The sequence below is a fragment of the Methylobacterium sp. ARG-1 genome (genome assembly GCF_001262595.1).
Classification (GTDB): Bacteria; Pseudomonadota; Alphaproteobacteria; order Rhizobiales; family Beijerinckiaceae; genus Methylobacterium; species Methylobacterium brachiatum.
The window spans coordinates 57,672-112,326 of the sequence record NZ_LHCD01000016.1 but is presented as its reverse complement, the minus strand read 5'-3'; the positions used below and the strand labels follow the sequence as shown (position 1 = coordinate 112,326).

Genomic DNA, 54,655 nt, shown 5'->3' with positions numbered 1-54,655 from the left:
GGCCGCCCTCTCGCGCGGCAGGCCGGACTCGGAGGCATCCTCGGGCATCAGGTTGATGTCCCAGCTGACATTCTCCCGAACGACCCGGGCCGGCGACCCATACGCCAACGCGTTGGCCGGGATCACGCCGCTGACGATCGACTGAGCCCCGACGATCGAGCCGTCGCCGATATGCGCGCCCTTGAACACGCTGACATTGCGGCCGAGCCAGACCCGGTGGCCGACATGGATCGGTCGAGACGGGTTGATCCGGCGGCCGGATTCGAGGTCGATGATCGAATGGGCGTCGCTCACCCAGAAATTGACGCCCTCCGAGATCAGGCAATTGTGCCCGATCGTGATCGGCTTCGTCTCGTGGACGAAGATCTGGCCTTCGTTGGCGAAGGCACTGTGATGTCCGATCAGCAGCTTCGAATGCGGGCATACGTAGATCTGCACCGAGGCCAGCCGCACCCCGTGCCCGATATGCACGGTAGAGCTGGGGCCGCAGGTAAGCGACATCCGCTCGAACGCGTTGGCCCCATCCCCGATCAGGACGTGACTGCCATCGCCGTTGATGGTGATCGTCCCATCCGAAGTGTCCAAAAAATCCTGCGCGATCTGGATCTTGTTATTGCCGTTGTTCAGCAGGCGCACAGGCACACGACATCTCCGGTGATAACTCTCGCCCCGGATATAGTGCCGGCGCGAAGCGGATCGACCGCGGCTGGTGAATCGTGTGGGAGACCGGGCCTCGGCCTGCCGGCACGTGTCGGCTCGGCGTGAGCCGGGGACGGAGCCGTGCCGGCCTCCTCAGCCCGGATCAAACCAAAGGCAGGGGCGTAAAAAGCAGATGATCTGCAGAGCGGGCTGCCCTTTCGAGGGTCCGGAACCAACCTCTATTGCCCTGGTGGGCGGTGAGGGACTCGAACCCCCGACCCTCTCCGTGTAAAGGAGACGCTCTACCAACTGAGCTAACCGCCCGGCGGCCGACCGTTACGGCATGGGGTCGGTGCGATGCAAGGGGGCGCCCTCGGGAGCGGCGAGGCGGCGCGCCAGTTCAGGCGCGAGGCCGGTGCTTTCGATCGGAACTGGGCGTGGTGGCGGCATGGGTGGCGCCCCCGTGGCGGCCAGGACGGCCCTTGTGCCGGCCTCGACCGAGCAGATCAGTGGACACCGAACCTGCGCGGCGATGCGTGGAGCGAGGCCAGCCAGGCCGGCCCCGCCGAGGATCACCGTTTCTGCGCCCGCCGCGTGGCTATCCCGACAGGCTTGGGCCAGGGCACCCAAGGCGCGATCCGGATCTGCGGCGATCTCGCCACCGCTCGGGGCGATCGTGGTGATCGCAGCGGGACGGTCGGCCAGCCCGATCGTGCCAATGAATTCCATCAGCATGGGGCCCCAGGCTGCACCGCCGGTGACGATCCCGAACCGCCCTGTGGCCGCGGCCTCGTGACACGCGGCCTCGGCCATCCCGATCACCGGGACCGGGGACAGCTCCCGCAGGGCGAACAGGCCCGGATCACCAAAGCACGCCAAGTAGACTGCATCGCACCCGTCCCCGTGCTCGGCCAGAGCGTCGAGAGCGGCGTGGGCCGCGATGGCTGCAGCGGCGCGGCTCGCGATGTAGCGGGCCCCGAAGCGGCCGGTCACCGCCCGTAACGCGGCCCGATCGCCGATCTGGCTACGAACATGACCGGCGACGAGGTCGGTCACCGCCTGGCTGGTGTTGGGGTTGATCAGCAGGATGCGCATGGCGGGCTCGTCCCACAAAAAAGCCCCCGGAGCGAACTCCGGGGGCTTGTCTCATCGGATCACGGAGCGGGTCAGTGGGCGATGAACGCCGCGCCGTCCTCCTCCGTCCGGGCGGGCTTGGCCACGGGCAGCGGCTCCTCCCACTCGATGGCGACCGGCGCACGCACCAGGGCCTTCTCCAACACCTGATCCATCCGGGAGACCGGGATGATCTCCAGCCCGTTCTTCACGCTGTCGGGCACCTCGGCGATGTCCTTGGCGTTCTCCTCGGGGATCAGCACGATCTTGATGCCGCCGCGAAGCGCGGCCAGCAGCTTCTCCTTCAGGCCACCGATCGGCAGAACCCGACCGCGCAGCGTGACCTCACCGGTCATCGCGATATCGCGGCGGACCGCGATGCCGGTCAGCGTTGAGACGATGGCGGTCGCCATGGCGATGCCGGCGGACGGGCCGTCCTTCGGGGTCGCCCCCTCCGGAACGTGGACGTGGATGTCACGACGCTCGAACAGCGGCGGCTCGATCCCGAAATCGATCGCCCGCGAGCGCACGTAGGATGCGGCCGCCGAGATCGACTCCTTCATCACGTCCTTCAGGTTGCCCGTGACAGTCATCTTGCCCTTGCCGGGCATCATGACACCCTCGATCGTCAGCAACTCGCCGCCGACCTCGGTCCAGGCCAGACCCGTGACCACTCCGACCTGATCGTCCGCGTCGATCTCGCCGTAGCGGAACTTCGGCGGGCCGAGGAAGACCGGAAGGGTCTCCACGTTCACCGCGACAGACTTGGTCTTGGTGATCAGGATCTCCTTCACCGCCTTGCGGATCAGGTTGGACAGTTCGCGCTCCAGGTTGCGAACGCCGGCTTCCCGCGTATAGCGGCGGACCAGCATCATCAGCCCGTCATCGTCGATCGACCACTCGTGCGTCCCGAGGCCGTGCTTCTTCAAGGCGTTCGGGATCAGATGCTTGCGCGCGATCTCGACCTTCTCTTCCTCGGTGTACCCGGCGATGCGGATCACCTCCATCCGGTCCATGAGCGGGCCGGGGATGTTGAGGGTGTTGGCCGTGGTCACGAACATCACGTTCGAGAGGTCGTAATCCACCTCAAGGTAGTGATCGTTGAAGGTGCTGTTCTGCTCAGGGTCGAGCACCTCGAGGAGTGCCGCGGACGGATCGCCGCGGAAATCCATGCCCATCTTGTCGATCTCGTCGAGCAGGATGAGCGGGTTCGAGGTCTTGGCCTTGCGCATCGACTGGACGATCTTGCCGGGCATCGAGCCGATATAGGTCCGGCGGTGACCGCGGATCTCGGCCTCGTCACGCACGCCGCCGAGGGACATGCGCACGAACTCGCGACCCGTCGCCTTGGCGATGGACTTGCCGAGCGAGGTCTTGCCGACGCCGGGGGGACCAACGAGGCACAGGATCGGGCCGGTGAGCTTGTTCGCCCGCTGCTGCACGGCGAGGTACTCGACGATCCGCTCCTTGACCTTGTCCAGGCCGAAATGGTCGTTGTCCAGCAGGACTTGGGCGCCGAGCAGATCCTTCTTGATCTTCGAGCGCTTGCCCCACGGGATGCCGAGCATCCAGTCTAAATAGTTGCGCACCACCGTCGCCTCGGCGGACATCGGCGACATCTGCCGGAGCTTCTTCAGCTCGGCGGTGGCCTTATCGCGGGCTTCCTTGGTGAACTTGGTCTTCTCGATCTTCTCCTCGAGCTCGGCCAACTCGTCACGGCCGTCCTCGGAGTCGCCCAGCTCCTTCTGGATCGCCTTCATCTGCTCGTTGAGGTAGTACTCGCGCTGGGTCTTCTCCATCTGCCGCTTGACGCGGGTCCGGATGCGCTTCTCCACCTGAAGCACGGAGATCTCGCTCTCCATCAGCGACAGCACGCGCTCGAGGCGCTGCGCCACCGTGGGCGTCTCGAGGATGCCCTGCTTGTCCGAGATCTTCACGAGCAGGTGCGAGCCGATCGTGTCGGCGAGCTTCGAAGGCTCGTCGATCTGGGTCACAGCCGACACGACCTCCGGGGAGATCTTCTTGTTCAGCTTGACGTAGTTCTCGAACTCCGAGAGCACCGAACGCGCGAGCGCCTCCGCCTCGACGCGGTCGCCGAGCTCGTCGTGCAGGGCTTCGGCAGTGGCCTCGTAATACTCATCGGAGCGGGTGAAGCCCGTCACTTTGGCGCGGCCGATACCCTCGACCAGAACCTTTACGGTGCCGTCGGGCAGCTTCAGCAGCTGCAGCACGGAGGCCAGTGTCCCGATCTTGTAGATGGCGTCGGTCGCCGGATCGTCGTCACCCGCATTGATCTGAGTGGCGAGCAGGATGTGGCGATCGGTGCGCACGGCCTCTTCGAGGGCGCGGATCGACTTCTCGCGGCCGACGAACAGGGGCACGATCATGTGCGGGAAGACGACGATGTCGCGCAGGGGCAGAACGGCATAGGAGCCCGTCGAACCCGGGACGACCGGCTGGCGCGATTTCGACTGTGTCATGGGAGACTTCCTCTCAGGGACGCCCGGCTTCGGTTCCCCCGGAAGATGGGGCGAACCGACTGCCAGGGGCCGACCGGGCCGCGAGGGTCGGGATGGTCGTGGACTTTGCGGCTGGCGACGCGGACCGTTCCTCGAAGGAGCGAGCGGCCACCGCGATGAGCCTGAGGTGGCTGCGGGGGGCAGCGTTTTCAAGATGTTCCCCGCAGCGCGCCCGGCCGGAGCCGGGCGTTTAACGCAACCCTACCAAGCGCTTACGCGCTCACGCTGGCGGGTGCTTCCTTGTTGCGGTCGCCGTGGATGTAGAGCGGGCGCGACTTGCCCTCGACCACCTCGGGACCGATCACGACCTGCTCCACGGATTCGAGACCCGGCAGATCGTACATCGTGTCGAGCAGGATCGTCTCCAGGATGGAGCGCAGGCCGCGGGCGCCGGTCTTGCGCTCGATCGCCTTGCGGGCGACGAGCGAGAGCGCATCGTCCTGGAACGTCAGGTCGACATTCTCCATCTCGAACAGCCGTTGGTACTGCTTCACCAGGGCGTTCTTCGGCTCCTGCAGGATCTTCTTCAGCGCCGCCTCATCGAGATCCTCGAGGGTCGCCAGGACCGGCAGACGGCCGACGAATTCGGGGATGAGGCCGAACTTCAGCAGATCCTCGGGCTCCACCGAGCGGAAGATCTCGCCGGTGCGGCGATCGTCGGGGGCCTGCACGCTGGCGCCGAAGCCGATCGAGGTCCCCTTGCCGCGCTGGGAGATGATCCGCTCAAGGCCCGCGAAGGCGCCGCCGCAGATGAACAGGATGTTGGTGGTGTCGACCTGCAGGAATTCCTGCTGCGGGTGCTTGCGGCCGCCCTGCGGCGGCACGGAGGCGACCGTGCCCTCCATGATCTTCAGGAGCGCCTGCTGCACGCCCTCACCCGACACGTCGCGGGTGATCGACGGGTTGTCGGACTTGCGCGAGATCTTGTCGATCTCGTCGATGTAGACGATGCCGCGCTGGGCGCGCTCGACGTTGTAGTCCGAGGCCTGGAGCAACTTCAGGATGATGTTTTCCACATCCTCGCCGACATAACCCGCCTCGGTCAGGGTCGTGGCGTCGGCCATGGTGAACGGCACGTCCAGGATGCGGGCCAGCGTCTGCGCGAGCAGCGTCTTGCCCGAGCCGGTTGGCCCGATCAGCATGATGTTGGACTTGGCCAACTCGACGTCGTTGTGCTTCGTCGCGTGCGCGAGCCGCTTGTAGTGATTGTGCACCGCGACCGAGAGGACCTTCTTGGCGAAGTCTTGGCCGATGACGTAATCGTCGAGGACGCGCCGGATCTCCTTCGGGGTCGGGACCCCGTCACGGCTCTTCACCAGCGAGGATTTCGACTCCTCGCGGATGATGTCCATGCACAGCTCGACGCACTCGTCGCAGATGAACACGGTCGGGCCGGCGATCAGCTTGCGGACCTCGTGCTGGCTCTTGCCGCAGAACGAGCAATACAGCGTGCTCTTGGAGTCGTTGCCGCCAGTCTTGCTCATATCGGTCTCCGATTCGTCGCGTACGCAGCCGGCTAAGGGCGCACGCGCATCGCTTCAACGTAAGGGGGCCCGTTTAAAGAAACAGTATGCTGCGCGCCTTTGACCGATGGGCCCTGTCATCGGATGCAAACACGCTGCCGCGGCGGGATCAAGGCCACGCCGCGGCGATCAGGCGACGCAACCGTCAGGCGGCTGCGGGCTCGGGACGCTTCTGGATGACCTCGTCGATGAGGCCGAACTCCTTGGCCGCATCCGCAGTCATGAAATTGTCGCGCTCCAGCGCATTCTCAATGGCCGCATAATCACGGCCGGTATGCTTCACGTAGATCTCGTTCAGGCGCCGCTTCAGCGCCTCGATCTCGCGGGCATGGATCAGGATGTCGGTGGCCTGGCCCTGAAAGCCGCCGGACGGCTGGTGGACCATGATCCGGGCATTCGGCAGGGCGAAGCGGTGGCCGGGCTCACCGGCGGTGAGCAGCAGGGAGCCCATCGAGGCCGCCTGGCCCACGCAGAGCGTGGTCACCGGGCAGCGGATGAACTGCATCGTGTCGTAAATCGACAGGCCCGAGGTCACGACGCCGCCGGGGGAATTGATATAGAAGGAAATTTCCTTCTTCGGATTCTCAGCCTCGAGGAACAGCAGCTGCGCCACGATCAGCGACGCACCGTAGTCCTCCACCGGACCGGTGAGGAAGATGATGCGTTCGCGCAGGAGGCGGGAGTAGATGTCGAAGGCGCGTTCGCCGCGGCTCGACTGCTCGACGACCATCGGCACGAGTGCGTTGTTATAGACGTCGATCGGATCTCTCATCTCGTCCTGCCCAGAGTGAGGCCCGGGGCTGCCGCGAATCAGGGCAGCCCGGGCATATCAGCGAACACCGGCGATGCTTAACCATCGCCTAACCCTATGCCCGCCGTCCTGGGACAGTGCGGGGCTCAGTCGGCCTTTGCCTCGGTTTTGGCCTCGGCCTTATCTGCCGGCTTCTCGCCGGTCGTGTCGTTGTCATCCTCATCGGCGAAAAGCGTCTCTTTCGAGACCGGCTCCTCAACGAGTTTGACCTGACCGAGGACGTGGTCAACCACCTTCTCCTCGAACAGCGGCGCCCGAAGCTCGGCGAGCGCCTGCGGGTTCTTGCGGTAGAAGTCCCACACCTGCTGCTCCTGGCCCGGGAACTGCCGGACCCGGGCAATGAGGGCCTGGTTCACCTCCTCGTCGGAAACCTTGATATCGGCGCTCTCACCGACCTGCGCAAGCACGAGACCGAGACGGACGCGACGCTCCGCGATCTTCCGGTAGTCGGCCTGGGCCTTCTCCTCGGTGGTGTCCTCGTCCTCGAACGTTTTGCCGCGGGCCTTGAGGTCCTGCTCCACCTGCGCCCAGACGCTGGCGAATTCCTGCGCGACGAGGGTCGGCGGCAGCTCGAAGGCGTACTTGCCGTCCAGCGCGTCCAGGAGCTCCTTCTTGAGCTTGCGGCGCGACGCCGCCTCGAAATCGCCGCCGATCGCCTTGGCAATCGCTTCGCGCAGCTTCTCGAGGGATTCCATGCCGAGCGACTTGGCGAACTCGTCGTCGATCTTGGCCTCGCCCGGGGCCTGGATCTTGGTGACGGTCACGTCGAACTCGGCATCCTTTCCGGCGAGGTGCTCGGCGCCGTAGGCCTCCGGGAAGGTCGCCTTCACGACGCGCTTGTCGCCGACCTTGGCGCCGACCAGCTGCTCCTCGAAGCCCGGGATGAACGAGCCAGAGCCGAGTTCCAGGTCGATCCCCTCGCCCTTGCCGCCCTGGAATTCCTCGCCGTCGATGCGGCCGACGAAATCGATGGTGACGCGGTCGCCGTTCTGGGCCTCGGCGCCCTCCTCCCGCTCGGTGAACGGACGGCTCTGGCCGGCCATGCGCTGCAGGGCTTCGTCGACCTCGGATTCGTCGGGCTTGGCGACGAGCTTCTTGAGGCTGACATCGGAGAGGTCGGCCAGCTCGAAGCTCGGCATCACCTCGAGGGCGACCTTGAAGGCCAGGTCGGCCTTGGCGTCGAGCGCCTTCTCGACCTCGGCCTGGTCGGTCGGGAACTCGACCTGCGGCTCCAGCGCCAGCTTGAGGCCGTTATCGGCCACGATCTTGCGGTTGGCCTCGTTGACCGCGTTCTGCACCACCTCGGCCATGACCGAGCGACCATAGACCTTGCGCAGATGCGCGACCGGGACCTTGCCGGGGCGGAAGCCCTTCAGCTGGACCTTGTCCTTCATACCGGAGAGCTCGGTCGTCAGGCGCTCCTCGAGTTCCTGGGCGGCCAGCAGCACCTGAAACTCGCGCTTCAGACCCTGGGCGTTGATCTCGGTCACCTGCATCGTCGTCGTCGCTCTTCAAAAAACCTTGTGGTCGCCGGCCGGGCCGGCGTCGTGCGGCTTGGTCGCGCGGTCCGGGAAACGACGGTGTCGGATACGGGGATGAGACGGCCCCGAGCGGGGCCGCGCCATCTCGAAGCGTCCTGGTGCGGGCGGAGGGGCTCGAACCCCCACGTCTTGCGACACTGGAACCTAAATCCAGCGCGTCTACCAGTTCCGCCACGCCCGCGCGTGCCGACACCCGGCGCGTCGCCGGCCGCCGGAAGCGCGCCCTATAGCATGGGCCGCACGGCTCGCAGCAAAAAACTTAACCTCCCGTGCCGGCGGTGGCGCGGGCCCGGGCACGCGGCTATCTACCCAGGCCAGCTGCGAGCCGCCGTCGAGACCCCATGACCTCATTCCGCCCCGTGCCGCCCACCGATCCGCGCGGCGGAACGCCGTCGCGCCGGACCCTGCTCGTCACGGCGGCCGCGTTCGGGCTGCTGCCGGAGGCGGTGCAGGCGCAGGCGACCACGCCCGAGAAACCCGCGACGCCGGGTTTGGCACCGGCCGAGGCTGCGCCCCCCAGCCTGCCGGCCGCCCCCGGCAAGGCCCGGCTGCGGCCCGAGCCCGCGGCCGAGACGCCAATCTGGTGCTTCGACGGCAAGACCGTGCCGCCGCTGGTGCGGATCAAGCTTGGCCAGCCGGTCCGGCTCAAGATCGAGAACCGCACCGACAAGCCGCTGTCGCTGCACTGGCACGGGGTCCGCAACATCAACGCGATGGACGGGGTGGGCGGCGTGACCCAGGCGCCGATCCAGCCGGGCGCCGACTTCTTGTACCAGTTCACGCCCCCGGATGCCGGGACCTACCTGATCCGCCCCCTCGTGGTCGGCGGGTCGAGCGAGCCGTCCGGCCGGGGACTGGCCGGCATGCTGATCGTCGAGGAGTCGAACCCGCCGCTGGTCGATGCCGATGTCGGGTTGGTAATGCAGGATTGGCGGCTCGAGGACGATGCCGGCCTGATGCCGTTCGGGCAGCCGCTCTTCGCCGCCACGAACGGGCGCCTCGGTAATCTCGTGACGGTCAACGGCAAGGCGGTGCCGGACACGTTCGAGGCGCGCCCGGGCGCGCGGGTTCGCCTGCGCCTCGGCAATGCCTGCAACGCCCGCGGCACGCGGCTCCGGTTCGAGGGCGTGAAAGTCTATGTCGCGGCCGTGGACGGCCAGCCCACCGACACGTTCGAGCCCCTGCGCGCGACGCTGCCGTTCCCCCCGGGCACCCGGTACGACCTGATGGTCGATTTGCCCGAGCAGGAGGGCGCCACCTGCTCGATCATCGCTCTGGTCGGCCAGGGCCTGACGCTGGCCACCGTCACCACGAAGGGCGCCAAGATCACCGAGAAGCGGCCGCCCATCGGGCCGATCGGCGAGAACAAGCGCCTGCCCGCCGAGATCAAGCTTCAGAACGCGTTGCGGCGCGACGTGGTGATTACCGGCGGCGCCTTCGTGCCCAAGGCGGCCAAGGAGGCCGCAAAGGACGCATCGAAGGACAAGCCGGTCCCGGAGCCGGTCTACACGGGCGATCCCCAGAAGATCTGGTCGGTGAACGGCACCAGCGCGAGCACCGGCCTGCAGCCGATCTTCACGGTGAAGCGTGGGCAGGTGGTGGTGCTGGCCCTGCGCAACGAGACCGCCTTCCCGCAGGCTCTGCACCTGCACGGCCATTGCTTCCGCCTGCTCCACCCCCTGGACGACGGCTGGGAGCCCTACTGGCTCGACACGTTCCAGCTTCTGGAAGGCCGCACCGCCCGCATCGGCTTTCTGGCCGACAATCCGGGGCGCTGGCTGATCAGCGCCACGGTGCTGGAGCGGTTCGACACCGGCCTGTGGACGATGTTCGAGGTTACCTGAGTCCGGCTTCGACGAGGCTCCCGAGCGCGGCGGGCATCAGCTCCGGGATGTCCTCGGCGATCAGGCCTGGCCCATGGCGGAGCCCGGCATCGCCGTGGAGCCAGACACCGGCCGCCGCAGCCTCGAAGGGCAGCATGCCCTGGGCCAGCAGCCCGGCGATCAGCCCGCCCAGAACGTCGCCCGAGCCTGCGGTGCCGAGATAGGGGCTGCCGTGATCGTTGATCGCGGCGCGCCCGTCGGGGCTGGCGATCACGGTGTCGGATCCCTTCAGGACCACGACGGCGCCGATGAGCGCAGCGGCGGCGCGGGTGCGGGCGACCTTGTCGGCCCCCTCGGCGGTGGCTTCCGTCCCTTTGAACAGCCGTGCGAACTCGCCCTCATGCGGCGTGAGCACCGCCTGCGCGTCGCCATCCGCGAGATGGGCGGCGAGCAGCGGCGCTTGGCCCGAAAAGCTCGTCAGCGCATCAGCATCGAGGACGAGACTGCGGCCGGCGGCGGCAGCCACCGCGACGCGCTCACGGGTCGGCTCGCCGGTGCCGAGGCCCGGGCCGGCCAGCACGACGTTGAGGCGCTCGTCGGTGAGCAGGTCGTCGAGGTCGTCGGCCGTCTCGCAGGGGCGCAGCATGATCGCGGTAAGCTGGGCGGCGTTCTCGGCCAGCGCCGCCTGGGGCGAGGCCAGCGTGACCAGCCCGGCCCCGACCCGCAGGGCACCGCGGGCGGCGAGCCGGGCCGCGCCGGTCTTGGTGGCCGGCCCCGAAAGGATCAGGGCGTGGCCCCGTGTATATTTGTGGCTCTCCCCGGTGAGCCGGGGAAAGGCTTTCGCCCACAGATCCGGCCCGTTCCGGTAGATCGGTGGCGTCGCGGCACCAAGACCGACCTCCAAGGCCGCCGCACCCGTCCCGATATCGGCCAGATGGCGATGGCCGCACAGGCCCCGGCCGGGCTGGAGCAGGTGCCCCGGCTTGAACGCCACGAAGGTCACGGTCTCCACGGCCCGGATCGCGACGCCGCGCACGGCGCCGGTATCGCCGTCGACGCCGCTCGGCACATCGACGGCGAGCACCGGACGGCCGCCGGCATTCACGGCCTCCACCAGGGCGCGGGCCGCCCCGTCGAGATCGCGCGACAGGCCGGCGCCGAACAGGGCATCGATCACGAGGTCACATGGGGGCAGCGCATCGGCGGCCGGGTGCACCGGACCGGTCCAGGCCTCGGCCGCGAGGGCGGCGTCGCCGGTCAGCGCCGCGCGCGCGCCGAGCAGGAACAAGTCGATCGCATAGCCGCGCTCGGCCAGCAGCCGCGCCGCCACGAACCCGTCGCCGCCATTGTTGCCGGGTCCGCACAGGACCACCACCCGCCCGCCCGCCGGCAGCCGCCCAGCGGCGCGCTCGGCGACCGCGGCCCCGGCCGCCTGCATCAGCCGAATGCCCGGTATCCCTCCCGCGATCGCCGTCGCATCGACCTGCCGCATCGCCGCGACCGTCAGCACCCGCATGCTCATCTCCACGTCTGCCCGTGCACCGAACACCAGTGATTAAAAATGCGCCACAAATTCATCGAAAGCCCGAAGGATGTGCGTAGCCTGCGCGCCGAATGGGCACTAACGTGGCGCCCGTCGCGAAAACGGCGTGGCGGAGGCTTCACGACGATGTTAGAAATATCCGGCAGCGCAGCGCAGGCCCGAGCGGCATGAAGAAGATCGAAGCGATCATCAAGCCTTTCAAGCTCGACGAGGTGAAGGAGGCGCTCCAGGAGGTCGGCCTCCAGGGCATCACCGTCATCGAAGCGAAGGGCTTTGGCCGTCAGAAGGGCCATACCGAGCTCTATCGCGGCGCCGAATACGTGGTCGACTTCCTGCCCAAGGTGAAGCTCGAGATCGTCCTGTCGGACGCGCTGGTCGAGGGCGCCGTCGAGGCGATCCGCAAGTCGGCCCAGACCGGCCGCATCGGCGACGGCAAGATCTTCGTCTCGACGATCGAAGAAGCGATCCGCATCCGCACTGGCGAGACCGGCACCGACGCGATCTGACGGCTGATCGGCGCGGCTTTACGCCGGCGGGTCTTGTGCGCTGATCCCGGAAGCGGCCAGCATTCCGACGTTACGCGCTGGCGTTTTCCCGCTCCGTCACCGTCCTGCCTAAGAATTCACGCTGCACGAATGTCCGGCATCGACGTGCCAGGGCATGGAGTGTTGCGCCGGCAACCCCACATCCTCTGGAACGGACGGCCGATCGGCCGCCTCGAATCCATTCAGGAGGACCATGTGATGGCCGGAACCGACGGGCGTGACACCGCCAAGATTTATGAATTGTCGGCGTTCCGGCGCGCCCGACCGGCCCCGCGGGTGGCGGAGAAGGCCAAGCCCGCGCCGATGCCGAGCTTCGGCGGCGCCTGGTACCACGAGGCCGCGATCCGCGACGACGAGCGCCCGCGCCGGACCTGAAGATGGCGAAGCCGGGCGCGCGGGCCCGGCTCCGGAACGTTTCATCGGAAGCCCGGGGCTCCCGTTCCGCCTTAGGCGGCGACAGCGGCCTCGGTCGGCACCGAAGAGATCGTCTTCAGCACCTGCGAGGCGATCTGGTAGGGGTCGCCTTGCGAGTTCGGGCGGCGATCCTCCAGATAGCCCTTGTAGTTGTTGTTCACGAAGGAGTGGGGCACGCGGATCGAGGCGCCGCGGTCAGCCACGCCGTACGAGAATTCGTGGATCGAGGCGGTCTCGTGCTTGCCGGTCAGCCGCATGTGGTTGTCCGGGCCGTAGACGGCGATGTGGTCCTCGCGGGCGTTCTTGAACGCCTCCATGAGCTTCTCGAAATAGGCCTTGCCGCCATGCTCACGCATGAACGAGGTCGAGAAGTTGCAGTGCATGCCCGAGCCGTTCCAGTCGGTGTCGCCGAGCGGCTTGCAATGGTACTCGACGTCGATGCCGTATTTCTCGCACAGGCGCTGCAGGAGGTAGCGGGCCATCCACATCTCGTCGGCGGCCTTCTTGGAGCCCTTGCCGAAGATCTGGAATTCCCACTGGCCCTTGGCCACCTCGGCGTTGATGCCCTCGTGGTTGATGCCGGCGTCGAGGCAGAGGTCGAGATGCTCCTCGACGATCTTGCGGGCGACGTCGCCGACATTCGAATAGCCGACGCCGGTGTAGTACGGGCCCTGCGGGGCCGGGAAGCCGCTGGCCGGGAAGCCGAGCGGGCGGCCGTCCTTGTACAGGAAGTACTCCTGCTCGAAGCCGAACCAGGCGCCAGCGTCATCCAGGATGGTGGCACGCTTGTTGGACTCGTGCGGGGTCTTGCCGTCCGGCATCATCACTTCGCACAGGACCAGGACGCCGTTCTTTCGGGCCGGGTCGGGGAAGTGGCGCACGGGCTTGAGCATGCAGTCGGAGCTGCCGCCCTCGGCCTGCTTCGTGGACGAGCCGTCGAAGCCCCACATCGGGAGCTGGTCGAGGGTCGGGAAGCTGTCGAATTCCTTGATCTGCGTCTTGCCGCGCAGATTCGGGACCGGCGTGTACCCGTCGAGCCATATATACTCGAGCTTATATTTCGTCATTCCGGTTCTCTCGTCCGTTGTCGATGCGCGACCTGGTCAAATCCCGGGCGACGCGAACGGCTTGCCGCCGCCTCGACGGCCGCTGCCGCCTTTGCATGGAGCATGCCAGAACCCGCGTCGCCGGACCCCGGATGGGGCCAATTCCCTCTGACCGCCGTTCACGCTATCGAGAGCGCGCAGCCCGCATGGGCCAAACCTCTCGCTCCGTGAGCGATTCCCCGTCTGCCCGGGTGGCAAGGCGGCCCCGCGACGGATATCAAGCGGCGCGGCCGGTGCGGCCCGACCCAAGGTGGACGCCCCGCGCGAGAATCCCCGACGCCTTTCCTGGAGGATGCCCACGATGACGACTGCGGCCGAGGTTCTGAAGACCATCCGGGACAACGACGTACGCTACGTGGACTTCCGGTTCACAGACCCCCGCGGCAAGTGGCAGCACGTGACGTTCGACGTGTCGCTCATCGACGACGAGATCTTCGCCGAAGGCACGATGTTCGACGGCTCCTCGATCGCCGGCTGGAAGGCGATCAACGAGTCCGACATGCTGCTGATGCCGGATCCGTCCACCGCCTGCCTGGACCCGTTCTTCTCGGCCTCGACCCTGTCGATCGTCTGCGACGTGCTCGAGCCCGCCACCGGCGAGCCCTATTCGCGCGATCCCCGCGGCACCGCCAAGCGCGCCGAGGCCTATCTGCAGCAGACCGGGATCGGCGACACGATCTATGTCGGCCCCGAGGCCGAGTTCTTCGTGTTCGACGACGTGAAGTTCGCGGCCGACCCGTACCGGACCGGCTTCGAGCTCGACTCGAACGAGCTGCCGACCAACGGCTTCACCGATTACGAGGGCGGCAATCTCGGCCACCGGGTCCAGACCAAGGGCGGCTACTTCCCGGTCCCCCCGCAGGATTCGGCTCAGGACATGCGCGGCGAGATGCTGGCCGCGATGCAGTCCATGGGCGTGAAGGTCGAGAAGCACCACCACGAGGTAGCCAGCGCCCAGCACGAACTCGGCATGAAGTTCGACGTGCTGACCAAGCTCGCCGACCACATGCAGATCTACAAGTACTGCATCCACAACGTCGCCCAGAGCTACGGCAAGTCGGCGACCTTCATGCCCAAGCCCGTCTACGGCGATAACGGCTCGGGCATGCACGTCCACCAGTCGATCTGGAAGGACGGCAAGCCGGTCTTCGCCGGCGACAAGTATGCCGGCCTCAGCCAGGAATGCCTCTGGTACATCGGCGGCATCATCCGCCACGCCAAGGCGCTCAACGCCTTCACCAACCCGTCGACCAATTCCTACAAGCGGCTGGTGCCGGGCTACGAGGCGCCGGTGCTGCTCGCCTACTCGGCGCGCAACCGCTCGGCCTCCTGCCGGATCCCGTGGACCAAGAGCCCGAACGCCAAGCGCGTCGAGGTCCGCTTCCCCGACCCGATGGCGAACCCCTACCTGGCCTTCTCGGCCCTGCTGATGGCCGGCCTCGACGGCATCCGCAACAAGATCGATCCGGGCCCGGCCATGGACAAGGACCTCTACGAGCTGCCGCCCCGGGAGCTGAAGAAGATCCCGACCGTGTGCGGCTCGCTCCGCGAGGCGCTCACCAGCCTCGACAAGGACCGGACCTTCCTCAAGGAAGGCGGCGTGTTCACGGACGACCAGATCGACTCGTTCATCGAGCTGAAGATGACCGAGGTGCTGCGTTACGAGATGACCCCGCACCCGATCGAGTTCGTGCAGTACTACTCGCTGTGATGTGAGAGGGGGCCGGGCGTGACGCCCGGCCCTCGACTGTGAGAAGAGGTGGAAGCGTCCTTCGCCAACTTGAGCGCCAGCTATAGAACAAAACAAGAACATTCTCGACGCATAAGATTATGAGCCTAAGAATGACCCGCTCGCGAGTGGGGTGATTCATAGTCACGAAAGAGATCGTCGTCGCCCGGTCGCGGTGGCAGTTGGCAGCTCTCAGCGTTGAGGTGAAGCTGCTTCGGCTCTGCCTCATCCTTCGCGCCTACAATCCCGGCCAACCGCGGGTGCCGGCCGGCCAATCGGACGGCGGTCAATGGACGAGTGCCGACGGTTCAGTTCGGCCTGAGAACGACGACACAGCACGCATATATAATGTCAGCGACAAAGATAGATACAATATGATGTAGTTTTAGAAGAAGAAGAGGTAAAATTGGGGGGCATACAATTGAGGCACACGTCGGAAAGACCGACGAAGAGATGATGGAACGCGTACGGAAGAGCCAATGGGGAAACCTGTTGGCCCATGGCGGACTGCAACGCGACGGCTCGTTTGACTCCCGATAATCAGCTAACGACCTCGTTAATCGAACGTTGGAAATCAACGCGCAGCGCGTTGATGAAGTGGCATCTGGGGAGAAAGATCGCGCGTACTTTACCACTCGTTTCGAATATCGAACTGGCCGCGAGGCATACATTACCAAAGATGGCGTGATGTACATGAGAAATACGTATGGCGTAGCCATATACATAGTCCGCGATCGACGGTCGTCGCGAGTTTATCACGTACAATCAGCGTTTTCTTACAATGAAGGAGATTGATATGGCTACACATCCAGAGTTCGACGAATTGACCGAACGTTTCTTCAAGATGTCGATCTCATTTTTAGCACGGAATCGGAACTTTTGCAATTTGTCATAGAACCGTTTTCGCAAGAGCGCCGTTTATCTTTGCGTGACTATCTATCTCGTGTCACAAGCGACGATTTCGACGGCAAGGAATTATTAGATATGTGGAACGACTCGAAAGCGCATTGGTTGTTCCATTCTGCACCTTCACTAAGATTGTTGCTGAATAAGATCTGTGATCGACTATGATTTATAGATGGTCTGGAAATGATCGAAATATTTTCATTTACAACTTTCATACCTACACCACTCGATGCTGGTGAAAGAGATATTTCGAAACACGTCTTCTACCCTGGAATTATTATCCAATTGGCTTTACGTCCGTCGGTAAAATCGTCGGAATTTGACACATTCACACGTCAATTCCATCAAGATCTTATGGATGATTTTTCGACTTAAGACGCGATAATTCAATGGATTCTTTCCCCTTTCAAGGACGACACCGTACGAGGCCGCTTGAAGGCCTATCTTGACACCCTCACGCAGGACGATGTCTCGGACGAGGAACTGCGAAAGCTGTGGTGGTCGTCGGAGGCAGACATCGTGTTCTACGATGGCGCCGAACTCAGAGCCTTCCCCGAGAGAGTGCGAGACCGATTGTGACGCGAAAGCAGTCGTGAGCCGGCAGAGCAAGCTGCGGAACCGGGCGCGGCGGGAATCGGGACGGGATGCCCGCCAGACCGGAATTCATCCCCTTCGGTGAGCGGTTCAATCAGAGCATCGACGATCAGGACGCGTCGCTCGAGGAAGCCACCGCCGCGATTCTTGGCTGCTTCAAGGGCGGGGATGGCGCTGCTTGCACGATTTCAAAGGCGCGGTGCTGGAGAGCGACCTGACACCGAAGGAACGGATGAAACTCGGGGCCACCGCCTGCATCGACTTGCACCTCCGTGATCCGAAGGACCTTCGACGCTTCCTTATCCGGTTCATCTCGACCTGCGGACGAGCTTGTGACACGCGGACGTCTCGATCGCACAAAGCGGCAGATGCACGGATGCTCACCCTCGACCACCTCGTCGTCGTGGCCCCAGACCTCGCGGAGGGCGTGGCCCATGTCCGGGCCTGCCTCGGCCTCGACATGCCGGAGGGCGGGCGCCACCACGAAATGGGCACCCGCAACCACCTTCTCCGCCTCGGCGCATCCACGTTCCTCGAAGTGATCGCCGTCAATCCCGAGGCAGCGCCGCCACCCCGCGCCCGCTGGTTCGGCCTCGGCGATGCGGCGCGGGTGCGGGCGGATTGGGAGGCCGGGCGGCGGCTGCGCGGCTTCGTCGCCCGCACCGACGGTCTCGACTCCCTGCTTGCCGCCCATCCCGACCTGCTCGGCGCGGCGGCGACGCTGACCCGGGGCACGCTGTCGTGGCGCTTCGGCCTGCGCCCGGACGGGACCTGGCCGGCAGACGGCGCCGCGCCCTACGTGATGGACTGGGGCGACCGCCCGCACCCGGCCGGGACGATGCCGGATTTCGGGGCGCATCTCGATGATTTCTCGCTCACCCATCCGGAGCCGGAAGCGGTGGCGGCGCTCCATGCGGACCTCGGCCTCACCGACCCGCCGCGGATCGAGGCCGGCCCGGCCCCGCGCTGGACAGCCCGGATCGCGACGCCGTCCGGCCTGCGGACCCTGACCTGAGGACGGACCCTCCTCGCCGGCCTGATCGGGTGGGTGACCAGCGAGGAGGGCCTGGCCGGGACTCGCGAGCCTCGGCGGGCGCAACCTAGCAGCGACCGTTCGCGCTGCGGTGACGGGAAAGTCTCAGGCCCTGCTGGAATTGCCCCGCGGCCGGCAGCATCGTTCACGTATGCGCGAAGATGTCGGTCTCGGGCCAGCCGTCGAGGTCGAGCCGGGCGCGGGTGGGCAGGAAGGCGAAGCAGGCGGCGGCGAGATCGGTGCGGCCCTCCCGGGCCAGCATGGCGTCGAGCCGCTCCCGGGCGGCGTGGAGGTAGAGTACGTCGGAAGCCGCGTAATCCTGCTGCGCCTGCGTCAGGGTCTCGGCCCCCCAGTCGGAGGATTGCTGCTGCTTCGACAGGTCGACGCCCACGAGCTCGCGGACCACGTCCTTGAGCCCGTGACGGTCGGTGTAGGTGCGGGCGAGCTTCGAGGCGATCTTGGTGCAGTAGACCGGCCCCGGCATCACCCCGAACGCCTTGAACAGCACTGCCACGTCGAACCGGGCGAAGTGGAAGATCTTGAGGATATCGGGATCCGCGAGGACGCGCTTGAGCACGACCGGCTCCGGACCGTCCTGGGGGATCTGGACCACGTCGGCCGTGCCGTCGCCGGTGGAGATCTGCACCACGCAGAGCCGGTCCCGATGCGGGTTGAGCCCGAGCGTCTCGGTATCGATGGCCACAGCCCGGCCCGCATCGTAATCGACGGGCAGGTCGCCGCGGTGGAGGCGTACAATCGGGCTCGGCATCTTTTTCGGGACCTTCCAACGATTTGGCCGGTACCATCGGCGCCGAGTGGCGGCAAGCGAAGGACGGAGACGCGCATGATGACGGCAGCCGAGGTGATCGCGACCCTGGGGCTGAAGCCCCATCCGGAGGGCGGGCATTACCGCGAGACCTTCCGCGACCCGCGCACGGTGGACGGGCGCTCGGTCGGCACCGCGATCTACTTCCTGCTCGATATCGGCGAGGCCTCCGCCTGGCACCGGGTTGACGCCACCGAGATCTGGCACTGGCACGCGGGCGCGCCGCTGGTGATCACGACCAGCCCGAACGGCCACGACGCCACCGCCCAGCATCTCGGGCCGGATCTCGCGGCCGGGCAGCGCCCGCAATGCGTAGTCCCGGCGGGGCACTGGCAGACCGCCACCAGCCTGGGCGCCTGGACGCTGGTTGGCTGCACGGTCTCGCCGGGCTTCGATTTCGCGGGCTTCGAGATGGCCCCGCCGGATTGGCGGCCGACGCCGCGGGGCTAAACCGCCTTCGGCTCCGCCCGCGAGGCGCGCACCGCCGTCAGCGCGCCGGCCACGATGAGCAGGCAGGCCAGCGCCAGAGCCGGCACAGGCTTGGCATAGCCGGTCGCCACCAGGATCAGAGTCGACAGGACCGGGGCCGCGTAGGCGGTGACGCCGAGCAGGCGGACATCGCCGCGCTTGCAGCCGATATCCCAGAGATAGAAGGCGGCCCCCACCGGCCCGATCCCGAGGAGCAGCACCGCGCCCCATTGCGTGGCGTCCGCGGGCCAGAGCGTCGTCTCGAAGGCGAGGTGGCAGGCCAGGCTCAGGGCCGCCGTGACCAAGCAGAAGCCCGCGACGGCGTCGGTCGGCACCTCGCCGACCCGGGCGGACAGAACCGAGTAGGCGGCCCACACGAAGGCCGCCCCCAGGGCGGCGGCGTAGCCCGGAAACGCCCCCGCGGCGAAATCGAGATTGCCCCGGCCGGCGAACAGGGCGGCCACGCCGGCCAGCCCCAGAGCCGCGCCCGCGACATGGCCCGCGCGCAGCCCGCCCGCGCCCGGCAGCCGGGCGGAGAACAGGACGATCAGCAGCGGCCAGAGGTAATTGATCAAGCCCGCCTCGGCAGGCGGGGCGAGGCGCAGGGCGCTGAAATAGAGCGCGTGATACCCGAACAACCCGCCGACGCCGAGGAGCCAGACCGGCCAGGGCTGGAGTAGAGCCCAGGCCCGGGACGGCCGGGCGATCCAGGTGGCGCAGCCGCACAGGCCGCCGATCCAGAAGGTCATGGCGGCGAGCTGGAAAGGCGGCACCGTGCCGGAGGCCGCGGCGAACAGGGCGAGCAGCGACCACAGCAGGATCGCCCCGAACCCCGCCACGGTCGCGGCCGAGCGCGCCCTGTCGCGGGCCGAAGATGACGCTGTCTGGCTCATGAATCGCAGCTATCATGCACGGCTTGAGTCGGCGAGGCTGCTTCACGCCCCTGTCACGGTCGCGCTCTACGGGCGCTGCAACCGGGAGATCTGTCGATGCGCGCGATCCTTGCTGTCCTCGGGCTGCTGCTGACGGGAGGCTCGGCGCTCGCCGGCGAGGGCGTGCAGCTCGGACCGCGCCCGTTCTACCTCGTCGACCAGCTGAAGCCCGGGCCGCTGAAGGACCACATGGCCGCCTGCGGCATCGACCGGCCCTACACGCCGAGAACCTTCTCGATCTCGCACCGGGGCGCGCCGCTGATGTTCCCGGAGCATACAAAGGAGGGGCTGCTCGCCGCCTACCGGATGGGCGCCGGGATCATCGAGTGCGACGTCGCCTTCACGAAGGACCGCCAGCTGGTCTGCCGGCACAGCCAGTGTGACCTGCACACGACCACCGACATCCTGGCCCGGCCGAACTTCGCCGCGAAATGCACCAAGGGGTTCGAGCCGGCCGACCCGGCCACCGGCCGCAAGGCCTCGGCCAAGTGCTGCACCAGCGACCTGACCTTGGCCGAGTTCAAGTCGCTCAACGGCAAGATGGACGCGGCCGACCCGGACGCAACCACCGTCGCCGCCTACATGAACGCGACGCCGCACTGGCGCACCGACCTCTACGCCACAACCGGCACGCTGATGTCCCACAAGGAGTACATCACCCTGGTGAAGGGGATGGGCCGCAAGTTCACCCCCGAGCTGAAGGCGCCCCAGGTGCCGATGCCGTTCGAGGGCAGCTACACCCAGGATCAATACGCTCAGCAGCTGATCGACGAGTACAAGCAGGCCGGGATCCCGGCTTCCGACGTGTATCCGCAGAGCTTCCAGCTCCGGGATATCCTGTACTGGCTGGAGAAGGACCCTGAATTCGGCCGCCAGGCGATCTTCCTCGACGACCGCGACGAGACCACCAAGGGCTTCGATCCGGAGAAGCCGGAGACCTGGAAGCCCGGCATGGCGGAGCTCGCCGCCAAGGGGGTGAAGATCCTGGCGCCGCCCTTATGGATGTTGGTCCGTCCCGGTGCCGACGGTGCGATCGAGCCCTCCACCTATGCAAGGGAGGCGAAGAAGGCCGGGCTCGGCCTGATCGCCTGGTCGCTGGAGCGCTCGGGGCCGCTGAAAGAGGGCGGCGGATACTACTACCAGTCAATCAAACCGGTGGTGACTGGGGATGGCGACATCCTGCGGCTGCTGGACGTGCTGCACGGCCAAGTCGGTGTGCTCGGCGTGTTCTCGGACTGGCCGGCGACGACGACCTTCTACGCCAATTGCGTCGGTGCGCCCTAGCTCAGTCGGCCCAAAGGGCGACGAGCGAGAATAGGCCCGCCATCACGAAATTGACGAGCAGGAGGCTGGCGAGAATCAGGGCGAGGGTCATGGCGGTCTCTGGGACGTGGATGCGGCGGCGATGATGCGAAATGTGACTGGCCAGCCTTCGGAGTGGGCCGGTCGTCTCGGATTCCCTGCGCGTGGCCCGCGACGGGAAGAGGATCAGTGCGGCGACAGCAGCCGCACCACGTCGAACAGGTCGTCGATCTTCAGCGGCTCCCAACCGAGCCAGCGCCGGACCAGCGCGTAGCTGGCGGACAACAGGATCGCGCAGCCGAGGACGGCCAGGCAGAACAACCCGAAGTTGCCGGTCGCGAATCCGGTCGCTGCGCCGACCAGGGCGGTGGCGACGAAGATGAGCCGGCTCGGGTTCCGCGGACCGCGGGCGATGAGATCGGACATGGGGGTCGCTCCGGATCGGGATCAGCGGGCGCGGCAGTTCGGGCCGAACCAGGTCATGGTCCGGCGGTCCATGCCGCCATCCGAGGCGGCGCCGCAGACGGGGAAGCGCGTGTCGCCGCTGCGCTGCAGGCTCATCTGCTTGTAGAGATCCTGCTGTGCCTCCCGGCGGCGGGTCTGCTCGGCGAAGTGGGACTGCCAGTACAGGTCCCGGTTGGCCTGGGTCAGCGCGCGCTGCTGATGGAGATCCATCATGCACTGGGCGAAGGCGTCGGTTCCCGGCTCGAACCCAAACGCGTAGCACTGGTTGCCATCCATGGCGTGCCGCTCCTGCGGGGTGACGCAGGCAGCGAGGCCGAGCGCGCAGGCGGCGGCGAGGCCGAGCTTGGCGAGGGTCGAGACGCCACGCGCACGGATCTTCCGGTCGGCGGCAAGATCTTCACCGGACTGGCGCATGGTGAATGTGGTGTTCATCGTGTCGAGGCCTTCGTTCTTGCTGGCGTGAACAACCACGTCCGGCTGAAACGAGACCTATCCGGGACCGCTCAAATTGTTCGTGCTCCGGAGCACCTGTGCGATTTCGCGCGCCGGCTCCCGCAATGCACAGATCCACACGCATTTCGACAGGATCTACGGCGCAGGAACGGATTCGTCAGGATTGCGCAGCCTGCGAAGTCTTCCCTGCTGAAGGCCGGCCATCGGCAGGACGGCGTCCGGCGGTCCCAGGCCTCGCTCCGCTTCGACGCCTCAGGACGAGGGGGCGTTGGAGATAGGCCGTTCCGAAGCCCGGCGGCGCATGACATCCAAAAAGAAACGCCGCGCGGCCCGGCAGGGCAACGCGGCGTCTGTGATGAGCTTCGGCGCCCCGGCGGAACCGGGCGCGCCCTGTACACCCCAAAAAGCGGTTAGACGAAGTGCTGGCCGCCGTTCACGGTGAGCGTCGAGCCGTTGATGAAGCCCGCCTCATCGCTCGCCAGATACTCGACCGCGTGGGCGATCTCCTCGGCCTTGCCGAGGCGGCCGGTCGGGATCGTGGCGATGATCTTGTTGCGGATCTCCTCCGGCACCGCCATCACCATGTCGGTGGCGATGTAGCCCGGTGCGATCACGTTGACCGTGATGCCCTTGGAAGCGCTCTCCTGGGCCAGCGCCTTGGCGAAGCCGATCACGCCGGCCTTGGCGGCCGAGTAATTGGTCTGGCCGGCCTGGCCCTTCTGGCCGTTGATCGACGAAATGATGATGATCCGGCCGAAGCCGCGGTTGCGCATGCCCTCGATCAGCGGCCGGGTGCAGGTGAACATCGAGTCGAGGTTGGTCTTGATGACCGCCTGCCACTTGTCGAAGGTCATCTTGTGGAAGGCGCCGTCGCGGGTGATGCCGGCATTGTTGACCAGCACCTCGATCGGCCCGACTTCGGACTCGATCGCCTTGATGCCGGCCTCGCAGCTGGCCAGATCACCCACGTCGAACTTGAAGACCGGGATGCCGGTCTCGGCCTTGAAGGCCTGGGCCGCCTCGTCGTTGCCGCCGTAATTGGCCGCGACCTTGTAGCCCTTGGCCTGCAAGCCCTTCGAGATCGCGGCGCCGATACCGCGGGTGCCGCCCGTCACGAGTGCGACGCGTCCTTGAGCCATTGTTGTTTCCTCCTGTTCGCATCACGTGATGCCGCGTGCGGATGGCGTCCGCACGCGATTTTTTCTGAGTTAGGACTCAAGTCTATATTGGTGGGCAGCCGGACGTTACAAAAGGATCAGGGCCGCTCGACACACATCGCGACGCCCATGCCGCCGCCGATGCAGAGCGTGGCGAGGCCCTTCTTGGCGTCGCGGCGCTTCATCTCGTGCAGCAGGGTGACGAGCACTCGGGCGCCCGAGGCGCCGATCGGGTGGCCGATGGCGATGGCGCCTCCGTTGACGTTCACCTTCGAATCGTCCCAGCCCATATCCTTGTTCACCGCCAGCGCCTGCGCGGCGAAAGCCTCGTTGGCCTCGATCAGGTCGAGGTCGGAGGGCTTCCAGCCGGCCTTCTCGAGGGCCTTGCGCGAGGCCGGGATCGGGCCGGTGCCCATCACCTTCGGGTCGACGCCCGCGGTCGCCCAGGACTTGATCTTGGCGAGCGGCGTCAGCCCGCGCTTCTCGGCCTCGGAGGCCGACATCAGCACGAGGGCGGCGGCGCCGTCGTTCAGGCCGGACGCGTTGGCGGCCGTCACCGTGCCCTCCTTGGAGAAGGCCGGTTTGAGCTTGGCCATCGCCTCAACGGTGGCGCCGTCGCGAATGTACTCGTCGGTGTCGACGACGGTGTCGCCCTTCTTGCCGGGGATCGTCACCGGCACGATCTCGTCCTTGAACCGGCCCTCCTTGCGGGCGGCCTCGGCCTTGTTCTGCGAGCGGGTGGCGAACTGGTCCTGCTGCTCCCGGGTGAGCTGGAAGGCCTGGGCGACGTTCTCGGCGGTCTGGCCCATGTGGTAGCCGTTGAAGGCGTCCCAGAGCCCGTCCTTGATCATCGTGTCGACGAGCTTGATGTCGCCCATCTTCTGGCCGCCGCGCAGGTACTGGGCGTGGGGCGACAGCGACATCGACTCCTGGCCGCCGGCCACGATCACGGTGGCGTCGCCGTTGGCGATCTGCTGCATGCCGATGGCCACCGTGCGCAGGCCCGAGCCGCAGACCTGATTGAGGCCCCAAGCGGTGGCCTTCTCGGGGATGCCGGCCTTGATCGCGGCCTGGCGGGCGGGGTTCTGGCCGGCGCCGGCGGTGAGCACCTGGCCGAAGATCACCTCGTCCACGTCCTCGGGGGACACGTTGGCGCGCTCCAGGGCGGCCTTGATCGCGGTGGCGCCGAGCTCGTGGGCCGGCACCGCCCCGAAGGCGCCGCCGAACGAGCCGACCGCGGTGCGCGCGGCCCCGACGATGACGATCTCTTCGCTGCCTGCCATGTGAACGTTCTCCTCTTACGAGCCGGCGCGCCTTCCTCGATCCGGGCGCGCTCTGAAGCCTGTCCCGCGATGAAGGGCCTCGGATCGGCGAAGTCAAGGATCGCGCTCAAGCCTGAAAACGCCTCGATGACGCGGCTGAGAGACTGAAATGGTCTGTGCGCGGGCTCGCACCCGGCATTATTCTGCGTTGAAGAGGCGCAGTTTGCTGTTTTCTGCGCCCGTGGAAGGCTTTAAGGATCGTGTTGCGGGCGCGAAGACGATCCCCGCCGGGTCGCATCGCGCGAGCCTGAAACGCCCCTAGAGTCCCGAGTCCAGAAAGGCCGTTCCCGATGGCGGATACCGTCAAGGTCACCCAGACCGTCATCAAGAAATACGCCAACCGGCGCCTGTATCACACCGGCACCTCGACCTACGTGACGTTGGAAGACCTCGCCACGATGGTCCAGAACGGCGAGGATTTCGTCGTCTACGATGCGCGCGCGGGCGACGACATCACCCGCTCGGTGCTGACGCAGATCATCTTCGAGCAGGAGAACAAGGCCGGCGCCGAGAACCTGCTGCCGGTGGCGTTCCTGCGCCAGCTGATCCGCTTCTACGGCGACAGCATGCGCACCATGGTGCCGAGCTTCCTGGAATTCTCGATGGCGAACTTCGCCAAGGACCAGGACGGCCTGCGTGAGAAATTCGCCCACAGCTTCGGCCCGGCCGCGTTCCAGAACGCGATCGAGCAGTCGGTGCGGACCAACATGAACTTCTTCGGCGACGCCATGAAGATGTTCACCGGTTTCGCGCCGCCCGCCGGTGGGGCGCAGCCCCCGGCCCCGCAGGCGCCGCCGCAGGGCACGCCGGCCTATTCCGGAGGCGAGCTCGACGACCTCAAGCGGCAGATGCTGGAGATGCAGCAACGCCTCGAGGCGCTCGCCAAGAAGTGACATTGGCTGGCCAAAACCAGTCACGGGGGTGCGACTACGTGTTTCCGATTAGTTGACGAACCGTTAAGGCCAGCCCCACGTTTGCGATACGGGCACGGAAACGTGCGGAGGGTGTCGCCATGACGCGCATCGGGAGAATCGGCCGGACCGGTGCAGCCTGGAGCGGGCTGGCCCGCCCTGCAGCCGCCGCCAGCGGGTCGGTCGCGTCCACGGACGCGATCCCGCCGGTCCGGGCCCTGGTGGTTCTGGATGGGGGGCGGCCAGAGCCGCGCGCGGCGATCTTCCCGCCGGACCGATTCGGCACGGGCGGGGCGGCCGCAGGCTTCGTCACGCACCTGCTGACCGCCAGCGATCCGACCCTCAGGCCGTCGCGGCTGGAACGCACCCGGGCAGCTGCGGCGCGCTACGCGGAGGCCGCACGCCGGCTGGCGTAACGGTTCTTGATCACCTTGCCGTCATAGCGAAGCAACTCAACGGATCGCTACGTCCGCAGAGCATGCCGCCCAAGGTCGCTGCGCTCGCGATCATGCCAGCCCGGACGCGCGCGTCACACAGATCCCATCGCACCCCTCATCCTGAGGTGACCGCCTCAGCGGGCCTCAAGGGGCGAGGACTCTTTGTGTCGTCCGGAAGGATCCTTGAGGCGCCCGCTTCGCGCGCGCACCTCATGATAAGGCCGAGACTGGGTTGTCCCGGATCTGGAATCGATTCCGAAGCTTACGCCTCGGCCGACTTCACCTTCAGCACCTGACGGCCGCGATACATGCCGGTCTTCAGGTCGATATGGTGGGGACGGCGCAGCTCGCCCGAATCCTTGTCCTCGACATAGGTCGGCGCCTTGAGGGCGTCGGCCGAGCGGCGCATGCCGCGACGGGAGGGGGAAGTCTTTCGCTTCGGAACGGCCATGGCAGGGATCCTTCGTGATGCCGCGGGCAAAGCGGCGCGCGGGCGGCTCCTCGATCGAGGATCGCCTCGCACACCGCGGGATACGGATGAGGGCGCGCTTATAACGCCGGCGCTCGGCCGTGGCTAGAGGCGCCGCACCACAACCGTTAAGCCGGGGTTCAAGTCGCCGGGACGTAGATCCGGGCCACGGCACCGCGCAGCGGGCCGGCCCCTCGGGAGAACCGCCATGGCTTCCTCCAAAAAGACTTTTGCCGCCCTCGCCCTGCTTTCGAGCCTGATGGTGGCGCCCGCCTCGGCGCAGGCGCCCCAGACGTCGAGCCCCGCGGCCCCGACCGCTCCCACCAAGCCGGCCACCCCGAGCGCGCCCGTGGCCGGGTCCCCCAACGCCGCCAAGGGTGCCCTGCTCGACCTCAACAGCGCCAGCGCCGCCGAGCTCGACGCCCTGCCGGGTATCGGCGAGGCCCGCGCCGCCGCAATCATCAAGGGCCGGCCCTACCACGGCAAGGACGAGCTGGTCTCCAAGAAGATCATCCCGAAGAACGTCTATGACGGGATCAAGGACAAGGTCATCGCCAAGCAGAAGTAGTTTTTGACGCCCGCCAACGGGCTGCCCCGGCGAGCGGGGGCGTTGTTCCACGTTGGCCGATGCCAGACGCGACAGGCCCCCTCTCCCCTGCGGGAGAGGGCTGGGGTGAGGGACGACCGGCTCTCCCGGAGAGATCGCGTCCCCTCTCCGGCTCTCTGCGTCCCGTGCGACAGGGCAACCCGCGTCACGTCCTGCAAGCACCATCCGCTGACAACGATTAGCCCCTGCCCCGCCTACTCGGCGATCGCGCCCTGGGGCACGGAGAAGCCCGGGGGCGCCTTCTCGGCCGGCTTCGGGGCCGCGCGCTTGGCCGGGGCCTTCTTCTTGGCCTGGGGCTTCGGCGCAGCCTTGACCGCGGGGGGATTCTCGCAGGCGCGGAACGCCAGCTGCGCCAGGGTCGCCCCCTCCTCGGTGACGATGGCGATCGGGTCCGGCAGGGTCGGCAAGGCCGGTTGCCAATGGATCGGACCGCCCAGCATCGCCTCGATGGTGGCCGGGGCGGTGCCGCGCCGCAGCGTCGAGAAATCCGGCCCGTACGCGGTGGCGACCTTGCCGGCGATCACGACCTGCAGGACCTCGTTCACCTCCGGGGTCAGCGGCCGGAGCGGATTGGTGGTGCGCACCTGCCCGGACCGCGTCACCACCATGGCGAACCCCTTGCCGCCCTCGTAGCGCGCCGCGCCGGACCCGCAGGGCTGCTCCACCGGCGGGGCGGCAGCGGGAGTGGGCTCCGGCGCGGGCTCGGCTGGCGTGGGCCCAGTTTGGGCCGGAGGCTGCGCAGCCGGCGCCGACAGCGCCGCCGGGGCGGCCAGTAGGGCGAGCATCAGGCCCGCCGCGCCGGGACGCACGGCCCTCATCGGCCCGATTCCGGCGCTTCGGGAGGCGGCGGCGCGATCCGCGCGGTCCGCTCGGGGGTTGGGATCGGTTTCAGGTCGAACGACTCCACATCCAGCAGGCGCGGGTCGAGCACCTCGGCCTCGCGGTCGATCAGGCTCTGCGACGGGCCGACTGTGCCGATCAGGAGGTGCTCGTCCTCGGCGTCGAGCTCGGAGCCCATGCGCAGCGGCGCGCGCCGGCTGCGTGCCGACATGCCGACCACCGCGACCCCGGCCACGACACAGATCAGCACGGCCAGGATGATCAGCAGGCGCTCCATGAGGCGGGAAGCTCTAGCCGCCCGCGGCGGCGCCGTCACCCCGTCATGCGTGGAACATGCCTTGCCTATAACAGTAGAGGCGAGACGACCGGAGCCGGGACGGATCCATGCAGCATCAGCCGAGCCGCGAGCCAGAGGAACTGGAGAGCCATCTCCTCGGCCTGATCGAGAGCGCCCGGGAGCAGGCCCGGGAGGACCCGTTCCGCAATCCGGTCTTGGCCGTGACGCTGGCGATCACCCGCCGGTTCGACCGCAACGAGATCGCGGCGGGAGACCTCGACGGCCTGTTCGTGCGGCTGCGCGCCGCGGCGCTCGCGGCCCGGGCCGAGCGGCTGCGCGCCTATGTCGGGCTCGAAACCGGTCCGGCCGACCCGCAAGCCGCGATCCCCGCGCGGCTGGTCGGCGCCGCCCCCGGCGGGCCGGACGGTCTCGCCGCCTTTGCGGCCTTCATCCACCGCACCGCCTTCGCGGTGGTGTTCACCGCGCACCCGACCTTCGGCATGCCGAAAGCCGTGGCGGGCCTTCTCGCCCAGGCCGCGAGCCTGCCCGACGCCGTCGCCCGCGCCGACCTGATCGCCCGCGCCGCCACGCTCTCCACCCGGCCGGATGCGCCGATCACCCTGGATGCCGAGTTCGAGCAGGCCTGCGCAGCGGCCAATAACGGCCGCCTCGCCCTCGACGCCTTCAACGGCGCCCTGCTCGACGCCGCCCGTGCCCGCTGGCCGGACCGCTGGACGGAGCTGACGCCCCGCCCCTTCGCCATCGCCAGCTGGGTCGGCTGCGACACCGACGGGCGCACCGATATCGGCTGGTGGGACACCCTGCGCTACCGACTGATCTCCAAGCGGATGCAGTTCGACCGGGTGATGCGCGACCTGCCCGACAGCCCCGCCTGCCGGGAGGTCCGGGCGCTCGCCCAGGACGCGCTCGCCGCGGTCAACCGCCAGCTCGCGGTCGCCCCTCGGCTCGGCGACAAGCCGTCGCTTGAGTCGGTCCATCGCTTCGCCCTGGCGCTGATCATCGAGCGCGAGCGCGCCCAGACCGATGCCGGCGCCCTGGTGGCCGGGCTCACCGCCGCCCTGGAAGCCGCCGACGAGGCCGACAAGCGGGCGATCGCGATCCTGCGCTCCGGGGTCGCCACCCACGGCCTGTCGAACGCCCTGCCGCATTTCCGGCTCAACGCCAGCCAGATCCACAACGCCGTGCGCCGGGTGATCGACCTGGAGGGCGAGCCCACCGATTCGGCCCAGCGCCGCTCGCACCTCGCCACCGTCCACACGCTCTTGAACGACGTCCGCCCGGTGGCGGTGGATTTCGGCGCGCTCGCCGCCGAACGGGCCTCCGCCGCCCGGCTGATGATGACCATCGCCCAGATCCTCAAGCACGTGGACGGCACCCACCCGGTACGCTTCCTGATCGCCGAGACCGAGACCGGCTACACCCTGCTGGCCGCCCTCTGGCTGGCGCGCCATTACGGCATTGCGGACAAGCTCGAGATCACGCCCCTGTTCGAGACCGCGAGCGCCCTGGAACAGGGCATCCGGGTGCTGGACGATGCCCTGCGCAACCCGCATTGGCGCCAATACCTGAAGCGGATCGGCCGGCTCACCGTGCAGTTCGGCTACTCGGATTCCGGCCGCTATGTCGGTCAGCTCGCCGCAACCTTCTGGATCGAGCGGCTGCGCCTGCGCATCACCGAGATGCTGGTCCAGAACGGCCTGGCCGATGTCGAGCTTGCGATCTTCGACACGCACGGCGAATCGATCGGCCGGGGCGCCCACCCGACCTCGCTGCGCGACCGCCTCGCCTACCTGGCTCCCGAGGATGCCCGCGACCGCGCCCGCAAGGCCGGCCTGAAGGTGCGGCTCGAATCGAGCTTCCAGGGCACCGACGGCTACCTGCTCTACGGCACCGAGGCGCTGGCCCAGGCCAGCGTCGCCCGCATCGCCGAGCACGTCTACGCCCTCGACATCGCCGAGGACGACAGCTTTTCGGACTATGCGCTCAACGACAGCCAGCAGGGCGGCGACCCCAAGGACGACCCGATCTACTCGGAGCCGGATTTCGCCCTGGAATTCTTTACCGCCGCCCGCCAGGACATGGAGGCCCTGGTCGACGATGCCGGCTACGCCGCCCTGCTCGGCACCTTCGGCCCAAGCCTGATCGACCGCACCGGCTCCCGCCCGGTGGCGCGCCAGAGCGAGAATGGCGGGCCTGCGCGGATCACCCATCCCCGGCAGATGCGCGCGATCCCCAACAACGCGATCCTGCACCAGCTCGGCTTCCTGGCGAATTCCCTCCACGGGATTGGCCGGGCCGCCCAGCGCGGCCCCGACCTGTTCCGCGACATGCGCCGGGATTCGGTGCGCTTCTCCCGGGCCTTCCGGCTGGTCCAGCACGCGGCCGCGGTGGGCGATCTCGACGTGCTGCGCGCCTATATCGACACCCTGGACCCGGCGGTCTGGCTGGAGCGGGCCCGGCGCACCCAGAAGGATTTCCGCCGGGAAGAGCTGGTGGTGATCGCCGGCGCCCTGGAGCGCCTCGACCTCGCCGCCTCCTTACGCGGCCTGTTCGGCCGCCTGACCCGCGACTGGCTGGCGCTCACCACCGCGGCCCCCGACCTGCCCGGCATGTCGGCCCGACTGACCCTGCTGCACGCCCTGCGGCTGGCGCTGATCCACCGGATCTGGTTCCTGGCAGTGCACATCCCCGGCTTCCGCCCGCAGGCCGGCATCTCCCGGGAGCAGCTCTTGGAGCGCTTCCTGCGCCTCGACATCGACGGCTGCCTGAAACTCCTCGACGAGATTTTTCCTGTCACCCCGGACCCGACGCTTGGCCTCAATTTCGGCGAGCCCGCCGGCCCCCGGGATGTCGGCACCTACGAGGCCGAGCACGCCAACCTGTTCCAGCCGATCCGCCGCCTGTTCGACCAGGTGCGCGAGATCTCGGGGATGATCCAGCACGAGGTCGGGGCGTTCGGGTAGTGTCTGTGAGTGGACAACGGCCCACCGCCGGGCTCAACCGAGGCGTGTGACCGGGCGGTTCATCAATGCAGCGCGGGCGCTTGCAGGGTGGGGCCGAGAGTTCACGCCGCAGTTTCAGAGGGGGCTGCTTTGGGTGGATTCGAGACGGTCCGCTTCAGGGATGCAAACTGGCCGAAGCGGACACGCTGAAACCGTGATCGAGAAGCTAGACTTGTTGCATCCCGCCATCGACGCACAGTTCGGCTCCTGCGACGAAGCTCGCCTCGTCGCTCAGGAGGAACAGTGTGGCCGCAGCCACTTCCTCAGGACGCGCCATGCGGCCGAGCGGGATCGGTGAGATCAGGGCCGCCCGCCCCACCTCCGGCACGCTCGCCATCATGGCGGTGTCGGTCGGGCCGGGGGCCACCACGTTCACGCGGATGCCCTGTGGGGCCAGTTCCGCTGTCCATGTGCGCGCGTAGGAACGCAGGGCCGCTTTCGTGGCGGCGTAAGTTCCGTAGGGCGTCACCCCCATGACGGCTGCGATCGAGCCCACCAATACCACCGCCCCGCCCCGCTCCATCGCGCTCAGCGCCGCCTGCAACCCGAAGACAGCCCCACGGACGTTGACCGCAAAGTGCCGGTCGAAATGCTCGACCGTCCCGTCGCGCAGGGTCGCCGGTTCCGAGAGGCCCGCGTTGAGGACCAGCGCGTCAATCCGGCCATGCGTCTCCCGCACCGTCGCCACGACACGGTGCAAATCCTTCTGTGAGGCTGCGTCTGCGACGAGACCCCGCGCACCGCGCCCGATCCTCAAGGCGGCTGCCTCGACCTCGTCGGCACGCCGCCCGGTGAAGACGACCGACGCGCCCTCGATTGCCAGCCGCTCGGCGATCGCAAGGCCGATGCCCTTCGCGCCGCCAACCACGAGGGCAACCTTGTCCACCATACGAGCCATCGCGGCATCCCTTCATCTGCGACAGCGCATGAGATACAGATCGTATATCTGATATCAAGAACGCACTTAGGTTAGCCTAGATATGGCCGATGATACCGACCTTGATGCCCTGTCCGAGTGCGCACTCGCCAACATGGCTCGGGTCCGCCCGGTGCTGGACAAGATCGCCGATAAGTGGACGATCCTGATCCTCACGGTGCTCTGCCCGCGGCCGGCACGGTTCAACGTGATCAAGCGGCGGCTCGACGGCATCACGCACAAGGCGCTGGCGGACGCACTGAAGCGGCTGGAGCGCAACGGTCTGGTGACCCGGACCGTGCTGCCGACCGCACCCATTGGCGTCGAGTATGCAATCACCCCGCTTGGCCATTCACTACGCCAACCCTTCGAGGCGCTCTGCGCGTGGGCACTTGATCACGGCGCAGCGATTGCGGCGGCCAACCACGCGCATGACAGCATCAAAACGAGGTCATGAAAGGACGTCCGCTTACGGTTCGCCAGATCTTGAACCGCTATGTCTTATTCGGCCCTGGGAGTAGTCCTCGACACACCCGCCCGGCAGCGCCCTGCGCACTCCTCACACTGCCTCCACCCGCAGCACCGTCCCGGCGAGCCCGATCACCCGCACGCGCGCCCCGGCCGGCAGGTCCGGTCCTTCGATCCGCCACAGGGTGTCGTCGAAGCGGAGGCGGCCGGTGCCCTGGAGGATTGGCTCGGGGAGCACGGCCTCGCGGCCGATCAGGCCGCGGTCGGCACGGTTGAGGGTGGCGTCGTGGCGTCCGGCGCGGCGGTGCAGGCGGGTGGCGAGACCGACCAGGACGACGGCGAGGGCTGCAAACAACAGGGTCTGGCCCTGCCAGGGGATCGGGATCAGCGCGGTGACGAGGCCGGTCGCCACGGCCGCGAGGCCGAACCAGATCAGGAACATGCCCGGCACGACGATCTCGGCGCCGGCCAGAACCAGGCCGGCGATCACCCAGCTCCAGGCCGGCCCGAGGACCGCAAGGATCGCCAGCGGATCGGCCATGGGTCAGGCCCGCGGGGCGACATCGGGCGGCGAGCCCGTGCGCCGGGGCGGGGTCGCCTCGCCGAAGACCGCGCGGGTCAGCTCGCCGATGCCGCCCAAAGTGCCGGCGAGCGCCGCCGCCTCGATCGGCACCACCACGACCCGCTGGTTCGGCGCGGTGGCGAGCGCCCGGACCGCGTCGACGTATTTCTCCGCCACCAAAAAGTTCGCCGCCGCGATGTCGCCCGCGGCGATCGCCCGGCTGACCATCCCGGTCGCCGCCGCCTCGGCCTCGGCGGAGCGCTCGCGGGCCTCGGCGTCGCGGAACGCGGCCTCGCGACGGCCCTCCGCCTCAAGGATCGCCGACTGCTTGCGCCCCTCCGCCCGCAGGATCTCGGCAGCGCGCTGGCCCTCCGCCTCGAGGATCGAGGCGCGCTTCTCGCGCTCGGCCTTCATCTGCCGGGCCATGGCGCCGGCGAGGTCGGCCGGGGGCACAATGTCCTTGATCTCGATGCGGTTGATCTTCACGCCCCAGGGCGCGGCCGCCGCGTCCAGCACCCGCAGCAGACGCTCGTTGATCTCGTCCCGGTGGGCGAGGAGCTGGTCGAGATCCATCGAGCCGACCACGGTGCGGATGTTGGTCATGGTCAGGGTGGTCATGGCGAGGTCGAGGTTCGAGACCTCGTAGGAGGCCCGGGCCGCGTCGAGCACCTGGTAGAACACCACCGCGTCGATGGTGACGCCGGCATTGTCGCGCGTGAAGGCCTGCTGGCTTGGGACGTCGACCACCTGCTCCATCACGTTCACCCGCCGGCCGATGCGCTCGACGAACGGGATGATCAGGCCGAGGCCCGATTCGAGGGTGCGGGCGTAGCGGCCGAACCGCTCGACGGTGAAGACGTGGCCCTGCGGGATCATCTTCACCCCGGCCGCCAGCGTGATCACTGCCAGCGCCGCGGCGCCGATCGCGAACGTGCTCAGACCGACCGTGAGATCCATCGCCGCCCTCCCCCGCCGCGCGACGGGCGGCTCAGATGCCAGCGTACCAGCTGAATCCAAGGCCCGCGACCATGCTGCCGCGGCCGTGGCCGATGCCGTCGACGCGATCCACAGCCTCGATGCTGGTGAGATATTTCAAGGACTTGTAGCCGAGTTGCCGCTCAACCCGCAGGCGAATCGGCGCGCCGTGGGCGACCGGCAGGTCGGCGCCGTTCATGCCGTAAGCCAGGATCGTTTGCGGGTGCAGGGCGTCGAACAGGTCGTAGCTGTCCCACCAGCCGTCGACGGTTCGGATCACCACATAGCGCGCCTCCGGGCGCATCCCGGCGGCGGCGAGCACCTGGGAGAGCGGGACGCCTTTCCACTGGCCGATCGCCGACCAGCCCTGCTCGCAGGAATGGAGTGTGATCTGCGTGCGCGCCGGCATCGCCTTCAGCTCGGCCAGCGAGAACGACCCCGGCCGCGCGACGAGGCCGGTGACCGGCAGGCGCCAGTCGGAGAAGCCCTGTGCCTTCGAGCGGCGATAGGCTGGATCGTCCGGGTCAGTGGTGTTGATCGTCGGGAACACCGCCGAGATCGCCTCCGGGCTGAATTCCCGGGCGAGCGGCTGGCGCGCCAGCAGCAGGCGCTGCCCGGCGAAGGTCAGCCAGTCGCTCAACCCGTAGGGGTTGGGGCGCAGTTGCGGCGCGCCGGGCTCGCAGCCCCCGACGAGGCCGGCCGCGCCGAACCCGGCGGTCCCGAGGATCAGGCGGCGTCGGGTCAGCGCGCTCATGCGGTCTCCTCATCCTTGCCACCCGACCCCACGATCATGCCGCGCAGGAGCGCCACCGGCCGGTTGGCCAGCACCTGCCAGATGTGGATGGCGAGGAACGCGACCATCGCGAAAGCCGCCAGGAAGTGGATCGTCCGGGCCGATTGCCGGCCGCCGAACAGGGTGAACAGCTCCGGCCAGGCGGCGGTGACGCCGGGCGACATCGTCAGGCCGGTGAACAGCATCAGCGGCGCCAGCACCAGCAGGACGACGAGATAGGCGATCTTTTGAAGCGCGTTGTAGCGGCCGGTGGGCGGCGCCCCGCCGCGCAGGCGCAGATGCGCCCGGATCTCGCCGGCCAGCGCTCGCGGCCGGATCTCCGCCGGCTCCGGCAAAAGACGGCGGCGCAGGTGCCCGCGCAGCAGCGCGAGAGCTAGGTAGACGGCACCGTTCAGGACGAAAATCCAGGCGGCCAGGAAATGAAGGCTGCGCGCCCAGCCGGTCTGCTCGAGATCGACCGGCAGCGGCAAGGTGATCCAGGCCGGTGCGTCGTTGGCCCCGGTCTCGCCCCAGAACAGTTTCGGGAGGGCCAGCAGGATCGCGGTGCCGCTGATCATCAGCGCCAGGGTCGCGGCCGCGCCGGTCCAATGGGTCAGGCGCACCCAGGCCGGATGGCGCATCCGGCTGAATGGTCGACCTCTCGTCTCGATCATCATCGGTTCAGACCGCGGCCCGTATGGAGGTGGGAACGCGCTGCGTCCCTCGTCGCTCCCAGCCTCGATGACGCAACGCTTGATGAAGAAAAGATGGGCATGATACCCGCCACGCTCGCTGCGGACGAAAGTCCTCTCGCCCCGCTGCGGCCGGCAAAAATCCCCACACAACCGGATGCGGTGCGCGCGTGAAGATCGCTGTCCTGGCACATCTGAAGTACCCGATCGGCCAGCCCTATGCCGGCGGTCTGGAGATGCACACGCATCTCCTCACCGTCGCGCTGAAGCGGCACGGGCACGACGTGACCCTGTTCGCCAGTCGGGGCTCGGACCCGGCGCTCGATCCGGTGATGCTCTGCGACCCGACCGGCGACGCGCTGGCCGATCCCGAGCGCGAGGAGGCGATCGACAAGGCCGAGCACGACGCCTACCGGCGGATGATGGAGATGGTCGCGGCCGGCGGCTTCGACCTCGTGCACAACAATGCGCTGCACGCACTGCCGCTGCAGCAGAGCGCCCGGCTCGGCCTGCCCTGGGTGACGGTGCTGCACACGCCGCCCTTCGACGCCCTGGTCTCGGGCGTGGAGGTGGCCGATCCCGACATGGCCTTCCTAGCGGTCTCGCCGTCGCTCGCCCAGGAATGGGCGTCGCTCGTGCCCGGCGCACAGGTCGTCGATAACGGCGTCGACCTCTCGACCTTCGCGTATTCCGATACGCCCGACGATCCGCCCTTCGCGTTCTGGTCCGGCCGGATCGTGCCCGAGAAGGGGCTGCACCTCGCCATCGACGCCGCCCGCGCGGCGGGCTTGCCGTTGCACTTCGCCGGGCCGAAGCTCAATCCGGGCTACTGGGCGGCCGAGATCGCGCCGCGGCTCGGGCCCGACCTGATCCATCTCGGTCATCTCTCGCATCGGGAGTTGGCGGAGCATCTCGGCCGCGCCCGGGTGGCGATCGTCTCGCCCCGCTGGGAGGAGCCCTTCGGCCTGGTCGTCGCCGAGGCGCTGGCCTGCGGCACGCCGGTGGCGGCCTTCCGCCGGGGCGCCCTGCCCGACATCCTCGACGCGCAATGCGGCCGCCTGGCGCTGCCGGACGATTCGCAGGATCTGTCCGTGGCGATCCGCGAGGCGGCAGGCCTGTCGCGCCGCGCCTGCCGCGACCGGGCGGAAGCGCTCTACGACGCCGCCGCCATGACCGAGCGCTACCTGGAGACCTACGATGCTGTGATGGCACGCTGCGCCGAGCGGGCGCAGCCGACCCTGCGGGTGGCGGGGGGACGGGCGTAAGGGACATCAGCGGACGCGGCCCTTCGCTGGCAGGTCCTGGATGGTCGCACCCCGCTTTGCCGAGGCCGCGACGCGCCCCCCCTCCCGAGCGGGAGAGGGGACCCGCGCATCAGCTTGCGAGTATGTGTGCGCCAAAACCCGTAACGCTCGTTTCCGAGCGATAACGGGACAGACGCTGCGTCTCGTGTGCTCGCGACGATGAGGTTGAGAAGAACCGTTATGACGCTCGCAACCGTCGCCCCGCTCGCCCGGCCCTGCGTGGTCTGCATCCCCGCGCGGAACGAAGAGGAGCGGCTGCCGATCCTGCTTGCCTCGCTGGCCGGGCAGGAGGGATTCTCGGCCGAGGCGCCGCTGCGGGTTGTGATTCTCGCCAACAACTGCACCGACGGCACGGTCCCGGCCATCCGCGCCCTGGAGGAAGCGGGCGCGCTCGCGAGCCTGACACTGCGGGTGATCGAGGCGGCGCTTGAGGGCGCCGAGGCCCATGTCGGCACCGCCCGCCGTATGGCGCTCGATGCCGGCGCCGCCTGGCTCGAGGCCGAGGGTGCCCCGGACGGGATCCTGCTCACCACCGACGCCGATGCCCGCCTGCCGGCCGACTGGGTCGCGGCGAACCTGCGGGCGCTGCGGGCGGCCGACGTCGTCGGCGGCCGCCTGGTGATCGACGCGGACGGCGCCACCGATCCGCGCCTCGCCGAGTTGCACGCACGGATCGAGCGCTACTGGGCCGGCGTGCGCCGCCTGGAGGACATCCTCGACCCGCCGCCCCACGATCCGGCCCCGCGCCATGGCGACCATACCGGCGCGAGCCTCGCCGTGCCGGTGGCGCTCTACCGCGCCGTCGGCGGCCTGCCGCCCCTGCCCTGCGGCGAGGACAACGCCCTCGTCAGCCTGCTTCGCGACAGCGGCGCGCGCCTGCGCCACTGCCCGGACGTGCGCGTGATGGTCTCGGCCCGCCACCATGGCCGGGTCTCGGGCGGTATGGCCACCGAGATGGCGCGCCGGGCCCGGGTGCTCGACGGCGAGCCCTACTTGCTGCCCGAGGCGGCGCATTGGCAGGCGCTGATCCTGCGCCGGGCCGCCCTTCGCCGGGCGTTCCACCTCGCCGGTTCGGCCCGGGCCGAGGCCTGCGCGCGGCTCGGGCTCGGCCCCGACGCATGCGCCGCGCTCGAAACCTGCCCCAACGACATCGCCTTCGTCGAGCGGGCCGATCGGATCCTCGAATCGCGCAGTCCGCCGGCGCGGGAATGCCCCCTCGACCGGGCGCTCGCCGACCTCGACGCCCTCGCCCTGTCCCTGCGGGAGGCCGCGTGACCCGCGGGATCGGCTGGTACGTCCACCATCAGGGCGCGGGCCATCTGCAGCGCGCCCGCGCGGTCGCCGCCGCCCTGCCCCGGCCCTGTACCCTGATCGGCACCCTGGCGGCGTTCGACACGACCGGCCTCGACGCGCTCGACCTGCCCGACGATCGGCCGCTTGGCGGATCGGACTTCGACGGACGGGACGGCGAGGCCGGGCGGCCGGAGGCGCTGCACTACGCGCCCCTGAACCATCCGGGCGTACGAGCCCGGATGACGCGCATCGCCGAATGGGTCGAGCGGACCGACCCGGCGCTGATCGTGGTCGACGTCTCGGTGGAGATCGCGCTGCTGGCCCGGCTCCTGTCGGTCCCGACCCTGGTGGTGCGCCTCGCCGGCACCCGGACCGACCGGCCCCATCTCGAAGCCTTCCGCAGCGCCACGCGGCTGCTCGCCCCCTTCCCCGAGGCCCTCGACGGCGCCGGCGTTCCGGGCTGGGTGCGCGCCAAGACGCATTATGCCGGCTTCCTCGGCGCACCGGCGCAGATCGACACGGAGGTGTGCGACGCTATCGTCGTGGTGTTCGGCCGCGGCGGCGTGGGGGGTGATCTCGCCGGCCTCGCCGCCGCAGCCCGCGCCGTGCCCGACCGGCCCTGGCACGTGCTGGGCCCCGTCTCGGGCTCCGGCGAAGTCCCGAAAAACCTGCACCTGCACGGCTGGGTCGACGACGTCGAGGCCCGGATCGCCCAGGCGGCCCTGCTGGTCGGCGGCGGCGGCGACGGCCTCGTGGCGCTCGCGGCCGGACAGGGCAAACGCTTCCTGTGCCTGCCGGAAGAGCGGGCCTATGGCGAGCAGACCGAGAAGGCCGAAGCTCTAGAAAGGCTCGGCGCCGCAATCGTCCATCCGGGCTGGCCGGCCGCCGAATTGTGGCCCGGGCTGGTCGCCGCCGGCTTGGCCCTCGACCCGTCGGTGATCGCCGGCCTGCACCGGCCGAGCGCGATCCCGGATTGCGCGGCCACGATCGAGGCACTGGTCCGGCAGATCGGACGCGCGTGAGGCGCGGCCGTTTCCGAGATCATCGCTCCGCCGATCAACCCGCTCCGTCATTGCGATCTGGACATGAAAAAGGCGCCCGTCCTGCGGGACGAGCGCCGATCTGCTGGGGCCAGGGGCCGACTGACTTAGGAAATCAGATCCAGCTTGGCCGCCTTGAGCCCGTTGGCGCGGATCGTGTCCGGCAGGGCCGAGAAGTCGCGGTATCCGGCCTCGCGCGCCATGGCGTCGAGCGCCGTCTGCTCGTCATCGGCCGCACCGGTCCAGATTACGGCGCCGCTCTTCGTCTGCTTGATCTGAAAGATGCTCATGGACCGCTCCCCGGTGGTACGAAGACCATCGTTCTAATAACGGCGTCTTGCGCGGTCGGTTGCAGGACAATGGACGTATACCCCGACTCTTTTGACCGACCTGCGACCTGCGGCCCACGGTCCGGCGACGGACCCGCGCCGAAGCGCTATGCTGGCTCCGTCGCCTCGGCCCGCGCCATGAAAACGCCGATCTGCCCAGCGACGGAGAGACAAGACCAATACAGGGCCGCCAGCGAGGCTTCCGTTTTGCCGACTTTTTCCGGGCGCGCGTCCCGCCTCTGCCTCCTATGCGGGTTTGCGATCCTCGCCGCTTCTCCCGCGCGCGCCGTGGAGACGGCTGCGGTTCCCGATGCCGCCGCGATCGCGCCGGCCGTCACCGTGATCCCGGCCGAGCGTCGCGAGATCGTGGAACGGGCCGTGGTCACCGGCACGCTGGTCCCGCGGGACGAGATCCTGGTCGCCCCGGAGGTCGAGGGCCTGCGCATCACCGAATTGCTGGTCGAGGAGGGGGATCGGGTCACCAAGGGCCAGGTTCTCGCGCGCCTGTCGCAGGAGATGATCGTCACCCAGGAGGCCTCGAACGTCGCCGCGGTCGCCCGGGCCGAGGCGGCCATCGTCCAGGCCAAGAGCCAGATCGTCCAGGCCGAGGCGGCCAATGTCGAGGCCAAGCTCGCCCTGGAGCGGGCCCAGTCGCTCGCCAAGACCGGCAACGCCACCGCGGCCGTGCTGGAGCAGCGCGTCTCGGCGGCGCAGGGGGCCGAGGGCCGCCTGGCCGCGGCACGCGGCGGCCTGCAATCGGCCCAGGCCGACCTCGCCACCGCGCGGGCGGCCGGATCCGAGATCGCCCTGCGGCGCGCCCGCACCGATATCCGCGCCCCGGAGGCCGGCATCGTCAACCGCCGCACCGCCCGGGTCGGCGCCTCCGTCACGGCGGCGGGGGAGCCCCTGTTCCGGCTGATCGCCCGCGGCGAGATCGAGTTGGAGGGCGAGGTGCCCGAGACCTCGCTCGCGCGCATCACGGTCGGCGACCCGGCGAGCCTCGATCTCGACGACGGCCGCCAGCTGCGGGGCAAGGTGCGCCGGGTCTACCCGGAGGTCGACCGGGCGACCCGCCTCGGCAAGATCCGCATCCGCCTCGCCGACGATCCGGTCCTGCGCATCGGCGCCTTCGCCCGCGGCACCGTCGAGGTGGCGCGCCGGGAGGGGATCGCGGTCCCGGTCTCCAGCCTGCTCTACGCCGCGGACGGCCGGGCCAGCGTCCTGGTCGCCAAGGACGGGCGCGTCGAGGCGCGCACCGTCACCACGGGCCTGTCATCCGAGGGCTTCACGGAGATCCGCTCGGGCGTCGCGGCCGGCGAGACCGTCGTGGCCCGGGCCGGCAGCTTCCTGCGTGACGGCGACCGGGTGCGGGCCGTTCCCCGCCCGACCGCCGGCACACCCATGAGCGCCCCCGCGAGCCCGCCCATGGCCGACGCGGCCCCGCGGTAGGACAGAGTCATGCGCCTCAACGTCTCCGCCTGGGCGATCCGGAAGCCGCTGCCCTCGGTGGTGCTGTTCCTGGTCCTGATGATCCTCGGCCTGGTCAGCTTCCGGGCCCTGCCGATCACCCGCTTCCCGAACATCGACATCCCGATCGTATCGGTGACGATCACCCAGTCGGGCGCGGCGCCGGCCGAGTTGCAGACGCAGGTCACCAAGTGGGTCGAGGATTCGATCGCCGGGGTGAAGGGCGTCAAGCACATCCTCTCGACCATCACCGAGGGCATCTCGACCACGACGATCGAGTTCCGCCTGGAGGTGAACCAGGATCGGGCGACCAACGACGTCAAGGACGCCATCGCCAAGATCCGCCAGAACCTGCCGCGCACCATCGACGAGCCGATCGTCTCCCGGGTCGAGATCGCCGGCCTGCCGATCATGATCTACGGCGCCTCCGCGCCCGCCATGACGCCCGAGGACCTCTCGTGGTTCGTGGACGACGTGGTCGCCCGTGGCCTGCAGAGCGTGAAGGGCGTCGGCGGCGTCGAGCGCCTGGGCGGCGTCGCCCGGGAGATCCGGGTCACGCTCAAGCCCGACCGGCTGCTGGCGCTCGGCATCACCGCGGCGGACGTGAACCGGCAGCTGCGTCTGACCTCCGCCGACATGGCGGGCGGGCGCGGCGAGGTCGGCGGCCAGGAGCAGTCGATCCGCGCGCTCGCCGCCTCGGCGAGCCTCGAGACGCTCGCCAAGACCTCGATCGTGGTGCCGGGCAACCGCAAGGTCCGGCTCGACGAGCTGGCGACCCTGTCGGACACCGCCGAGGAGCCGCGCACCTTCGCGCGCTTCAACGGCGAGCCGGTGGTGGCCTTCGCGGTCTCCCGGGCGAGCGGCGCCAGCGACGCCGACGTCTCGGTCGGGGTCGCCAAGAAGATCGCGGCGCTGCACGCGGCCAACCCGGACGTGCGCTTCGACCTGATCGACACGAGCGTCGTCAACACGATCGGCAACTACCACTCGGCCATGATGGGCCTGATCGAGGGCGCCGCCCTGGCGGTCGTGGTGGTGCTGCTGTTCCTGCGCGACTGGCGCGCCACGCTGATCGCCGCCGTGGCGCTGCCGCTCTCGGTGCTGCCGACCTTCTGGGTGATGAGCGCGCTCGGCTTCTCGCTCAACGCCGTGAGCCTGCTGGCGATCACGCTGGTCACCGGCATCCTGGTGGACGACGCGATCGTGGAGATCGAGAACATCGTCCGGCACATGCGGATGGGGAAATCGCCCTACCGCGCCTCGCTGGAGGCCGCCGATGAGATCGGGCTCGCAGTCATCGCCATCACGGCGACGATCATCGCGATCTTCTCGCCGGTCTCGTTCATGGGCGGCATCGCCGGCCAGTATTTCAAGCAGTTCGGCCTGACCATCGCGGCCGCCGTGTTCATGTCGCTGCTGGTGGCGCGGCTGATCACGCCTTTGCTCGCCGCCTATTTCCTGCGCGACCACGGCCCCGATCACACCAAGGACGGGTTCGTGATGCGCGGCTACACCCGGCTGGTGGCCTGGTCGGTCCGGCACAAGTTCATCACGCTGATCCTCGGCATCGCGTGCTTCGCCGCCTCGATCGCCTCCACGGGCCTGCTGCCCGCGGGCTTCCTGCCGGCGGAGGACCAGGCGCGCACGCTGTTCGTGCTGGAGCTGCCCCCGGGGGCCCGGCTCCCGGATACGGTGAAGCTCAGCGACAAGATTGAGCACAAGATTCGGGCGCTGCCCGAGGTGAAGAGCGTCTTCGTCGATGGCGGGCGGCAATTGCCCGGCAAGAAGGAGGTTCGGCTCGCGACGTTGACCATCAACCTCACGCCGAAGAACGCCCGCACGCGCACCCAGAAGCAGGTCGACGCGGAGGTCGCCGCGATCCTGCGCGAGGAGCCGGACATCCGCTTCTGGGCCTTGCGCGAGAGCGGCCAGCGCGACATGGCCCTGATCATCGCCGGCCCCGACAAGGCCGTGGTGGCCGATGTCGCGGCCAAACTGCAGCGCGAGGCGGCCCAGATCCCGCACCTCGTCAACGTCATGTCGACGGCGCCCCTCGACCGGACCGAGATCCGCATCCGGCCCAAAGCCGGCGTGGCGGCCGATCTCGGCGTCTCCACCGACACGATCGCCGAGACCGTCCGGGTCGGAACGATCGGCGACATCGGCATGAACCTCGCCAAGTTCAACGCCACCGACCGGCAGGTGCCGATCCGGGTGCAGCTGCCCGAGAGCCTGCGGGGCCGCCTGTCCGAGCTCGAGACCCTGAAGGTCCCGGTGAAGGGCGGGGCTGCGGTTCCGCTGGCGACGGTGGCCGATATCAGCCTCGGCCAGGGCCCCACGGGAATCGACCGCTACGACCGCGCCGTGCGCGTCGCCATCGAGGGCGACATGCAGGGCACCGACGCGCTCGCCGAGCTGATCAGCCAGGTGATGAACCTGCCCACCGCCAAGAGCCTGCCGCCCGGGGTCACGATCAGCCAGACCGGCGATGCCGAGGTGATGGGCGAGGTGTTCGAGGGCTTCGCCCTGGCCATGGGCGCCGGCCTGATGATGGTGTTCGGCGTGCTGATCCTACTGTTCGGCAACTTCCTGCAGCCGCTGACCATCCTGTTCTCGCTGCCGCTCTCCATCGGCGGCGCGATCCTGGCGCTGCTGATCTGCCACATGCCGATCTCGATGCCGGTGGTGATCGGCATCCTGATGCTCATGGGCGTGGTGACCAAGAACGCGATCATGCTGGTCGACTTCGCGGTTGAGCAGATCCATGCCGGCGTCGACCGCACCACCGCCATCGTCGATGCCGGCCGCAAGCGGGCGCGGCCGATCGTGATGACCACCATCGCCATGGCCGCCGGCATGGTGCCCTCCGCCATGGCGTTCGGCATCGGCGGCGAGTTCCGCGCCCCGATGGCGGTGGCGGTGATCGGCGGCCTGATCGTCTCCACCGTGCTGTCGCTGGTCTTCGTGCCGGCGATCTTCGTGCTGATGGACGATCTCTCGCGCCTGCTCGGGCGGCTGTTCGGCCGGTTCGTCGGCGAGCGCGACGACCCGCTGGACGAGCCGGGCTACGGCGAGGCAGCGCATCCGGCCAACGATGGCCGCGCGCTGCCGCCGCGGATCGCGGCCGAATAGCATCGGGCGGGCGACGCGGCATTGCGCGCCGGGCCCGGATGGGTTGTGAGTCACGCCCGACGAATCAACGGGGAATCGGGAAACGATGTCGGGTGGTCACGGGGTGATCGAGGGTTCGAACAAGCGCGTGGCGCTGCTGATCTCGATCCTGGCTTTGTTCCTCGCCTTCAGCGAGACCCTGGGCAAGGCGGCCCAGACGGATTCCATCGGCTCCAACGTCGAGGCCGCCAACCAATGGGCCTATTTCCAGGCGCGCACGATCCGCTCGACGGTGCTGAAGACCGCCGACGAGGCGCTGGCCCTGGTGCCGCCCGGCCCGAACCAGGACGCGATCGCGGCCAAGCGCGCCGAATGGGCCAAGACCCTGGCGCGTTGGGAATCCGAGCCCGCCACCGGCGAGGGCCGCAAGGAGCTGACCGCCAAGGCCCGGGCCTCCGAGGAGCGGCGCGACCTGTCGCTGCTCCGCTACCACCATTACGAGCTGGCCTCGGCGGCCTTCCAGATCGGCATCGTGCTGGCCTCGGCCGAGGTGATCACCGGCATCGCCATCCTGGTCTTCGCCGGCGGGTTTCTCGGGCTGGCCGGCGCGGCGCTCCTCGGCTTCGGCTACCTGGCGCCGCACGCGCTGCCGTTCTTCCACTGAAGCACCGTCCCGTACGGGGGTGACCGGCCTCCGGGTTGATGCTCTGACACCGTGACGGACGCGCGTTCGGCCCGAGGCCCGCCCGCTGTCATGGCTTCACCGGGGGGATGCAGCGCGATGGTCGAACAGGACGACGAGCAGGGGCGCCTGACGCGGCTCGCCAGCGGGATCTTCCTGCACACCGAGCACGCGATCTACGCGGCTTTGGGCCTGCTCCTGGCGGTCACCGCGCTCACCGCGCTGATCGACGCCGCCGGGCTGACCTGGGAGGCCCTGCGGGCGCTCGGGGGCGCCGAAAAGATCCTGGAAGTGATCGACCGGCTTCTGTTCCTGCTGATGCTGATCGAGATCCTGCACACGGTGCGGGTCTCGATGCGGTCCGGCAAGCTGACCTGCGAGCCGTTCCTGATCGTCGGCCTCATCGCCTCGATCCGGCGGGTCCTCGTGATCACCCTGCAATCCTCGGAGATCACCCACGCCAAGGATTGGTCCTCGGAGAAGCAGGCCCTCTTCAACGCCTCGATGATCGAGCTCGGCGTGCTGGCCGGCCTGATCATCACGATGGTTCTGGCGATCTTCCTGCTCCACCGCGCCCGGGACGACGGCAAGCCGGCGGGCGACGAGACGACGAGCGGCGGGAGCTGACGGCGACGCGAGGACTCGACAGCGAATCGACTGCATACGCGCGACCCGCGTGATATCATTGATTCCATGAGCCTCGTCTCTCTCGACACGCTGGCAATCGCACGGAAGCTTCAGGCGGCCGGTTTTTCGGACGTCCAGGCTGAGGCCATGACCGGCGTGCTGCGCGACGCCCATGAAGCCGATCTGTCGACGCTGGTTACGAAGGTCGATCTCAAGACGGAACTCCGCCTCCTGAAATCTGCGCTCGGGACAGACACCGCGGTGGTTAGGTCCGACCTCAATGCGGAATCCGCCCTCTTAAGATCGGATCTCAAGTCTGAGATTTCCCTCGTACGTTCCGATCTCAGGACAGAGATTGCCGACACGAAGTACGAGATTTTGAAGTGGGTGCTTTCGGCGATCGGCTTCCAGACCATTGTGGTCGTCGGTGCCAACGTGGCGTTGACCAAAGGCCTCCACTGAGCCGGCCCTGACGCCCCCTCAGTTCAACCGCAGGATCGCGGCGTTAAGCAGCGTCGCGAAGGCGACCCATCCGGCGTAGGGCACGAGCAGCCAGGCCGCGAGCCGGTCGAAACGCCAGGACAGGCGGATCGTCCACAGCACCATGACCAGCAGCATCGCCACCACGATCAGCCCGGTGCCGATCGCGTGGGCCGTGAAGAACACCGGCGTCCAGGCGGCGTTGAGGGCGATCTGGACCAGGAAGGCAACGAGCGCCAGCCACCAGCCCTCGCGGCTCGGCCCGGTGCGCGGCATGGCACCGAGCAGCCGCCAGAGCGAGACGGCGATCATCGTGTAGAGGATGGTCCAGGCCACCGGGAAGACCCAGTTCGGCGGGTTGAAGGATGGCTTGGTCAGGCCCGCATACCAGCCCGGGATCTCGGCCTGGGTCGCGGCCGAGCCAATCGCCGCGGTGAGTGCCACGGGCACGATCGCGGCGGCCAGCCGCAGCCAGCGCGGCAGGGCCGGGCCCTCGGGGACGTGAAGCGCGGCAGGCATCGTCGTTCGTTCTCCGCTCACGCATCATCCCGAAAGGCAGGGGCCGGCTTTCGGCAAAGATGATGCAGGGTCAAGGCACAGGTTGCAGGCGCGCATGCGCCGTGGCACGCGCCTGCCTCCATCCGCCGGAATCGCCAGATGTCAGAGCCTAACGCGCCGCAACGGGATACGGATACCGGCACGCCGGCGGGCTTCTCCCGCCGCAGCCTCGCCGCCCAGGCCATGGGGCGGATCGAGCCCGAGACCCGCGCGGTGGTGATGCCGCTCCATGTCTCCACCACCTACATCCGCGATCCCGACAACGGCTATTCCTCGGGCTATTGCTACGCCCGGCCGGACAACGCCACGGTGCGCGAGGCCGAATCCGTCCTGGCGATGCTGGAGGAGGCGCAGGCCGGCGCCCTGCTGTTCGGCTCGGGCATGGCGGCGGCGACCGCCGTGTTCGGCGCCCTGGAGCCGGGTGACCACATCGTCGCCGGCACCGTCATGTACTGGGCGCTCAAGCGCTGGCTGCGCGAGGAGGCGCCCCGGCGCGGGCTGACCCTGACCTTCGTGGACACCGACGACACCGAGGCCCTGCGGGCCGCGATCGAGCCCGGCCGGACCAAGCTCGTCTGGATCGAGACCCCCGGCAACCCGCTCTGGACCGTGACCGACATCACGGCCGCCGCCGAGATCGCCCACGCCGCCGGGGCACGGCTGGCGGTGGACTCGACCGCGGCCTCGCCGGTCCATACCCGCCCGCTCGAGCTCGGCGCCGACATCGTGATGCATTCCGGCACCAAGATCCTGAACGGTCATTCCGACGTGGTCGCGGGCGTGCTCGCGGGCGCCAGGGCGGACGCGTTCTGGGAGCGGATCCGCGGCATCCGCGCCGGCAGCGGCGGGATCCTGGGTCCGTTCGAGGCCTATCTGCTGATGCGCTCGCTCAGGACCCTGCACCTGCGGGCGGCGGCACAAGCGGCCGGCGCCCTGCAGCTGGCCGAACGCCTGTGCGGGCATCCGCATGTGAGCCACGTCCTCTATCCGGGTCTGCCGGACGATCCCGGCCACGCGGTGGCGCGCCGGCAGATGCAGGACGGCTTCGGCTTCATGCTGTCGATCCGGGTGACGGGCGGCGAGGCCGGGGCGATCGCCACCGCGGCGCGGGTGCGGCTGTGGAAGCGCGCGACCTCGCTCGGCGGGGTCGAGAGCCTGATCGAGCACCGGGCCTCGGTCGAGGGTCCGGGCAGCCCCTGCCCGCCGGACCTGCTGCGGCTCTCCACCGGCATCGAGGAAACCGACGACCTCTACGACGATCTCGACCAGGCCCTGCGCGGCGCGCACGGCGATTGATCGGCGCCGGCGTGGTGCCGAAGGCCGTCCTGGCGCGTTGTGCCGGCAACACCGCCGGCGCACGCCGCCCCAGACTGCGAGTCTCACCACCATGAAGGCCCACCGGACCGCCCATTTCCGCGCGCACCTCGCCGGCACGCTCGCGCTCCTGGCCCTCGGGTCCGGATCCGCCCGGGCCGACACGGTGCCGGACCTCGACGTGGAGACGACCTGCAAGTCGGCCCAGGTCGCCAACACCGCGATCAGCGACAAGGCCAATTACGACGGCTGCCTCCGCTCCGAGCGAGAGGCCAAGCGTGAGGCCGAGAGCCACTGGGGCAACTACACGTCCGCCGCCAAGCGCCAATGCGAGAGCCAGTTCAAGGCGGGCGGCTACCCGTCCTATGTCGAGATGGTGACCTGCCTGGAACTGGCCTCCGGCACCGTGCCGACTCAGTCCGGCCAGGGCGGTACCGCTGTCGGCGGTCCGGGCTCGCCCAAGGCCGTCAAGGCGCAGCGGGAGGGCGGCGCCAACCTCACCAAGGAGCCGCCGGCCAGCCAGCGCACGAACCCGATGGAGGTTCTGGAGAACAAGTAGGCCGGAAACCCGCCCCCGGATTCGACCCCGGGGGCGCAAAAGCCGGCGTCAGCGTGCTATGCGCGGGCCTCCACGCCCAGAGCCCCGCCGGATCCGTGAACGCCCTCGCCATCATCGCCCCGATCTTCGGGATCGTCCTGATCGGCTGGGGCGCGGCGCTCACCGGGCTCCTGTCCGACAAGGTCAGCGACGGCCTCTCGGAATACGTCTTCGCGGTCGCGGTGCCGGCCCTGATCATCGCGACGCTGACCCGGCCGGGCATGACCGGCGAGGTCGCCTGGAGCTACTGGATCTCGTATTTCGGCGGCGCCGGCCTGTCCTGGTTCGTCGGCACCCTGATCGCCCGGCGGCGCGCCGGGATCGAGCGGCGCGGCGCGATCCTGCACGGCTTCGCGGCGAGCCAGTCGAACACCGTGTTCGTCGGCGTGCCGATGATCCTCCAGGCCTATGGCGAGGACGGCGCCTTCCCGCTGTTCATGCTGCTGGCCGTCCACCTGCCGCTGATGATGGGTTGCGCCACCTTCCTGATCGAGTCCGATTCCGGCCTGCCGGTCCTCGCCCGGATCCGCGGCCTCGCCCTGGTCCTGCTCAAGAACCCGATCTTCGTGGCGCTGATCATCGGCATGGCGATGAAAAGCCTCGGCGTCACCCCGAGCGGCATCCCCAAATCGCTGATCGACGCCTTCGCGGGCACCGCCTCGACCTGCGCGCTGGTGGCGCTGGGCGCCGGGCTCAAGCGCTACCGGGTGCTGTTCGATCTCAAGGGCGCCCTGGTGATCGCGGCCCTGAAGAACCTGCTGCACCCGCTGGCCGTGTGGCTGCTCGCCTTCCACGTCTTCAGGATGCCCATCGCCTATGCGGGCGTCGCAACTCTCTTTGCCGCCATGCCGGTGGGGATCAACGCTTACCTGCTGGCGGCCCGCTACCGGACCGAGACCGGGATGGTCGCGGCCTCCGTGCTGGTCTCGACCCTGCTGGCGCCGCTGACGACGCTCCTCTGGCTGACGATCCTCGGTCGGGCGTGACGCCGCGGCCGCGGCGTCACTGGGCGCGTTGGACGGCGGAGCGCTCCGGTCTAGGGTAGCGCCAAGCGCGGGGCCGAAGCCCCATACCCTGTAGGCGAGGAAACCCCATGAACGCTCCGATGCGCCCCCCGGGCAGCGCCTCTCCGTCGGCCCCGGCCTCGGCCCGTTTCGTCTGGGAAGACCCGTTCCTGCTGGAGGACCAGCTCACCGAGGACGAGCGGGCGATCCGCGACGTGGCCCAGAGCTTCGCGCAGGAGCAGCTCCTGCCCGGCATCGTCGAGGCCTATGCCGACGAGAAGACCGATCCCAGCCTGTTCCGCAAGATGGGTGAACTCGGGCTGCTCGGCGTGACCCTGCCGGAGGAATACGGCTGCGCCGGCGCCTCCTACGTCGCCTACGGGCTGGTGGCGCGGGCCGTCGAGGCAGTGGATTCCGGCTACCGCTCGATGATGAGCGTGCAATCCTCCCTCGTGATGTACCCGATCCACGCCTACGGCTCGGAGGAACAGCGCCAGAAATTCCTGCCGAAGCTTGCCTCGGGCGAGTGGATCGGCTGCTTCGGCCTGACAGAGCCGGATGCCGGCTCCGATCCCGCCGGCATGAAGACCAAGGCGGAGAAGATCGACGGCGGCTACCGGATCTCGGGCGCCAAGATGTGGATCTCGAACGCGCCCTTCGCCGACGTGTTCGTGGTCTGGGCGAAGTCGGACGCGCATGACGGCGCGATCCGCGGCTTCGTTCTGGAGAAGGGGATGAAGGGCCTCTCCGCCCCGACCCTGAAGGGCAAGCTATCTTTGCGCGCCTCCACCACCGGCGAGATCGTCATGGAGGGCGTCGAGGTCGGCGAGGATGCGCTGCTTCCCAACGTCTCCGGGCTCAAAGGTCCGTTCGGCTGCCTCAACCGGGCGCGCTACGGCATCTCCTGGGGGGCGATGGGCGCGGCGGAGGATTGCTGGCACCGGGCGCGCAACTACACGCTGGAACGCAAGCAGTTCGGCCGCCCTCTCGCTCAGACGCAGTTGGTCCAGAAGAAGCTCGCCGACATGCAGACCGAGATCGCCCTCGGCCTCCAGGCCTCGCTGCGGGTCGGCCGACTGATGGACGAGGGCAAGATGGCCCCCGAGATGATCTCGCTGATCAAGCGCAACAATTGCGGCAAGGCCCTCGACATCGCCCGCACCGCCCGGGACATGCACGGCGGCAACGGCATCATGGGCGAGTACCACGTGATGCGCCACGCCCAGAACCTTGAGACGGTCAACACCTACGAGGGCACTCACGACGTCCACGCGCTGATTTTGGGCCGGGCGCAGACCGGGTTGCAGGCGTTCTTCTGAGACTTGGGGACGGAGCCCCTCCCCCGCCCCGGCACCTCTCAACTACACCCTCATCCTGAGTGCGGCGCAGCCGCCTCGAAGGAGGCCTCGAGGGATCGCGCGGCCGGCTGGAGGGCTCCTTCGAGGCCTCCGCTGCGCTCCGGCGCCTCAGGATGAGGCCGGGGTGATAGATCGGTGTCGGCAGGAACGCCGCTACGTCCCACCCTCTTCCCCGCCCAGCGACCATTCCAGCACCCGTGCCAGGTGGTCGTATGCCCCGTACTGGCTGGCATATTGCGGGTAGGGCCGGGCCGTGTAGGCAGCCTCGCCGGTAAGGAAGCGGGCGATCAGGCCCTTCAGGCGGGCGGCGTGTTCGGCCACGATCGCCTCGACGCTGCGCTCCTCGCCCCGGGGGGGCTTCACTGGGGCCGGGACGAATGGCTTCCGCCCGCCCGAAGCGTGGATGTAGAGCAGGTCCGGCGTGGTCTTCACCGCCGGCAGGCCGTCGAAGGCGCCGTGCATCAGCATCGCCGCCTCCAAGGTCAGCTGCGGCGAGAAGCCGGAAAAGATCATCTTCGCCGAGGGTGGCGTGCCGGTCTTGTAATCGACGATGCAGGCGCTGCCGTCCGGGCGCAGCTCGATCCGGTCGGCCCGGGCGCGGAGGGTGAAGCTCTCGCGGCCCATGGGGATCACCCAGCGCCCGGAGACCTCCGGGTGGATGCGCCTCAGGCCCGGCCGGCGCTCCGCCTCCCAGGCGAGATAGGCCGCGGCCATGCGCTCGTAGCGCGGCCACCACTCCGCGTAGAGCTCCGGATAGGTGTCGGCGATCTCGCCGAAGGCGTTGGTGGCGATGGCGAAGAGATGCTCCTCCGGCCGCCGCGGCAGGCCCTCCGGATGGAGCCGGGCGAACTCCGCGAAGATGTCGTGGACGAGCGAGCCGCGGGTGGCGACGCTCGGCACCGCGGCCAGCGGCTCCAGGGGATCGAGCCCGAGCACGTGGCGGGCGAAGATGCTGTAGGGGTCGCGGACCAGCGTCTCGATCTCGGTGACGCTGAGCGAGCGCGGGAACAGCGCCGGGTCCGGCTTCGGCGCCGGGCGCTTCAGCCGCTTCTCCAACGGGGCTGCGTCGAGGCGGGCGGCGAGGCCGGTGAAGCGCCGTCCGGCTTCCAGCACTGCCTCCCAGCGGGCATCACCGGACAGGGCGCGCAGGCGCTGGATCAGGCGGGACGGCACGGTCGGCGAGCCCTCGCGCTTGAGCGCCCGGGTGATCACCGCGTCGCGGCAGCCGAGCGCCTGCATAAAATCGTGCGCCATCTGGCCGATGCGCCGCTCGGGCGGGTTGAGGCCGACCCGCTCGCGCATCGGCCGGTTGAGGAAGGCGTCGGTCAGGGTCCGCACCGGCCAGACGCCCTCGTCGAGGCCGCCGAGCACCACCCGGTCCACCGACAGCAGCCGCGCCTCCAGCAGGCCGAGGATGCGCAGGCGCGGGTGCGGCGCCTCGCCGGAACAGCCGACCAGGCGCTCCCGGGCGAGCGAGGTGAAGAAGGTCGCGTAATCGTCGAACCGCCCCGGCATCAGGCCGGGCTCGGCCATCTCCAGATCGTCGAACAGGGCGTCGAGGCAGGACAGGGATCCGTCCTCGATCTCCTCCAGCGCGTCCTCCGGGCCTGCGATCAACCAGTCGCAGGCGGCGCGGTGGAGCGCAGCAACGGCGACGAGATCGCACGCGCCGGCCCCGTCTGGGCCGGGAAACGCGGCGAAAACCTGGTCCAATCGTTTGAGCAAGTCTTCCGCGAGGTCCCAGTCGATATCCTTCAGGCGGCGCTTGGCCCGGGGGCGGCGCTCCGGCGGCCCGACGCGCTCGGCCGCCAGGGCATTCCGCAGCCCGGAAAAGCCCGGGGCCGGGACAGGGCCGCGCAGCAGCCCGATCTCCAGGGCGGCCGCGCCGCGCACCACGTCGGACCGGGGCAGGCCGAGGCGGACCATCGGGTGCGAGAGCAGCGCGATCAGCCGGGCCGGGATCGCGTCGGCCTGGTTGCGGGCGAGGTCTGCGGCCAGCTCCGCGGTGAGCCGGGCAAGGCGTCCGGCGGGGCTCCCGGCGAGCGCCAGCCCGGCCGAGTCCTCGGCGACGATGCCCCAGCGCAGAAGTTCAACCGCGACCCGGCCGGCGAGCCCGCGATCCGGGGTCACCAGGGCCGCGGTGGCGCCGGGCACCTCAAGGGTCTCGCGCAGGGCGAGCGCCGCGACCAGGGCCTCCTCGCGCTCGTCGGCGGCCTCGGCCAGCGCCAGCCCATCGAGGCCCCGTTCGGCGATTGCGTCCCGCATCTCCGGGTCGAGATCGGCCCAGGCATCGGTGGTGTCGGCCGGACGCAGGGCCTGCGACAGCAGCATGGACCGCGCCGCCTGGCCGGCATCGGGATCGCCCACGGCCACGATTTCCGCCCGCGACAGGGCGAGGTTGTCCGGCCCGAGCAGCCGGTGCAGCACTGCCTGGGGATGCCCGTGGGCGATCACCCGCGAGAACCCCTCGCCGGTATCGATGCCGGACCAGCCGGCCTCGTCGAGGTCGAGATCGAGCCCGGGCAGGACTACGGCGCCCCGGGGCAGCTTCGCCACCGCCGCGATCAACCGGGCCGTGGCGGGCACGGAGCCGAGCGATCCAGCGACGATCACGGGATCCGTCGGCGCGGTCCGGGCGAGGCGCTGGCCCTCGGCGAGGACGAGGCCCCGGGCGCGGGCGACCGGGTCGGACAGGCCGCGCTCGGCCAGGAGCTTCGGCCAGTTCTCGGCGGCGATCTTCACGAAATCCAGGGTCAGGCCGAAATAGCGCGAGTATTCGGCCTCCACGGCGGCGCCGATCTCCGACCAGGGCAGGCCCTCGACGGTGAGCGCATCCATCAGCCGCTCGAGATCGCCCGCCAGCCCGACCGCGTCGGCGGGCGAGGACGGCACCAGGAACGGCACCTCGGCATCCAGCGGCAGCAGGGTCCGGTCCACGGTCTGCGCCCAGGCCTGGACCAGGCGGGCCAGGATCAGCCGCCGCTCCAGGGGCGGCATCGGCGTGCTGAGCGGATCGTTGTCCTCGAGCAGCGGCTCGGAGGCGAGGTCGAGCTCCGCCTCGTCGGCCTCGCCCAGGGGGATCATCCGGGGCAGCAGGGCGGCGTAGCCCGGCGCGCCCCGCTCCTGCGCAAGCCGGCCGAGCCGGTCGGCCAGGATCGCGCCGAGCGCCCGCGCGGCGCGGCGGGTCGGCAGGTAGATCGTGACCGCGGCGAGCGCCAGCGGATCCTCCGCCACCGGCCCGACCAGCCGGCCGGCCAGCAGTGCCTCGGCGAGCGCCGGCAGAAACGGGACGCCCCGGGTGATGGTGAAGACGGCCTGCCGCTCTGACATGGGGCGCCTTGTACGCGCGCGCGGCGGGCCGGGACAGGGGCGTGCGACGCTGGCGAGGGGCGACCTGCACCGTCATCGCGAGCGCCCCGAAAGCGGACAGGTCCAATTTCTGCTCAGGGTCATCTTCTACCGCCGAGCAGAACCGAGGTGTTTGCCCGCGTTCCGGCAGCTCTCACGGCAACCTGTACGACTGGATCGGGCCGCTTTTCGCCGGCCTGCCTTCAAGCCGCCGACCCAGAGAAGCGGGCGGCCGCCGGAGACACGACATCGGCAGCCTTGCGCCCGACCACGCAGGCTCCTCAGAAGCGTAGCTGCATCCTTGCGGTCCCGGCATGCGAGAGGAAGTGGTCGCCGACCTGGCCCTGATACTCGCCGGTCACCTCGATGCCGCCGCCGAGGCTGATCTGGAAACCAAGCCCCAGCTCACCGAGGCGGTCGGGGATGGTC

At 68.8% G+C, this 54,655-nt stretch carries 51 protein-coding genes and 2 tRNA genes (2 of these 53 only partly in view); 25 read left to right on the top strand and 28 right to left on the bottom strand.

Annotated elements, in window-relative coordinates; all coding sequences use genetic code 11:
* From AKJ13_RS16795 to AKJ13_RS16760, 8 genes are all read right to left on the bottom strand, one after another.
* Positions 1-642 carry the 5' portion of an acyltransferase gene (locus AKJ13_RS16795; RefSeq protein WP_144426281.1) on the bottom strand. It extends 246 nt beyond the left edge of the window, so only the first 642 of its 888 coding nucleotides appear in the window; it begins with the start codon at positions 640-642; its stop codon lies beyond the left edge, outside the window.
* 245 nt (positions 643-887) lie between these two features.
* Positions 888-963: transfer RNA gene (locus AKJ13_RS16790), tRNA-Val, on the bottom strand.
* A gap of 12 nt (positions 964-975) precedes the next feature.
* Positions 976-1,734 carry an aspartate/glutamate racemase family protein gene (locus AKJ13_RS16785; RefSeq protein WP_050734372.1) on the bottom strand — a complete coding sequence of 253 codons (759 nt, stop codon included), beginning with the start codon at positions 1,732-1,734 and terminating at the stop codon, positions 976-978.
* Positions 1,735-1,805: 71 nt separating this feature from the next.
* Complete coding sequence (gene lon, locus AKJ13_RS16780) at positions 1,806-4,232, bottom strand: endopeptidase La (RefSeq protein ID WP_007567159.1); 2,427 nt, start codon at positions 4,230-4,232, stop codon at positions 1,806-1,808.
* 251 nt (positions 4,233-4,483) lie between these two features.
* The gene (gene clpX, locus AKJ13_RS16775) at positions 4,484-5,755 is read right to left on the bottom strand and encodes an ATP-dependent Clp protease ATP-binding subunit ClpX (RefSeq protein WP_007567156.1); all 1,272 of its coding nucleotides are present in this window, start codon (positions 5,753-5,755) and stop codon (positions 4,484-4,486) included.
* A 184-nt stretch (positions 5,756-5,939) separates the two neighbouring features.
* Positions 5,940-6,566, bottom strand: coding sequence for an ATP-dependent Clp protease proteolytic subunit (locus AKJ13_RS16770; protein WP_007567155.1), 627 nt, complete (start codon positions 6,564-6,566; stop codon positions 5,940-5,942).
* A gap of 125 nt (positions 6,567-6,691) precedes the next feature.
* The gene (gene tig, locus AKJ13_RS16765; RefSeq protein WP_050734371.1) at positions 6,692-8,101 is read right to left on the bottom strand and encodes a trigger factor; all 1,410 of its coding nucleotides are present in this window, start codon (positions 8,099-8,101) and stop codon (positions 6,692-6,694) included.
* Positions 8,102-8,242: 141 nt separating this feature from the next.
* Positions 8,243-8,327, bottom strand: a tRNA-Leu gene (locus AKJ13_RS16760).
* Positions 8,328-8,487: 160 nt separating this feature from the next.
* Here AKJ13_RS16760 and AKJ13_RS16755 point away from each other — a divergent pair.
* Positions 8,488-9,990 (top strand): multicopper oxidase family protein, encoded by a 1,503-nt coding sequence (locus AKJ13_RS16755; RefSeq protein WP_050734370.1) that lies wholly within the window; start codon positions 8,488-8,490, stop codon positions 9,988-9,990.
* Here the strand turns inward: AKJ13_RS16755 and AKJ13_RS16750 are convergent.
* A complete protein-coding gene (locus AKJ13_RS16750) occupies positions 9,983-11,485 on the bottom strand; it encodes an NAD(P)H-hydrate dehydratase (protein ID WP_200905650.1) in 1,503 nt (500 codons plus the stop codon). The two genes, AKJ13_RS16755 and AKJ13_RS16750, sit on opposite strands and share 8 nt — an antisense overlap.
* A gap of 194 nt (positions 11,486-11,679) precedes the next feature.
* On the opposite strand from AKJ13_RS16750, the gene AKJ13_RS16745 reads away from it, so the two are divergent.
* Together AKJ13_RS16745 and AKJ13_RS16740 are read left to right on the top strand one after the other, a co-directional pair.
* A complete protein-coding gene (locus tag AKJ13_RS16745) occupies positions 11,680-12,018 on the top strand; it encodes a P-II family nitrogen regulator (protein WP_003600526.1) in 339 nt (112 codons plus the stop codon).
* A gap of 237 nt (positions 12,019-12,255) precedes the next feature.
* The gene (locus tag AKJ13_RS16740; protein ID WP_064774639.1) at positions 12,256-12,432 is read left to right on the top strand and encodes a DUF2735 domain-containing protein; all 177 of its coding nucleotides are present in this window, start codon (positions 12,256-12,258) and stop codon (positions 12,430-12,432) included.
* 71 nt (positions 12,433-12,503) lie between these two features.
* Here the strand turns inward: AKJ13_RS16740 and AKJ13_RS16735 are convergent, their stop codons facing one another.
* Positions 12,504-13,538 carry a glutamine synthetase beta-grasp domain-containing protein gene (locus tag AKJ13_RS16735; RefSeq protein ID WP_050734368.1) on the bottom strand — a complete coding sequence of 345 codons (1,035 nt, stop codon included), beginning with the start codon at positions 13,536-13,538 and terminating at the stop codon, positions 12,504-12,506.
* 340 nt (positions 13,539-13,878) lie between these two features.
* Between AKJ13_RS16735 and glnA the strand changes: the two genes are divergently transcribed.
* The 3 genes from glnA (at position 13,879) to AKJ13_RS16720 (ending at position 17,821) form a co-directional block, all read left to right on the top strand.
* On the top strand, positions 13,879-15,288 hold the full coding sequence (gene glnA / locus AKJ13_RS16730) for a type I glutamate--ammonia ligase (RefSeq protein WP_007567139.1): 1,410 nt from the start codon (positions 13,879-13,881) through the stop codon (positions 15,286-15,288).
* A gap of 1,568 nt (positions 15,289-16,856) precedes the next feature.
* Positions 16,857-17,024: a hypothetical protein gene (locus tag AKJ13_RS31915; protein ID WP_160320612.1), complete on the top strand. Its 168-nt coding sequence runs from the start codon at positions 16,857-16,859 to the stop codon at positions 17,022-17,024.
* A 158-nt stretch (positions 17,025-17,182) separates the two neighbouring features.
* Positions 17,183-17,821, top strand: coding sequence for a VOC family protein (locus AKJ13_RS16720; RefSeq protein WP_050734367.1), 639 nt, complete (start codon positions 17,183-17,185; stop codon positions 17,819-17,821).
* A 163-nt stretch (positions 17,822-17,984) separates the two neighbouring features.
* Here the strand turns inward: AKJ13_RS16720 and AKJ13_RS16715 are convergent, their stop codons facing one another.
* Entirely contained in the window at positions 17,985-18,608 is a 624-nt protein-coding gene (locus AKJ13_RS16715; protein WP_050734366.1) for a ribonuclease H-like domain-containing protein, read from the bottom strand.
* A gap of 78 nt (positions 18,609-18,686) precedes the next feature.
* Between AKJ13_RS16715 and AKJ13_RS16710 the strand changes: the two genes are divergently transcribed.
* Positions 18,687-19,115: a cupin domain-containing protein gene (locus tag AKJ13_RS16710; RefSeq protein ID WP_050734386.1), complete on the top strand. Its 429-nt coding sequence runs from the start codon at positions 18,687-18,689 to the stop codon at positions 19,113-19,115.
* Here AKJ13_RS16710 and AKJ13_RS16705 read toward each other — a convergent pair.
* Positions 19,112-20,026: a DMT family transporter gene (locus AKJ13_RS16705; RefSeq protein ID WP_050734365.1), complete on the bottom strand. Its 915-nt coding sequence runs from the start codon at positions 20,024-20,026 to the stop codon at positions 19,112-19,114. The genes AKJ13_RS16710 and AKJ13_RS16705 overlap by 4 nt on opposite strands.
* A gap of 96 nt (positions 20,027-20,122) precedes the next feature.
* Between AKJ13_RS16705 and AKJ13_RS16700 the strand changes: the two genes are divergently transcribed.
* A complete protein-coding gene (locus AKJ13_RS16700) occupies positions 20,123-21,349 on the top strand; it encodes a glycerophosphodiester phosphodiesterase family protein (RefSeq protein WP_050734364.1) in 1,227 nt (408 codons plus the stop codon).
* A gap of 204 nt (positions 21,350-21,553) precedes the next feature.
* Here the strand turns inward: AKJ13_RS16700 and AKJ13_RS16695 are convergent, their stop codons facing one another.
* From AKJ13_RS16695 to AKJ13_RS16680, 4 genes are all read right to left on the bottom strand, one after another.
* Positions 21,554-21,793 (bottom strand): hypothetical protein, encoded by a 240-nt coding sequence (locus AKJ13_RS16695; protein ID WP_050734363.1) that lies wholly within the window; start codon positions 21,791-21,793, stop codon positions 21,554-21,556.
* 21 nt (positions 21,794-21,814) lie between these two features.
* Positions 21,815-22,264, bottom strand: coding sequence for a hypothetical protein (locus AKJ13_RS16690; RefSeq protein ID WP_050734385.1), 450 nt, complete (start codon positions 22,262-22,264; stop codon positions 21,815-21,817).
* Between the two features lie 431 nt (positions 22,265-22,695).
* The gene (gene phbB, locus AKJ13_RS16685; protein WP_007567122.1) at positions 22,696-23,424 is read right to left on the bottom strand and encodes an acetoacetyl-CoA reductase; all 729 of its coding nucleotides are present in this window, start codon (positions 23,422-23,424) and stop codon (positions 22,696-22,698) included.
* A gap of 116 nt (positions 23,425-23,540) precedes the next feature.
* On the bottom strand, positions 23,541-24,725 hold the full coding sequence (locus AKJ13_RS16680) for an acetyl-CoA C-acetyltransferase (protein WP_050734362.1): 1,185 nt from the start codon (positions 24,723-24,725) through the stop codon (positions 23,541-23,543).
* Positions 24,726-25,054: 329 nt separating this feature from the next.
* Between AKJ13_RS16680 and phaR the strand changes: the two genes are divergently transcribed.
* Both phaR and AKJ13_RS16670 read left to right on the top strand, forming a co-directional pair.
* Positions 25,055-25,657, top strand: coding sequence for a polyhydroxyalkanoate synthesis repressor PhaR (gene phaR, locus AKJ13_RS16675; protein WP_050734361.1), 603 nt, complete (start codon positions 25,055-25,057; stop codon positions 25,655-25,657).
* Positions 25,658-25,776: 119 nt separating this feature from the next.
* Positions 25,777-26,091, top strand: a complete 315-nt coding sequence (locus tag AKJ13_RS16670) for a hypothetical protein (protein WP_050734360.1) — start codon at positions 25,777-25,779, stop codon at positions 26,089-26,091.
* A gap of 283 nt (positions 26,092-26,374) precedes the next feature.
* Here AKJ13_RS16670 and rpmF read toward each other — a convergent pair whose 3' ends face one another.
* Positions 26,375-26,563 (bottom strand): 50S ribosomal protein L32, encoded by a 189-nt coding sequence (gene rpmF, locus AKJ13_RS16665; protein ID WP_003601373.1) that lies wholly within the window; start codon positions 26,561-26,563, stop codon positions 26,375-26,377.
* Positions 26,564-26,789: 226 nt separating this feature from the next.
* On the opposite strand from rpmF, the gene AKJ13_RS16660 reads away from it, so the two are divergent.
* On the top strand, positions 26,790-27,149 hold the full coding sequence (locus AKJ13_RS16660) for a helix-hairpin-helix domain-containing protein (RefSeq protein ID WP_050734359.1): 360 nt from the start codon (positions 26,790-26,792) through the stop codon (positions 27,147-27,149).
* 233 nt (positions 27,150-27,382) lie between these two features.
* Here AKJ13_RS16660 and AKJ13_RS16655 read toward each other — a convergent pair whose 3' ends face one another.
* Together AKJ13_RS16655 and AKJ13_RS16650 are read right to left on the bottom strand one after the other, a co-directional pair.
* Entirely contained in the window at positions 27,383-28,006 is a 624-nt protein-coding gene (locus tag AKJ13_RS16655) for a hypothetical protein (RefSeq protein ID WP_050734358.1), read from the bottom strand.
* Positions 28,003-28,305 (bottom strand): hypothetical protein, encoded by a 303-nt coding sequence (locus AKJ13_RS16650; RefSeq protein ID WP_050734357.1) that lies wholly within the window; start codon positions 28,303-28,305, stop codon positions 28,003-28,005. The genes AKJ13_RS16655 and AKJ13_RS16650 overlap by 4 nt, the downstream gene beginning before the upstream one ends.
* Positions 28,306-28,412: 107 nt before the next feature.
* Here AKJ13_RS16650 and AKJ13_RS16645 point away from each other — a divergent pair, with 107 nt between their 5' ends.
* Complete coding sequence (locus tag AKJ13_RS16645; protein WP_050734356.1) at positions 28,413-31,289, top strand: phosphoenolpyruvate carboxylase; 2,877 nt, start codon at positions 28,413-28,415, stop codon at positions 31,287-31,289.
* A gap of 205 nt (positions 31,290-31,494) precedes the next feature.
* Here AKJ13_RS16645 and AKJ13_RS16640 read toward each other — a convergent pair whose 3' ends face one another.
* Positions 31,495-32,226 carry an SDR family oxidoreductase gene (locus AKJ13_RS16640; protein ID WP_050734355.1) on the bottom strand — a complete coding sequence of 244 codons (732 nt, stop codon included), beginning with the start codon at positions 32,224-32,226 and terminating at the stop codon, positions 31,495-31,497.
* Positions 32,227-32,308: 82 nt separating this feature from the next.
* Between AKJ13_RS16640 and AKJ13_RS16635 the strand changes: the two genes are divergently transcribed.
* Positions 32,309-32,701 (top strand): helix-turn-helix domain-containing protein, encoded by a 393-nt coding sequence (locus AKJ13_RS16635; protein ID WP_050734354.1) that lies wholly within the window; start codon positions 32,309-32,311, stop codon positions 32,699-32,701.
* 102 nt (positions 32,702-32,803) lie between these two features.
* On the opposite strand, the gene AKJ13_RS16630 is transcribed toward AKJ13_RS16635, so the two are convergent.
* The 4 genes from AKJ13_RS16630 to AKJ13_RS16615 are packed head-to-tail and all read right to left on the bottom strand — an operon-like array spanning position 32,804 to position 35,695.
* Positions 32,804-33,253 (bottom strand): NfeD family protein, encoded by a 450-nt coding sequence (locus AKJ13_RS16630; RefSeq protein WP_050734353.1) that lies wholly within the window; start codon positions 33,251-33,253, stop codon positions 32,804-32,806.
* 3 nt (positions 33,254-33,256) lie between these two features.
* Positions 33,257-34,231: an SPFH domain-containing protein gene (locus AKJ13_RS16625; RefSeq protein WP_050734352.1), complete on the bottom strand. Its 975-nt coding sequence runs from the start codon at positions 34,229-34,231 to the stop codon at positions 33,257-33,259.
* A 31-nt stretch (positions 34,232-34,262) separates the two neighbouring features.
* Positions 34,263-35,003: a molybdopterin-dependent oxidoreductase gene (locus tag AKJ13_RS16620; protein ID WP_050734351.1), complete on the bottom strand. Its 741-nt coding sequence runs from the start codon at positions 35,001-35,003 to the stop codon at positions 34,263-34,265.
* The gene (locus AKJ13_RS16615; protein ID WP_348270944.1) at positions 35,000-35,695 is read right to left on the bottom strand and encodes a cytochrome b/b6 domain-containing protein; all 696 of its coding nucleotides are present in this window, start codon (positions 35,693-35,695) and stop codon (positions 35,000-35,002) included. Before AKJ13_RS16615 ends, AKJ13_RS16620 begins: the two co-directional genes overlap by 4 nt.
* Before the next feature lie 188 nt (positions 35,696-35,883).
* Between AKJ13_RS16615 and AKJ13_RS16610 the strand changes: the two genes are divergently transcribed.
* The 3 genes from AKJ13_RS16610 to AKJ13_RS16600 all read left to right on the top strand — a co-directional run bounded on the left by AKJ13_RS16610 (position 35,884) and on the right by AKJ13_RS16600 (position 39,332).
* On the top strand, positions 35,884-36,978 hold the full coding sequence (locus AKJ13_RS16610) for a glycosyltransferase family 4 protein (RefSeq protein WP_050734349.1): 1,095 nt from the start codon (positions 35,884-35,886) through the stop codon (positions 36,976-36,978).
* A 219-nt stretch (positions 36,979-37,197) separates the two neighbouring features.
* The gene (locus AKJ13_RS16605; RefSeq protein ID WP_050734348.1) at positions 37,198-38,292 is read left to right on the top strand and encodes a glycosyltransferase; all 1,095 of its coding nucleotides are present in this window, start codon (positions 37,198-37,200) and stop codon (positions 38,290-38,292) included.
* Positions 38,289-39,332, top strand: a complete 1,044-nt coding sequence (locus AKJ13_RS16600) for a glycosyl transferase (protein ID WP_050734347.1) — start codon at positions 38,289-38,291, stop codon at positions 39,330-39,332. The genes AKJ13_RS16605 and AKJ13_RS16600 overlap by 4 nt, the downstream gene beginning before the upstream one ends.
* A gap of 125 nt (positions 39,333-39,457) precedes the next feature.
* Here the strand turns inward: AKJ13_RS16600 and AKJ13_RS16595 are convergent, their stop codons facing one another.
* Positions 39,458-39,640: a hypothetical protein gene (locus tag AKJ13_RS16595; RefSeq protein WP_007567057.1), complete on the bottom strand. Its 183-nt coding sequence runs from the start codon at positions 39,638-39,640 to the stop codon at positions 39,458-39,460.
* A 177-nt stretch (positions 39,641-39,817) separates the two neighbouring features.
* Between AKJ13_RS16595 and AKJ13_RS16590 the strand changes: the two genes are divergently transcribed.
* From AKJ13_RS16590 to AKJ13_RS16570, 5 genes are all read left to right on the top strand, one after another.
* Entirely contained in the window at positions 39,818-41,128 is a 1,311-nt protein-coding gene (locus AKJ13_RS16590; protein ID WP_050734346.1) for an efflux RND transporter periplasmic adaptor subunit, read from the top strand.
* 9 nt (positions 41,129-41,137) lie between these two features.
* Entirely contained in the window at positions 41,138-44,278 is a 3,141-nt protein-coding gene (locus tag AKJ13_RS16585; RefSeq protein ID WP_050734345.1) for an efflux RND transporter permease subunit, read from the top strand.
* An 85-nt stretch (positions 44,279-44,363) separates the two neighbouring features.
* Positions 44,364-44,921: a DUF4337 domain-containing protein gene (locus tag AKJ13_RS16580; protein WP_050734344.1), complete on the top strand. Its 558-nt coding sequence runs from the start codon at positions 44,364-44,366 to the stop codon at positions 44,919-44,921.
* Between the two features lie 117 nt (positions 44,922-45,038).
* The gene (locus AKJ13_RS16575; RefSeq protein ID WP_050734343.1) at positions 45,039-45,566 is read left to right on the top strand and encodes a phosphate-starvation-inducible PsiE family protein; all 528 of its coding nucleotides are present in this window, start codon (positions 45,039-45,041) and stop codon (positions 45,564-45,566) included.
* Between the two features lie 66 nt (positions 45,567-45,632).
* On the top strand, positions 45,633-46,028 hold the full coding sequence (locus AKJ13_RS16570; RefSeq protein ID WP_050734342.1) for a DUF1640 domain-containing protein: 396 nt from the start codon (positions 45,633-45,635) through the stop codon (positions 46,026-46,028).
* Between the two features lie 18 nt (positions 46,029-46,046).
* Here AKJ13_RS16570 and AKJ13_RS16565 read toward each other — a convergent pair whose 3' ends face one another.
* The gene (locus tag AKJ13_RS16565; RefSeq protein WP_050734341.1) at positions 46,047-46,565 is read right to left on the bottom strand and encodes a TspO/MBR family protein; all 519 of its coding nucleotides are present in this window, start codon (positions 46,563-46,565) and stop codon (positions 46,047-46,049) included.
* 138 nt (positions 46,566-46,703) lie between these two features.
* On the opposite strand from AKJ13_RS16565, the gene AKJ13_RS16560 reads away from it, so the two are divergent.
* The 4 genes from AKJ13_RS16560 to AKJ13_RS16545 all read left to right on the top strand — a co-directional run bounded on the left by AKJ13_RS16560 (position 46,704) and on the right by AKJ13_RS16545 (position 50,839).
* Positions 46,704-47,900, top strand: a complete 1,197-nt coding sequence (locus AKJ13_RS16560) for an aminotransferase class V-fold PLP-dependent enzyme (protein WP_050734340.1) — start codon at positions 46,704-46,706, stop codon at positions 47,898-47,900.
* A gap of 91 nt (positions 47,901-47,991) precedes the next feature.
* Entirely contained in the window at positions 47,992-48,477 is a 486-nt protein-coding gene (locus AKJ13_RS16555) for a hypothetical protein (RefSeq protein ID WP_050734339.1), read from the top strand.
* A gap of 95 nt (positions 48,478-48,572) precedes the next feature.
* On the top strand, positions 48,573-49,502 hold the full coding sequence (locus AKJ13_RS16550) for an AEC family transporter (RefSeq protein WP_050734338.1): 930 nt from the start codon (positions 48,573-48,575) through the stop codon (positions 49,500-49,502).
* A 107-nt stretch (positions 49,503-49,609) separates the two neighbouring features.
* Entirely contained in the window at positions 49,610-50,839 is a 1,230-nt protein-coding gene (locus tag AKJ13_RS16545) for an acyl-CoA dehydrogenase (RefSeq protein ID WP_050734337.1), read from the top strand.
* Between the two features lie 192 nt (positions 50,840-51,031).
* Here the strand turns inward: AKJ13_RS16545 and addB are convergent, their stop codons facing one another.
* Positions 51,032-54,208, bottom strand: coding sequence for a double-strand break repair protein AddB (gene addB, locus AKJ13_RS16540; protein WP_050734336.1), 3,177 nt, complete (start codon positions 54,206-54,208; stop codon positions 51,032-51,034).
* Positions 54,209-54,507: 299 nt separating this feature from the next.
* Positions 54,508-54,655 carry the end of an autotransporter outer membrane beta-barrel domain-containing protein gene (locus tag AKJ13_RS16535; protein WP_050734335.1) on the bottom strand. It continues 6,200 nt past the right edge of the window, so 148 of the gene's 6,348 nt are visible here — the last part of the coding sequence; its start codon lies beyond the right edge, outside the window; it ends in the stop codon at positions 54,508-54,510.

What these genes read in the sequence shown, in the direction of transcription:
- AKJ13_RS16770 (WP_007567155.1), bottom strand. Translation starts at nt 6,566, where the DNA reads ATGAGAGATCCGATCGACGTCTATAACAACGCACTCGTGCCGATGGTC.
- AKJ13_RS16720 (WP_050734367.1), top strand. Translation starts at nt 17,183, where the DNA reads ATGCTCACCCTCGACCACCTCGTCGTCGTGGCCCCAGACCTCGCGGAG.
- AKJ13_RS16630 (WP_050734353.1), bottom strand. Translation starts at nt 33,253, where the DNA reads ATGGCCGATCCGCTGGCGATCCTTGCGGTCCTCGGGCCGGCCTGGAGC.
- phaR (WP_050734361.1), top strand. Translation starts at nt 25,055, where the DNA reads ATGGCGGATACCGTCAAGGTCACCCAGACCGTCATCAAGAAATACGCC.
- AKJ13_RS16635 (WP_050734354.1), top strand. Translation starts at nt 32,309, where the DNA reads ATGGCCGATGATACCGACCTTGATGCCCTGTCCGAGTGCGCACTCGCC.
- AKJ13_RS16625 (WP_050734352.1), bottom strand. Translation starts at nt 34,231, where the DNA reads ATGGATCTCACGGTCGGTCTGAGCACGTTCGCGATCGGCGCCGCGGCG.
- AKJ13_RS16735 (WP_050734368.1), bottom strand. Translation starts at nt 13,538, where the DNA reads ATGACGAAATATAAGCTCGAGTATATATGGCTCGACGGGTACACGCCG.
- clpX (WP_007567156.1), bottom strand. Translation starts at nt 5,755, where the DNA reads ATGAGCAAGACTGGCGGCAACGACTCCAAGAGCACGCTGTATTGCTCG.
- AKJ13_RS16755 (WP_050734370.1), top strand. Translation starts at nt 8,488, where the DNA reads ATGACCTCATTCCGCCCCGTGCCGCCCACCGATCCGCGCGGCGGAACG.
- rpmF (WP_003601373.1), bottom strand. Translation starts at nt 26,563, where the DNA reads ATGGCCGTTCCGAAGCGAAAGACTTCCCCCTCCCGTCGCGGCATGCGC.
- AKJ13_RS16745 (WP_003600526.1), top strand. Translation starts at nt 11,680, where the DNA reads ATGAAGAAGATCGAAGCGATCATCAAGCCTTTCAAGCTCGACGAGGTG.
- AKJ13_RS31915 (WP_160320612.1), top strand. Translation starts at nt 16,857, where the DNA reads ATGCCCGCCAGACCGGAATTCATCCCCTTCGGTGAGCGGTTCAATCAG.
- AKJ13_RS16615 (WP_348270944.1), bottom strand. Translation starts at nt 35,695, where the DNA reads ATGATCGAGACGAGAGGTCGACCATTCAGCCGGATGCGCCATCCGGCC.
- AKJ13_RS16740 (WP_064774639.1), top strand. Translation starts at nt 12,256, where the DNA reads ATGGCCGGAACCGACGGGCGTGACACCGCCAAGATTTATGAATTGTCG.
- AKJ13_RS16710 (WP_050734386.1), top strand. Translation starts at nt 18,687, where the DNA reads ATGACGGCAGCCGAGGTGATCGCGACCCTGGGGCTGAAGCCCCATCCG.
- glnA (WP_007567139.1), top strand. Translation starts at nt 13,879, where the DNA reads ATGACGACTGCGGCCGAGGTTCTGAAGACCATCCGGGACAACGACGTA.
- AKJ13_RS16690 (WP_050734385.1), bottom strand. Translation starts at nt 22,264, where the DNA reads ATGAACACCACATTCACCATGCGCCAGTCCGGTGAAGATCTTGCCGCC.
- AKJ13_RS16575 (WP_050734343.1), top strand. Translation starts at nt 45,039, where the DNA reads ATGGTCGAACAGGACGACGAGCAGGGGCGCCTGACGCGGCTCGCCAGC.
- AKJ13_RS16670 (WP_050734360.1), top strand. Translation starts at nt 25,777, where the DNA reads ATGACGCGCATCGGGAGAATCGGCCGGACCGGTGCAGCCTGGAGCGGG.
- AKJ13_RS16700 (WP_050734364.1), top strand. Translation starts at nt 20,123, where the DNA reads ATGCGCGCGATCCTTGCTGTCCTCGGGCTGCTGCTGACGGGAGGCTCG.
- AKJ13_RS16545 (WP_050734337.1), top strand. Translation starts at nt 49,610, where the DNA reads ATGAACGCTCCGATGCGCCCCCCGGGCAGCGCCTCTCCGTCGGCCCCG.
- AKJ13_RS16645 (WP_050734356.1), top strand. Translation starts at nt 28,413, where the DNA reads ATGCAGCATCAGCCGAGCCGCGAGCCAGAGGAACTGGAGAGCCATCTC.
- AKJ13_RS16580 (WP_050734344.1), top strand. Translation starts at nt 44,364, where the DNA reads ATGTCGGGTGGTCACGGGGTGATCGAGGGTTCGAACAAGCGCGTGGCG.
- AKJ13_RS16680 (WP_050734362.1), bottom strand. Translation starts at nt 24,725, where the DNA reads ATGGCAGGCAGCGAAGAGATCGTCATCGTCGGGGCCGCGCGCACCGCG.
- AKJ13_RS16705 (WP_050734365.1), bottom strand. Translation starts at nt 20,026, where the DNA reads ATGAGCCAGACAGCGTCATCTTCGGCCCGCGACAGGGCGCGCTCGGCC.
- AKJ13_RS16785 (WP_050734372.1), bottom strand. Translation starts at nt 1,734, where the DNA reads ATGCGCATCCTGCTGATCAACCCCAACACCAGCCAGGCGGTGACCGAC.
- AKJ13_RS16605 (WP_050734348.1), top strand. Translation starts at nt 37,198, where the DNA reads ATGACGCTCGCAACCGTCGCCCCGCTCGCCCGGCCCTGCGTGGTCTGC.
- addB (WP_050734336.1), bottom strand. Translation starts at nt 54,208, where the DNA reads ATGTCAGAGCGGCAGGCCGTCTTCACCATCACCCGGGGCGTCCCGTTT.
- AKJ13_RS16560 (WP_050734340.1), top strand. Translation starts at nt 46,704, where the DNA reads ATGTCAGAGCCTAACGCGCCGCAACGGGATACGGATACCGGCACGCCG.
- AKJ13_RS16590 (WP_050734346.1), top strand. Translation starts at nt 39,818, where the DNA reads ATGAAAACGCCGATCTGCCCAGCGACGGAGAGACAAGACCAATACAGG.
- AKJ13_RS16655 (WP_050734358.1), bottom strand. Translation starts at nt 28,006, where the DNA reads ATGAGGGCCGTGCGTCCCGGCGCGGCGGGCCTGATGCTCGCCCTACTG.
- AKJ13_RS16555 (WP_050734339.1), top strand. Translation starts at nt 47,992, where the DNA reads ATGAAGGCCCACCGGACCGCCCATTTCCGCGCGCACCTCGCCGGCACG.
- AKJ13_RS16585 (WP_050734345.1), top strand. Translation starts at nt 41,138, where the DNA reads ATGCGCCTCAACGTCTCCGCCTGGGCGATCCGGAAGCCGCTGCCCTCG.
- AKJ13_RS16695 (WP_050734363.1), bottom strand. Translation starts at nt 21,793, where the DNA reads ATGTCCGATCTCATCGCCCGCGGTCCGCGGAACCCGAGCCGGCTCATC.
- AKJ13_RS16715 (WP_050734366.1), bottom strand. Translation starts at nt 18,608, where the DNA reads ATGCCGAGCCCGATTGTACGCCTCCACCGCGGCGACCTGCCCGTCGAT.
- AKJ13_RS16620 (WP_050734351.1), bottom strand. Translation starts at nt 35,003, where the DNA reads ATGAGCGCGCTGACCCGACGCCGCCTGATCCTCGGGACCGCCGGGTTC.
- lon (WP_007567159.1), bottom strand. Translation starts at nt 4,232, where the DNA reads ATGACACAGTCGAAATCGCGCCAGCCGGTCGTCCCGGGTTCGACGGGC.
- AKJ13_RS16570 (WP_050734342.1), top strand. Translation starts at nt 45,633, where the DNA reads ATGAGCCTCGTCTCTCTCGACACGCTGGCAATCGCACGGAAGCTTCAG.
- AKJ13_RS16640 (WP_050734355.1), bottom strand. Translation starts at nt 32,226, where the DNA reads ATGGCTCGTATGGTGGACAAGGTTGCCCTCGTGGTTGGCGGCGCGAAG.
- AKJ13_RS16565 (WP_050734341.1), bottom strand. Translation starts at nt 46,565, where the DNA reads ATGCCTGCCGCGCTTCACGTCCCCGAGGGCCCGGCCCTGCCGCGCTGG.
- AKJ13_RS16595 (WP_007567057.1), bottom strand. Translation starts at nt 39,640, where the DNA reads ATGAGCATCTTTCAGATCAAGCAGACGAAGAGCGGCGCCGTAATCTGG.
- AKJ13_RS16650 (WP_050734357.1), bottom strand. Translation starts at nt 28,305, where the DNA reads ATGGAGCGCCTGCTGATCATCCTGGCCGTGCTGATCTGTGTCGTGGCC.
- AKJ13_RS16750 (WP_200905650.1), bottom strand. Translation starts at nt 11,485, where the DNA reads ATGCGGGTGCTGACGGTCGCGGCGATGCGGCAGGTCGATGCGACGGCG.
- tig (WP_050734371.1), bottom strand. Translation starts at nt 8,101, where the DNA reads ATGCAGGTGACCGAGATCAACGCCCAGGGTCTGAAGCGCGAGTTTCAG.
- AKJ13_RS16660 (WP_050734359.1), top strand. Translation starts at nt 26,790, where the DNA reads ATGGCTTCCTCCAAAAAGACTTTTGCCGCCCTCGCCCTGCTTTCGAGC.
- phbB (WP_007567122.1), bottom strand. Translation starts at nt 23,424, where the DNA reads ATGGCTCAAGGACGCGTCGCACTCGTGACGGGCGGCACCCGCGGTATC.